Source organism: Klebsiella spallanzanii (assembly GCF_902158555.1).
GTDB lineage: Bacteria > Pseudomonadota > Gammaproteobacteria > Enterobacterales > Enterobacteriaceae > Klebsiella > Klebsiella spallanzanii.
Window position 1 is genome coordinate 57,672 of sequence record NZ_CABGGS010000012.1, and the last position, 52,814, is coordinate 110,485.

Sequence of the window (52,814 nt, forward strand, 5' to 3'; positions counted from 1 at the left end):
CAGCGCATGAACCAAAGGCGCCATTTTGATGGCTTCTGGTCTCGTGCCAAATACCGTTAGTACTTTCACATCGATTCTCTTCGATTAGGTGATGAAGGCTAAATGTCCTTCACCACAGGCCGCATTCACTGGACACGGCGACGCGATAACGCAACGCCTGCGCCGATGAGCGCGCCCACAATCCCCCACATCACCATCAGAAACGCGCGGCGCGGGCTATCGCGTTTTACCGGTTCCTCAGGCGTTCGCAAATACCTGTAAGTCTGAAAACGCGGGTCGAGGGTCGGCCCAACGTTCAACGTCGTTAGCATGGCGCGGCTCTGATCATAATCCAGGTCGTATTCCGGCCCTACAGCCTGTAGATTTTCCAGTCGAGCCTGCAGCATCGGCCGACCCAGCAAAAACAGTTCAGAATCAGGTAACTGCTCAGGTGGCACATCAGTTTCGCTGCGGGAGATGTTGTGCTGCTGCGCGACCTTCAGCGCCTGCTCCACGCTATGGGTGCGGCGATTAAAAATCTCGCGCGCCACCTCTTCCTGACGCTTCACCTGCGCTTTCATCTGCACGGTACGCGCGGCCCAGGCACCCTTTAGTTCATCGTTCAAATGTCCCGCCGCACGCTGGCTGGCGAAAGCGACATACTGGCGCAGCAGATTATTCGCATCCTGGGCGGTTTCAGCCGTCAGCTTCACGCTATCGTTCACGCTTTTTAGCGCATCGCCCGGCATAAACTGGATATCGTTAATCAGGTCATCCAGCAGGGCCGCGTCGGCGCGAGCGTTACCCGACTGACGCTGTTTGTAGTAGTCCGTTTGCAGCCAGAAGTCGCGGCGGGTATCCCATGACGCCTGCTGCATGATGAACTCTTTATACGCCTCATCCATTACTGAAGGTTGATCGACCGAAGCGAGATTGGCCTTGATATCGAGATTGCGTAAGAACTGCTGCTGCGAATAGTAGCCCCCCAGCATGTTCACCGTTGGCCGGTCGGTAATCGCCGTCGCGCTCCACTCCTGGCGCGCAAAAAAGGTATAAACCAGAACAATTAGCGCAAAGAGCACCGCGATACCCACTATCCAGCTTTTTCCTGCCCATAAGGCGCGAAACAGCCCGCGAATATCCAGTTCATTCTCAACGTTCACTGCTCGTGCTCCCGGTAATGGTTGAGTCATCACGTCCCCAGATTTACTTGGTTAATTTGGATTATTGCCGCCGTGTCGCCGTATTCTGCGTCTAATGCGCTTAACCAGGCGCGCCACTTTCCAGGCGCGTTTAATGCAGTAGCCATAAAGAAAGAAGGCTAACAAAAAGAGTATTAACATCACCCATTCAGGAACAATACGGGTGTATTCCGCCACCACGCCCACCAGCGCCAGCAGCGCGGCGGCCAGGGTGATCAGAACGAACGCCTGGCGGGAAGTAAACCCGGCACGCATGATCAGATGATGAATATGCTGACGGTCCGGGGAGAACGGACTCATCCCTTTACGCAGGCGACGGTACATAATCGCCACCATATCCATCAATGGGATCGCAATAATCCACAGCGCGGTCACTGGGCTAATGGGATGCGTTTTACCCTGCGTAGTCTCCAGCAGGACCCAGATGATAGTGAAGCCAATCATGGTGCTGCCCGCATCACCCATAAAGACTTTATAGCGACGACCAAGCGCACCGAGGTTAAGTAAAATATAGGGCAAAATAGCGGCGATCATGGCGAAACACCACATCGCCAGGCTGTACTGACCATCAAACCACAGGATGATGCCCGTCGCCGCGAAAGAAACCGAGGAGAGACCGCCAAGCAGCCCATCAATACCATCAACCATGTTGAAGGCGTTAATCGCTGCCCAAACGGCAAAAAGCGTGAGGAAGAAGCCAAAGGGGCCAAGCACCAGCTCCCAAGAGCCAAAAATATAGCCCAGGCTACTCAGGTGGAGATGGCCAACCGTCATCATGATGACGGCAATGGCGGCCTGAATCACCGCGCGAATTTTTACGCTGATATCAAAGCGGTCGTCGAGCGCGCCGACCAGCACAAGCACCCCGGCACACGCGAGGTATAGCTTCGCATGGGGGATATAATAATCTGCGATAGCAAACGTAAAACATATCCCTGCATACACTGAGATACCACCGACTAACGGAATCAAACCCTGATGCCGTTTGCGATAGTTTGGTTTATCCACCAGCCCAACTTTTTGTGCTGCCTTACGAGCAACAAATATAAAAAGGGTAGTGAATAAGAAAATACTGATTAATTCAGTAATAGCAGTGAGTAAATTCACAACGCATGTGCTCTCAGCATAGTTAATCCGGGAAGTATAACGACGATGTCTCAACTCCTGAAGGGGTAAAGCAGAACATTACAAATTTATTGTAGAAATTTTAGACTGTTAAAGCACTCTCTGCCTGGCACCGTGCTGCGCACATCATACGTTAATACCCGCATTGTTTTCCCTCCCTGGATCATACAAACCCGGAAAACAAAACGCCACGCAATAGCGTGGCGTTCTCTGGCTTTTTTTAAATTACGAGCGCTTCATCATGTCGAAGAAGTCATCGTTAGTTTTAGTCATCGCCAGTTTATTGATGAGGAATTCCATCGCATCGATTTCACCCATCGGATGGATGATTTTACGCAGGATCCACATCTTCTGCAGCTCTTCCTGAGTAGTGAGCAGCTCTTCTTTACGGGTACCAGAACGGTTGTAGTCGATAGCCGGGAAGACGCGTTTTTCTGCAATCTTACGGGAGAGGTGCAGCTCCATGTTACCGGTGCCTTTAAACTCTTCGTAGATAACTTCGTCCATTTTAGAACCGGTATCGATCAGCGCCGTTGCGATGATGGTCAGGCTACCGCCCTCTTCAACGTTACGTGCGGCACCAAAGAAACGCTTCGGACGATGCAGGGCGTTGGCGTCCACACCACCGGTCAGAACTTTACCGGAAGCCGGTACCACGGTGTTATAAGCACGCGCCAGACGGGTAATGGAGTCGAGCAGGATGATAACGTCTTTCTTATGTTCAACCAGACGTTTCGCCTTCTCGATAACCATCTCAGCGACCTGAACGTGGCGGGATGCCGGTTCGTCAAAGGTCGAAGCAACCACTTCGCCTTTCACCAGACGCTGCATCTCGGTCACTTCTTCCGGACGTTCGTCAATCAGCAGTACCATCAGTACGCAATCAGGGTGGTTGTACGCAATGCTCTGCGCGATGTTCTGCAGCAGCATGGTTTTACCCGCTTTCGGCGGTGCAACTATCAGACCACGCTGGCCGCGACCAATCGGCGATGCCAGATCCAGGACGCGGGCGGTTAAGTCTTCCGTTGAGCCGTTACCACGTTCCATACGCAGACGTGAGTTTGCGTGCAGAGGGGTTAAGTTCTCAAACAGAATCTTGTTACGCGCATTTTCCGGTTTGTCGTAGTTAACTTCGTTAACTTTCAACAACGCAAAGTAACGCTCACCCTCTTTAGGAGGACGAATCTTACCGGAAATGGTGTCACCAGTGCGGAGGTTGAAACGGCGGATTTGGCTGGGGGATACGTAGATGTCGTCGGGACCGGCGAGGTAGGAGCTGTCTGCTGAACGGAGGAAACCAAATCCATCCTGCAGTATCTCCAGTACGCCATCGCCAAAGATATCCTCGCCACTCTTCGAATGCTGCTTGAGGATGGCAAAAATAATATCCTGCTTACGCATACGGGCCAGGTTTTCTAGCCCCATATTTTCGCCGAGAGTAATCAGCTCAGAAACCGGCGTATTCTTTAATTCGGTAAGATTCATAATGGTGTGGGTTCTTAAACTCGGGGTAATTCTCGAACTTAATGTTGTGAATGGTATGGCAGGAACATCCATGCCTGTTAACGGCCTTCATCTCGTGTCTGTACGTTGCCTGGTCACAGGAAAGAACGCAGAACTGAAACGACTAAACGGAATGAGTGATAAGCCCGGATTATAAGCCTCACGCGCATTTTTGCGGGACGCTTTGGGTAAAACAAGATTCAAACAAAAAGGTATGTTTAAAACGAAGTCTGGAATTAACTTAGCACGACTCTAGCCGGGCGTCCAGAGATCCACAAAAAATAGGAGTCCGGACGCCGGGGTAACAAGCCGCTTACGCCAGGTTGGCGTCGAGGAACTCTTTCAGCTGGCCTTTGGACAGCGCGCCGACTTTGGTCGCTGCAACTTCGCCGTTTTTGAACAGCAGCAGAGTCGGGATGCCGCGAATGCCATATTTAGGCGCAGTACCTGGGTTCTGATCGATGTTCAGTTTCGCAATGGTCAGTTTGCCCTGATACTCTTCAGCGATCTCATCCAGAATCGGGGCGATCATTTTGCACGGACCACACCACTCTGCCCAGAAATCGACGAGGGTTAGCCCGTCAGCCTTGAGTACGTCCGTGTCAAAACTGTCGTCAGTCAGGTGAATAATTTTATCGCTCATATTTAACTCCACAGGAATAAGCCTGGTGTGTTGGTGTCGCAGTCATCAACGACGTGTTGATGCTACGTTATGCACGCTGTTCTTCAGAATACCTCTTTTAACTACCTGCGTCACAATGTCCATCATGGACTTCGCCCCACAAAAGTTAAAGCAGCCAGCGTTCAAATCGGCTTATCGCAGATTTGTCACCCTCGCCTCGCTTAGTAGTCTAAGCTTTCGAGGATTCGTTCAGTTGCCGCAGACGCACCTTGAATAATTTCATGCATAGCCAACGAAAGGTTGACGTTATTTCACCGGATACGCTTTCTTAATGCAATAGTTAGCTGATATTCTACCACACTATGAGCAAAACACATTTAACAGAACAGAAGTTTTCCGACTTCGCCCTGCACCCGGCAGTTATCGAAGCCCTTGAAAAGAAAGGGTTTCACAATTGCACACCCATTCAGGCACTCGCCCTCCCGCTGACGCTGGAAGGTCGTGATGTCGCCGGGCAGGCGCAAACCGGTACCGGTAAAACGATGGCGTTTCTGACGTCAACGTTTCATTATCTTCTCACACACCCGGCCGTCGCTGACCGCCAGGTCAATCAGCCGCGTGCGCTGATCATGGCTCCTACGCGTGAACTGGCGGTACAGATTCATGCTGACGCTGAACCGCTGGCGCAGGCTACCGGTCTGAAGCTGGGCCTGGCTTACGGCGGCGACGGCTACGATAAACAGCTGAAAGTGCTGGAAAGCGGCGTCGACATTCTGATCGGCACCACCGGTCGCCTGATCGACTACGCCAAACAGAACCATATCAACCTGGGCGCGATTCAGGTGGTGGTACTGGATGAAGCCGATCGGATGTACGATCTCGGCTTTATTAAAGATATTCGTTGGCTGTTCCGTCGTATGCCTCCAGCGAATCAGCGCCTGAACATGCTGTTCTCCGCCACACTTTCTTACCGCGTACGTGAACTGGCGTTCGAACAAATGAACAACGCCGAGTATGTCGAAGTCGAGCCAGAGCAGAAAACGGGCCACCGTATTAAAGAAGAGCTGTTCTACCCTTCCAACGAAGAAAAAATGCGCCTGCTGCAGACGCTGCTGGAAGAAGAGTGGCCGGATCGCGCCATTATCTTCGCCAACACCAAACATCGTTGTGAAGATATCTGGGGTCACCTGGCGGCGGACGGCCATCGCGTTGGTCTGTTGACCGGCGATGTCGCACAGAAAAAACGCCTGCGCATTCTCGACGAATTCACTCGCGGCGATATCGATATTCTGGTCGCCACCGACGTTGCCGCCCGCGGCCTGCATATTCCGGCCGTGACTCACGTCTTTAACTACGACCTGCCGGACGATTGTGAAGATTACGTTCATCGTATTGGCCGTACCGGTCGCGCTGGCGCCAGCGGTCACTCTATCAGCCTGGCCTGTGAAGAGTACGCGCTGAACCTGCCCGCTATCGAAACCTATATTGGTCATTCGATTCCGGTCAGCAAATACAATGCAGACGCACTGATGACTGAACTGCCAAGACCGCTACGCCTCACGCGTGCGCGCCCAGGCAACGGCCCGCGTCGTAACGGCCCGCCACGTAATCGTCGTCGTTCAGGTTAAAGCAATATGCCATACGCAAAATCATTCAAGTTGCATCAAGGCGGCAAGAGAACGAATCCCGATGAGCTTACTCTGGTAAGTGATTCGGGTAAGAGAACGCAGCCAACACAGAGGCAACTTGAAGGATGAAGTGTATGAGTTCCACCTCGCTCTATGCAGCTATCGATCTCGGTTCCAATAGCTTTCATATGTTGGTTGTACGCGAGGTAGCCGGGAGCATCCAGACCCTCAGTCGCATTAAACGCAAAGTACGTCTGGCCGCAGGTCTGAGTAGCGACAACACGCTCTCTGCGGAAGCCATGGAGCGTGGCTGGCAATGTTTACGCCTGTTTGCCGAACGTTTGCAGGATATCCCCCCGGCACAAATCCGCGTAGTCGCCACCGCGACACTGCGTCTGGCGGTTAACGCCGGAGAGTTTCTGGATAAAGCGCGGGAAATCCTTGGCTGCCCGGTGCAGGTCATCAGCGGTGAAGAGGAAGCGCGACTGATTTATCAGGGCGTCGCGCACACTACCGGCGGCGCAGATCAGCGTCTGGTCGTGGATATCGGCGGTGCCAGTACCGAACTGGTTACCGGTACTGGCGCACAAACGACCTCGCTTTTCAGCCTGTCGATGGGCTGCGTCACCTGGCTGGAACGCTACTTTGCTGACCGCAGCCTGACCAAAGAAAACTTTGATCTTGCCGAAACCGCCGCGCGCGAAGTTTTGCGTCCCATCGCCGATGTTCTGCGCTATCACGGCTGGAAGGTCTGTGTCGGCGCATCCGGTACGGTCCAGGCGCTACAGGAAATCATGATGGCACAGGGGATGGATGAACGCATCACCCTGGCCAAACTGCAGCAGCTCAAACAGCGCGCAATTCAGTGCGGTCGTCTGGAAGAGCTGGAGATTGAAGGTCTGACGCTCGAACGCGCGCTGGTCTTTCCTAGCGGTCTGGCGATTCTGATGGCCATCTTCAGCGAGCTGAACATTCAGTGCATGACCCTCGCGGGTGGGGCGCTGCGCGAAGGCCTCGTCTACGGCATGCTGCATCTGTCGGTTGATCAGGATATTCGCAGCCGTACATTGCGCAATATCCAACGCCGGTTTCTGGTTGATACCGAGCAGGCACAGCGCGTTGCTCAATTGGCTGCCCATTTCGTTCATCAGGTCGAAAATAGCTGGGAGATTGAGCCACTATGCTTCGATCTGCTGCAAAGCGCCTGCCAGCTGCATGAAATCGGCCTGAGCGTGGAGTATAAGCAGGCCCCTCTGCACGCAGCCTGGCTGGTGCGTAATCTCGACCTGCCAGGCTTCACGCCTGCGCAAAAAAAACTGCTGGCGACGCTGTTGCTAAACCAGACCAACGCCGTCGACCTCTCTTCGATTCATCAGCAAAACGCGGTACCGCCGAGAGTCGCGGAACATATGTGCCGCCTGCTGCGTCTGGCTATTCTGTTTGCCAGCCGCCGACGCGACGATCTGCTACCGATGATTACGCTGGCTGCCAAAGATGAAAGTTTGACGCTGACGCTACCGCAGGGCTGGCTGGAGAATCATCCGCTGGGCCGGGAGATGGTAGAACAAGAGTGCCAGTGGCAAAGCTACGTTCACTGGCCGCTGCAGCTCAACGAGGAGCGCGCAGCAAAATAGCTCAACCAGGGGAATATCATGCGAGAAGAACTGGATTTCAAATCGCTGCGTTTTTTTTCCGCCCTCTTCCGCCTGGGGAACGTCTCTCCCGCCGCCGAAGCGCTCAATATCAGCCAGCCGACCGGCAGCCTGCTGTTGAAAAAGCTGCGCGAGCATTTTGACGATCCTCTGTTTGTGCGCATAGGGCAGCGCATGGTGCCCACGCCGCGCGCTGATGATATCGCCCAGACCATTTTTACCATTCTTCAATTGGTCGATAACCAACTTCCTGGCAACCCTGAATTTATCCCCCAAACCAGTACGCGTAATTTCACTATTGGCATGACCGATATCAGCCAGATGACATTGTTACCGCCCTTGCAGGTACGGTTACAGCAACAGAACGCTGAAGGTATTACTTTTTCAGTGCTGAATATCGACGATCAAACGCTGGGTGCGCTTGAATCAGGCAAGTGTGATTTAGCCATCGGTTATCTGATGCAGCTACCGGATAGCGTTTACCAGCAGCGCCTGTTTAATCAATCCTATGTTTGCCTGGCGGCAAAAAATCATCCGCGGATCCGTTCCTCATTTACCGCCGAAAACTGGCGGCTGGAAAAGCATCTGGCCGTTCACGTCAACGGCACCGGGCATGGCGATATCGATCGACTGCTCAACGAGTACGGCATGCCGCGCCGTATTTCCCTCACCCTCCCCAGCTTTTTAGGTGCAGGTGAGCTGGTTGCGGACAGTGAACTGATCGCCGTCGTTCCCGAGCAATTGGCACGCCATATTACCCATCGTTATCCCTGCTGCAGCTGGCCGTTACCCTTTTCGCTGCCGGAAATCGCGATTCGTCAGGTCTGGCATCAGCGCCTGCACCGCGATCCCGGGCACATCTGGCTGCGTACGCTGATCGCCAACTTTGCTACAGCCAGCAACAACAAAAACCTCTATTAACTTTTAAGCATTCAAAAATAATGCTGTATTAGTTTTCCTGATAACCCGTATTGGATTCTGTTTATTGCCGTCAGTACGTAAAAAATTCTATTCTCCTCGCATCAGGTCATACAAAAACTAATTCGAGGAATATATTATGCGTGGAAAAATCGCTTTAGAAGAGCACGTTTCAACACCGAAAAATAACAGCCTCTGGGACTCAACTGGCGAAGCGGCAAGAAATGGCTCAGAATATATGAAAGACGTTGAACGCCGTTTATTAGATCGCAGCTATCAGCTGGATGAAATGGCGCAACGTAATATCGACCACGTGATTCTTTCTCTGACTTCACCTGGCGCACAATCTATTTTAGATAAATCAGCTGCGGTATCTTTCGCTCGTGAAACCAACGACTATATCGTTGAAAATTATGTTAAGCCAAACCCGGATAAATTCAGCGCATTCGCGACTCTGGCATTACAAAACCCAGAGGCTGCAGCCGAAGAACTGGATCGCGCAGTCAAAAAACTAGGCATGAAAGGCGCGCTGATTAACGGTTATACCAACGTCCAGGATAGCGAACATGGCCTGTACCTGGATGATGAATCCATGCTGGTATTCTGGGATAAAGTCAATGAGCTGAACGTCCCCGTATATTTGCACCCGCGTGAACCATTAGAAGGCCCGGCGCGCGGTATCTACACCGGCTATGAAAGCCTGATCGGTTCCGCCTGGGGCTTTGCTCAGGAAACGGCGGTCCATGCGATTCGCCTGATGATGAGTGGCCTGTTTGACCGTTACCCTGACCTGAACCTGGTTCTGGGTCACTTAGGCGAAGGCCTGGTACACATGCTGCCGCGTACTCAGCATCGTCTCTACCGTCAGCGCTTCGGCTGTGGCCTGGGCAAAGCGGAAAAACCGTTAATGCACTATTTGCAGAATAACTTTATCGTCACCACCAGCGGTCACTTTAATACCTATTCGCTGCAAAATGCGATTGATATTATGGGCCCGGACCGTGTGATGTTCTCCGTCGATTATCCGTATGAGGATATTCATCAGGCTTGTGATTGGTTCGATCCGCTGGAAATGGATGCTGAATTGAAAAACAAAATCGCCTGGGGCAACGCCAGCCGCGTATTCAATATCAAATAATTTCCTCCTGTTGTAACGAAAGGGCCTGACAACAGGCCCTTTTCATTTATCTGCAATACCAAAGGAGAATATACCATGCCAGTGGGAATCTTTGTTTGCAGTGGCTCACTGCTTATCGGTGCTATTTTTGGCGCTTCTCTCAACCGATTTATTCCTGAGCATTTAAAAAAGACCTTACCTTTAATTGCCGGATTAATTTCTATCAGTATGGGGGTATTTTTTCTTAATAAACTGATGCACCTACCGCCGATAGCTCTGGCTGTAATCGTAGGTACCATTATCGGTAGCCTGCTGCATATCGAAAAGCTTATCGAAAATGCCGGAATGAAGCTTCGAGGCCCTATTGAAAAGATATTTCCCACCAAGGGCGATTCCGGCATTGATCCAGAAGATTTTACCAATCAGTTTATCGCCGTACTGATCCTGTTTTGCGCCAGCGGAACCGGTATTTTTGGCGCATTAACCGAAGGAATGACAGGAGATGCGACGATATTGATCACCAAATCCATTCTCGACTTCTTTACCGCCGCTATTTTTGCCTCCGCGCTCGGCTACATCATTGCCGTTATTTTTGTGCCTCAGCTGATCGTGTTCGTGATCCTCTTTTTCGCCGCGAGCTTTCTTATGGCGTTAATTACCCCGTCAATGATCGCGGATTTTACGGCCTGCGGCGGCATCGTCATGCTGGCGACGGGTTTTCGACTCTGCGGAATTCGCGCTTTTCCAACGGCGAATATGCTGCCATCGCTGATCCTGGTAATGCCTTTCTCCGCCGCATGGCAGCAATTCATCGCCTGAACGCGAATAACACCCAGCATCGCCTGGATACTGGCATCATCTTTCCAGGCTGTGCCTGAGTGCCCTATGCCCGCAACGCCTGAAGCTTTACTCTGAAATCAAAATTAAAGTAATTACTCAGGCAAAACGCGGTTCCATACTCAAGCACGTCACCATGAGCGTTACGGCTTTTCAGCGTAATTTTCATCAACGGCACCCCATGCGGTAAGTCGAGCAAATTCAGTTCCTCACCCGAAGGGATATGTACCGTCAGGGAGTAATCCTGAAGATCGGGAAAAATATTGTTTTCAGCCCAGTGGGCATACAGCGAGCCTTCGAGCAAATCCGGGCGAGGCAAGAAACGTTCAGGGATAAACATGGTTTCGATGGAAACAGGAAGGGCATCAACTAAACGTACACGTTTTATTTTTGCCACCCGATCTCCGACCGCGATCTCCAGCTCACGAGCCAGAATATCATCCGCCGCCAGCTTTTCCCTCACCAGCCACCGATTAGACACCGTCCCTGAATTTTGTAGCTGGGCAGAAAATCCGCCGCTGGCAAGGTTATAGCTTACCGGCAGATTCACCTCAGTACCTTTCCCGTGACGCTTGATCACCAGTCCGGCTTCCAGCAGCGCCTCCAGCGCCTTGACCACCGTCACGCGCGATAGCTCGAGAGCCTGGGACATTTTGCGTTCGGAAGGCAAAATACTGCCATGAGTCAGTAACCGATCCGCTATTGCAGCTTCAATAGCCTGTTTTAATTGAATATAAAGCGGCGCAGGCGCCTCGGGATTCAGACGACCTTTTATATACTCAAGCAGCGGTTGCGACATAATTCATGTGGCCTTAAAGGATTAATCACCAGTGGATTTATCATAGTGGATCCATACTGGAATCTATACCCTCATCATAACCCCTCCCCGCACTCTCCCGAATCCCAATTTGCTATCAGAATGCGCCGTCGATCACAGAGTGATTATAAAGGACTTTAACTGGACTTAATCTGGATCTATTTTTAGTACAACTTTTATTCATCTCTTACCGGGAGTCGTCGATGTCTGATATTCGCCCTACCTATACCGCCGAACGCCGTATCCTTGGCTGTCTTTATGGGCAAGCCATTGGTGATGCAATGGGAATGCCTTCCGAGCTATGGCCTAAACGTCGAGTCATCAACCATTTTGGCTGGATTGAACGCTTTCTTCCCGGCCCGAAAGAGAATATCGCGGCCTGCGAATTTAGCGCTGCGGAGTTCACCGATGATACGCACCAGTGTATCGCTTTAATGGATGCACTGAATGAAACCAACGGTGTAACCGATCCACTGGTCATCGCCAAACATATTCTGCTGTGGGCCAGACGCTGCCAGGCGTTTGAGAAAAATATTCTCGGCCCGACCTCGAAGGCCTCTCTGCTCGCGCTCGAGCAAGGGCAAGCGCTTGATGAGATCGCGGCTAACGGCGTGACCAACGGCGCGGCGATGCGTGTAGCACCGATGGGCTGCCTATTGCCAACCCGAGACAGGGAATTTTTCATTGCGCAGGTACGGCAATCCTGCCTACCGACGCACAAATCAGATATCGCGATTGCCGGCGCGGTGGTGATTGCCTGGGCCATCAGCCGCGCCATTGAAGGTGCCGGATGGCCATTAATCAAAACGGAGCTGGCATCGCTCGCCAATGAAACCCAGCGCCAGTATGAGTCCACTTTTAGTCCACTCCTCGGAAATCGTCTCCATTTAGCGTTAGAGATGATGAGCAGAGAGACTGACCACCTGACAGGTATCGAACGTATTTACGAAGATATCGGTGCCGGCATGGATATCATTGAATCCGTCCCGGCAGCAATTGCGCTGGTTGAGCTGGCAGGAACACAGCCTATGAAATGCGCCATGCTGGCGGCAAATTTAGGCGGCGACACGGATACCATTGGCGCGATGGCAACCGCCATCTGCGGCGCCCTTCACGGCATAGAAGCTTTCCCTGAAGAACACATACGACAAATTAATCAGGCCAACAGCATAGACTTCGCACCTTACGCACAGCGGCTTGCAGGCTACCGCTTCGCATAATTCACAGAGGGCATCAATATGGACAGCAAAGCTTCATACGATGGCAATATCCAAACGGCCGATCCCGGAATGGCGGAGTTAGGGATCGGTCTGGTTCCCCCGGTCCACCAAACCCAACAGCCGGTACAGTTATTTTTTGTCTGGTGCGCCGCGAATATCGGCATTCTTGGGGTCGTTTATGGCGCAGTGATTGTGTCGTTCGGCCTCTCATTCTGGCAGTCGATTCTTGCCGCCGTTGCAGGAGTCGCCTCCTTTGCGCTGGTCGGAGTGACCAGCATCGCCGGAAAAATCGGGCGAACGACAACGTTGACGCTCTCCCGCGTGATATTTGGCAAACGCGGTAATATCGCGCCCACCAGCTTTTGCTGGGTGAACCTGATGGGCTGGGAATCGGTCAATATCATTACCGGCACGCTCACGCTCGTCGCGCTGTTTGCCGCCATGGGTTTTGAAGAGAGCCTGACAACTACCGCGTTGTCGCTTTTCCTGTTTGGCGGGTTGACCGTGCTGGTCAGCGTACTCGGTCAAAATGCCGTGCTGATGATGCAAAAATGGATCACCCGTATCTTTGGCGCCATGACGCTACTGGTGGTGATTTATTTGCTGTTCACCGCGGACTGGCAGGCCATTCTCGCCCTGCCTTCAGGTAGCTGGCTGACCGGTTTTCTCCCGGCAGTCTCTATTATCGCCGCAGGCACCGGCATCAGTTGGGCTATCGCCGGTGCCGACTATAGTCGGGATCAGCGTCCTGATTCCGGTGAAAAGAACATTTTTCTCGCCGTTGTTAGCGGCGCTGCCCTTCCTTTACTGCTGCTGATGCTCACCGGGATACTGCTTACCGCCCAAATCCCTGACCTGGCATCCAGTGAAAACCCGATTTCCGCGATCGGCAAACTGCTGCCTTCGTGGATGGCAATCCCCTATCTTGCTGCGGCTACCGCCGGGGTCGTGACCATCGCAGTGTTGAGCCTCTATTCCGCCAGCCTTAATCTATTAAGCATGGGCATTAAGCTACAGCAGCGTTCCGCCGTGGCCATCGACGCCGTGCTGGTGCTGGGGATCGCGCTCTACGTGCTGTTTGTGTCGAAAGATTTTCTCGGACCGTTCATTGCGTTTCTGATTTTCTGCGGCGTATTTCTGGCCGCCTGGGCCGCCATTTTTATCGTCGACTTCTACCGGATTCGCCGCCATGTCGGATACCCGGAAGCTGACTTATTCAGGGAAAGCGGCGCGAACCGAACCGCGCTGGGCTGCTGGATTGTCGGCGCGCTGGCTGGATTGATGGTATCCAAAACCGGGTTTATCGACGGGCCTTTCGCGGTCGGGATTTTCGCGGACTCCAGCCTGGGATTATTCGTCTCTTTTGTTCTGAGCCTGGTGCTGTATCTCGCTTTTGGAGCCAGGAAGGGGGCTTTCCATGACAATAACAGCTGACCTGCTATCACCACAGCGCCCGATAGTGGTTATTGGCGCTGCTTTTGGCGACATTATTCTCCATCTCGATACGCTGCCGCAAAGCGGTGGCGATGTCTCCGCCCGCGATGGCGGGCGGCAAATTGGCGGCTGCGCGTTTAACGTCGCCCGTGCGCTCGCACGCCTCGACCTGGCCCCGGTTAATGCCATACCGGTAGGCAATGGCGACTGGGGGCAAGCCGTTGCGCAAAAAATGGCACAGGAAAGTTTACCCGTTCTCTTGCGCCACCCTACCCACGATAACGGCTGGTGTCTGGCCCTCGTTGAGGCCAACAAAGAGCGGACGTTTGTCACCGTTGAGGGCTGCGAGCAGCACTGGAGCACTGAGCTACTGGCGCAAATTCCGCAACCGAAGGACGCGATTATTTACGTCTCAGGCTACGAGCTGGCCAGCGAAGCGCTGCGTCAGTGGATCCTCACACTTGCTGAAGATAAAACGCTGTTTGTCGATTTTGGACCCCGCCTGTGCGATCTGGATATTGGTTTTATTAAGGCGCTGTTGCATAAGCGTCCCGTGCTCACTCTGAACCGCAACGAACTCAGCACGCTGAGCGCGCGTTTATATCACCAGGAAAATGCTACGCTTGAGTCAGCCTCGCGGCTCGCCAGAGACTGGCAGCTACGGGCAATTTGTCGGTTTGATAAGGATGGCGCGTGGGTGGTTGAACCCAACGCGGAGCCGCAGCATATCCCGGCATGCCGGGTGGAAGTTCACGATACGATTGCCGCAGGAGACAGCCACTGTGCAGGAACAATTGCCGGGCTGGCCTGCGGGATGAGTCTGCGTCAGGCAACGCAATTGGGCAACGAGGTGGCGGCTATCGTCGTCAGCAGGCCTGGCTCAGACGGTGCGCCAACCCGCCAGGAGCTACGCCAGTTCCAGCTTCAGCAGGAAAACAACCGCTAACGCTATTTACGTGCTTTCGCCAGCATCGCCCGGATGTTGGCGACGTTCGCCTGGCCTTTATGCATACGCTCTTCCGCTGAAATAACTTTGCGCTCCTGTTCCCAAATCAGGTCGTCCTGCGGCAGTTCCAGCAGGAAGCGGCTCGGCTCCGGACGCACCAGCTCACCGTACTGACGGCGCTCTCTGCACAAGGTAAAAGTCAGTTCTTTCTGCGCGCGAGTTATGCCTACGTAGGCAAGACGGCGTTCTTCATCGACATTATCTTCATCAATGCTGCTTTGATGCGGCAGCAGGCCCTCTTCCATGCCCACCAGATAGACATACGGAAATTCCAGCCCCTTCGAAGCATGAAGCGTCATCAGCTGTACCTGGTCTGTCTCCTCATCCGACTCGCCGCGCTCCATCATATCGCGCAGCGTGAAGCGAGTGACGACCTGGGTAAGCGTCATCGGTTCATCAATATCGCTACCTTCCAGCATTTCGGTCATCCACGTGAAGAGCGTGTTGACATTTTTCATCCGCATTTCCGCGGCTTTCGGGCTGGGCGAGGTCTCATAGAGCCAGGATTCATAATCCACACCGCGTATCAGGTCACGGACGGCGGCAATTGGCTCACGCTCGGAAAGCTGCTGAATCTCCCGCAGCCAGTGGGTGAAGCGGGTCAGGGACTCATAGCCGCGCCCATTCAGCGTCTGGGTCAACCCCATATCAAAGCTGGCGGTAAACATACTTTTGTTACGGCCCATTGCCCATTCGCCCAGCTTTTTCAGCGTTGCCGAACCGATTTCACGCTTTGGGGTATTCACAATGCGCATAAAGGCACTGTCATCATCAGGATTGGTCAGCACGCGCAGGTAGGCCAGCAGGTCTTTAATTTCCGGGCGCGAAAAGAACGACGTGCCGCCGGAAATTTTGTACGGAATGCGGTTTTGCATCAGCATCTTTTCAAAAACCCGCGACTGGTGGTTGCCGCGATAAAGGATCGCATAATCCTTATATTCGGTTTTATTAATAAAATGGTGCGCGATCAGTTCACCGGCGACGCGTTCCGCTTCATGGTCTTCATTGTTGGCGGAGAGCACCTTCAGCTCTACGCCATAGCCCAGCTCGGAAAACAGGCGTTTCTCGAAGACGTGCGGGTTATTGGCAATCAGGATGTTGGCTGCCTTCAGGATACGCCCGGAAGAACGGTAGTTCTGCTCCAGTTTGATCACCTGCAGCGCCGGGAAATCCTGGCTAAGCAGCACCAGGTTCTGTGGCCGCGCGCCGCGCCAGGAGTAGATCGACTGATCGTCATCGCCCACCACGGTAAAGCGCGCCCGCTGCCCCACCAGCAGTTTCACCAGCTCATACTGGCTGGTGTTGGTATCCTGGTATTCATCCACCAGCAGATAGCGAATTCTGTTCTGCCAGCGCTCCCGCACCTCTTCGTTGCGCTGCAGCAGCAGCGTCGGCAGCAGGATAAGGTCGTCAAAGTCGAGTACATTGCAGGCTTTCATATGCGCATCGTACAGCCCGTAGCAGTGCGCAAAGATCCGATCCCGCTCTCCTTTCGCGCCAGCGGCAGCCTGTGAAGGCGTTTGCAGATCGTTTTTCCAGTTCGAGATCGTGGAGATCAGCTGCTGAAGCACCACTTTATCATCTTCAATAAGCCCTTCGGTGAGCTCTTTTAACAGCGCGACCTGGTCGGTATCGTCGAACAGCGAGAAGTTAGATTTCATGCCTAACGCGGCGTACTCACGTTTGATGATATCCAGCCCCAGCGTATGGAAAGTGGAGATCATCAGACCGCGTGCTTCTTTGCGTCCCAGCGTTTGCCCGACGCGCTCTTTCATCTCACGCGCGGCCTTGTTGGTAAAAGTCACCGCCGCGATATGGCGCGCCTGATAGCCGCAGCCGCGGATCAAATGGGCGATTTTATTGGTTATAACGCGGGTCTTACCGGAACCGGCACCCGCCAGCACCAGGCACGGTCCGGTAACGAATTCGACGGCTTGTTGTTGGCCAGGGTTTAAACGCATGGGAGTATTTTGCTCAATCTTCGAACGGGGTGGGGATTGTAGCAGAAAGAGGGGGAGAAGGCGTAACAGGCTACCCCTGCGGGTAGCCTGAAAATCGGTCTATCAGGAAGCCGTCGCGGCTAGTGGCGTATAGCCGTTGCGCTGCGCGCTCTTGATCCAGCTGTAGGATCCCATCACCGCGATTGCCGTCAGCAGGACATATTCGAGCGACATGGCGTAAACGCCCTGCACCGCGTAAATAACCACGCTAATCACGTCGATAAGTACCCACAGCAGCCAGTTTTCGACGAACTTGCGCGTCATCAGTACCATGGCCGCAATCGACAATACCAGCATGGTGGAATCCCAGAACGGGAAGGCATCGGGCTGGAGGTCAGGCATAGCGACCTGCATACCAAATGTTTGCAGCAAGGCAATCATGATGCGAGTGAGCGCCGAAAACACGGGGTCGATAAACAGCGTCATCAGAACAATCGCTACCGCGCAAACGCCTGCTAATGCCAGTGTTTGCTGGCGGGAAAGCCAGCGTACCTTGAGCGCAGCTTCCTGCGCCTCGTTTTGCCGGCTCCATGCATACCAGCCGTAAATGTTGGCGGCGAAGAAAAATACCTGCAGCAACAGGCTGGCGTAGAGCTGAATCTGAAAGAAAATCGCCGCAAACAGCGTGACGTTAATCAGGCCAAACAGATAGTTGATAATTTTTTCCCGGCTGGCGCACCAGATGCACAGCAAGCCAAACACGGTACCAATGGCTTCAATCCACGATAGCGCGTAGCCGCCTTCGCCAAGAGGAATATTGACCATCACATTGTTAATGCTAAAAAAGTCCATTACTGACCCCCTTGCTGGCTAGCGGAATAAATGGCGCGGAGCGCCAGGATAATTTGCCGTTCTTCGCCCTGCTGACACAGCGCTTCCTGCTGAACATAATCGTTGATACTGCTATCCAGACAACCGTTGTGTGCAACCACCACGTTAAGTAATGACGCCGTGCGTAACCCACGCAGCGCGCCGATGGTCATCAGGGCGGCACTCTCCATATCCGCGCCCAGAACGCCGAGCGCCGACCACTGCGCATCCAGTTCCGCTTCCCGGTCGGTATAAAAACTGTCGTGACTGCGCACCAGTCCGCAGATGGCGGGGATATTCATCTGGCGCGCCTGCGTCATCAGTTCCCAGGTTAACTGCGGGTCGGCGCAGGCCGGATAGCCAGCGGGCGCATAGGTACGGCTGGTCCCGTCATCCATGACCGCGGCATGGGCGATAATCACGTCGCCGAGCGCAAGATTATCCTGCAACGCCCCGCAGCTGCCGATGCGAATCAGGGTCGTTACGCCGATCTGGCGTAGTTCTTCAATAGCAATCGCCGTGGACGGTCCACCGATTCCGGTAGAGAGCACTAAAATCTCGACGCCCCGGTACCAGCCGCGCGCGGCGCGAAACTCCCGGTTCTGACCAAGGGGTTCTGGGTTATCAAGAAAATTAACGATGCGGTCGACCCGCTGCGGGTCGCCCGGTAGCAGCGCGTACCGTGCGCTGGTCATTTCCTGGCTTAACTGGATATGGGGTTGCAGCGACATTCTCCCGCCTCCTTTACTCTTACGGTTATCCGATATCAGCCTCCTGCTTTATTTTTTCAGGGGCTAACAACACAATGCGTTCACCATCGGTATCAATAATCTGTAACGCTTTCAGGTCATGCAAAATACGATTAATACTGCGGGTCGTCGCCGCAAACTCCTGGCTAAGGTTCTGCTTATCCAGCAAGATTTCATTCGCGCCATCCTGTTGATAGCGCAGCCATAATGCCTGGCACACTCGCTGATGCAGCGAGTAAAGATTGTCGCTGCTGGCCTTTTTCGACAGCTGGTAATATTGCTGACTAAAGAAGCGCAGCATCCGCTGGTTAAAATGGTTATCTAATGCCAGCCAGCGGCAGAAATGTTCCTGTGACAAACTCAGAAGCTGCACATGCCCTACCGCTACCACCGAGCAGATGTAATGACGCGACTCAAAGATCTCGAGCTCGCCCAGCATGTCGCCCTTACGGTAGCGGGCCTGACGGTAACGACGCCCATCTTCGGCTTCATAGAAAACATCCACCTCACCGGCAATAATCAGCGAAAAACGCTGACACACTTCCCCTTGTCGGCAGATAAAAGCACCGCGCGGGATCTCTTCAAAGCGCCAGCGCTGCATGATTTCCAGAGGGCAATATTTCAGTAATTCATAGAGCTGCGGATCGCTAACAATCTCTCCAAGCCCGGTAAGCCAGCCGACTGAAAATTCAGGTTTTTTCATTGTATCCATGTTATCTCGCTCCACGGCTTCAGGGACAGGACCGCTGTCCCTGGCAAGAGGGAATACGGCGGATAAAAATGTCGCCCATCTCCCGCTTCCATACATCAGGCGAGACATCTGTCCCGCGATGGCGAAGAGTATATGTCCGCGGCTAAGGTGGGTGGTAAAGTAACGGGACATCTTTGAGACGTGAGAACAAAATAATGGCAAAGAGCGCAGCAGCCCTGCATATCCTGGTAAAAGAAGAGAAGCTGGCGCAAGAGATCCTCACCAAACTGGCGCGTGGCGTGAGCTTCGATCATCTGGCAAAGCGCTATTCAAAGTGTCCATCTGGCCGCAACGGTGGCGATCTTGGGGAATTTAATCAAGGTGTCATGGTTGGGCCATTTGATAAAGCGGTCTTTAGCTGCCCGCTGCTGAAGCCTTACGGACCGGTCAAAACCAAGTTCGGCTACCATATCATTAAGGTGCTGTATCGCCGCTAGCCCATGCTACTATTGCGCGCTGATTCATCCCATTTAATCAAGGCACAATCATGGCAAAAACGGCAGCAGCACTGCATATTCTGGTTAAAGAAGAGAAGCTGGCACTGGATCTTCTTGAGCAAATTAAAAACGGCGCCGATTTCGGTAAACTGGCGAAAAAGCACTCTATCTGCCCGTCAGGAAAACGCGGCGGCGATTTAGGTGAATTCCGCCAGGGCCAGATGGTACCGGCGTTTGATAAAGTCGTGTTCTCCTGCCCGGAGCTGGAGCCAACCGGCCCGCTGCACACCCAGTTCGGTTATCACATCATCAAAGTACTGTACCGCAAGTAATCAGGCTGGCCCTTTTCCAACAAAGGGCCGCAATCTGACATGTTAGTTATGCAAAAAACCTCCCTTCTCTTATGATTAATGTCGCCGTGTAACGCAACAGTGGGCTACATTGCATTCACAACCCGCAAATCTGACATGTCAAAACAGATTATTTAGCCTATTTTTTAGTGATGAACATCACACTAAATAGCACTATTATCGCTATTAATTGTGATCAAAACTGCAATTTTCTACGTATCTTGTCGCCACATAAAAAATGAGTGATATCTTTGTGACATGTCAGTTTGACGGTAATATCTCAACTGACTAAAACAACGGCGTCTCTATGCAGACAAAATCACGTCTCCGTGCCATGGTGTGAGGACGTGCGCCAGACCTTATGACTTTATTCAGGAAACACGTGTTATGAGTCATTCAATACAACAACAGTCCCTGGATGCAAAAAATGATTTAGAAAAAATCATCGTAACAAAAACGACCAGGAAACTTGTTCCACTGATGGTATTGATGTACATCGTGGCGTATATAGATCGTCAGAATATCAGCTTTGCTAAATTACAAATGGTAGATAGCCTGGGCTGGAGTGAAGCGGCTTTTGGCCTCGGCGCATCACTTTTTTTCATCGGTTATTTAGTTTTTAGCGTTCCCGGAAATTTAATTTTATCGAAGGTAGGTGCTAAACGCTGGTTCACTATTAGCCTATTGTCATGGGGGGTTATTACTATGGCGCTGGCGTGGACCGAAAAAATGTCAACGTTTTATGCTTTACGTTTTATTCTTGGTATTGCCGAAGCCAGCTTTTATCCTGGGTTAATTTATTATTCCACTAAATGGTTTCCTTTAAAATATCGCCCACGCATTGTCGGCTTTTTAGTCACCGCCAGCATGGTGGCAAATATGATTGGCGCTCCAATTAACGGCTCGCTGCTTAGCATGCACGGCTTTATGGGGCTGGAAGGATGGCAGTGGCTATTCCTGGCGACTGGCGTGCTTGCACTTCTGCTGATTGCCCCGGTGCTGCTGTGGTTTCCGCAAGGTCCGGAACAGGCTCGCTTCTTGAACGAAGAAGAAAAACGCTGGCTGATTAAAAAACTGGCGGCCGAACAGGATGCCAACACCGACAAATCGGTCAATAGCCTGGGTAAGTCGCTGACCGACTGGCGCGTTCTGGCCCTCGCGCTGGTATACGGATTCATCTGCTTTGGCGCCTACGGTATCAGCTACTGGATGCCGACTATCGTTAAAACCTTCGGCGCTTCGGATATGATGAATGGCCTGGTCAATATGATCCCATGGGCGATGGTTATCATCATGCTACGCTGGATAACCAGTAAGCCAGAACGTACCGAGAACCCTTATATTAATGTCGCATTACCTATGTTTACTGCCGCAATATGTCTGCTGCTCTCGGTCTGGACATTCGCCCAGCCGGTTATTAGCTTCATCTGTATTTGCGGCGTTGTATTATCAGTATTTGCAATTCAACCCTGCTTCTGGAATCTAACGAAATTCCTTTCAGGCGCAACGGCGGCAGCAGGCATTGCTATTATTAACTCACTGGCAAATCTGGGTGGATTTTTCGCGCAAAATACTATTCCCCTTGTACGTGACTTAGAAAAAAGCGACTCAGCACCAATGCTATATTTAAGCGCGGTTATGCTGATCGGTGGGATCGTCACAATCTTAATTATTCGCTGGTTAAAGAATATTGCCATCAAGGACGCCAAACCCGTTACGCTGTGATGATATAAAGCCAAAAAAAATACTCATTAATTTCACATCCTGCCTTCAGGATGCGGCGAACTACAGCCGTAGAAATTAAAACACTTAATTTTATAATTAAGAGCGGTAGATATTATGAAGAAGATAGTTGTTATTGAGCCCGGATATTTAAATTATTCTGCAGAAGAAAGTATTTTACAGAATTGGGATCCGCAGTTTGTTGTTGTTCCAGCAAACGCCTCGCTGGAAGAGAAGCTGCGCCAGGTAAGCAATGCTGACGCCATCATGGTCCGCGAAGCAACCGTCAGTCGCCCTATGATTGAAGCGATGCAACAGTGCCGCGTTATCGTGCGCTACGGCGTCGGCGTAGACAATATCGATAGCCAGGCCGCCAGGGAAAAAGGCATTTACGTCGCTAACGTACCGGACTACGGCTCGGAAGATGTTGCTGAGCACGCTCTGGCGCTGCTCCTGGCCGCAACGCGCCGCATCGCCACTCGCAACCGTGATGTTCGCGATGGTCAGTGGGGAATTGGCCAGCGCGAACCCATGTTCCGCCTGGCAGGAAAAATTCTCGGCGTCGTCGGCTTTGGCCGAATCTCCCGCTGCTTTGTGCAAAAAGCATCAGGGATCGGTTTTAAGCGCATCCTGGTAGTCGATCCGCTGCTTACCGATGAGCAGGCTTTACAGGCCGGCGTGACGCGAGTCAGCCTTGATACGCTGTGCCGTGAAGCAGACTTCGTCTCCCTTCACGCTCCGTTAACCCCGGACACCCATCACCTTATCGGTGAAGCCGAACTGGCCAAAATGAAGCCCAGCGCCGTACTGGTCAATACCTCGCGCGGCGGGCTTATCGATGAGCAGGCGCTGATCAACGCCCTGCTACAACAACGTATTTTCGCCGCCGGACTCGACGTTTTTGAATCCGAACCCCTCAGTGCAAAAAGCCCATTACTGCAAATGGAGAACACCTTATGCACGGACCACACCGCCTGGTTTACCGAAGAGTCGGTAGTCGAGCTGCAAAGTAAAGCCGCGCATGAAGTGCGTCGGGCGTTTGAAGGCGAGCATCCGCTTAATTGGGTTAATCCATAAATTCGCATTCGCTATAAAGAGAGGAAGTGTTATGTACAGCAAAGATATTATCGACGGTTTTCGCGCTATTTTTTCGACCGCTTCTGTCGCTGACGCCTGCGATCAGATCCTGGGCAAAACGATGTTCCTGCCTTTTGAAATCAAAAACCGCATCAACGACAAGAAAATCGTTGGCCCGGCCGTCACCATTTATGAAGACGTCACCGACGAAAAACTGCCACCGCAGCATGCGCTGGACGCCATTGACGAATCCGCCAGCGGTTCGGTCATCGTCATTACCGGCAACCCGTCGCTGGAAACCGTTGCCGTCTGGGGCGGGCTAATGACCGCCGGGGCTGTTGCCAATAAACATGAAGCTGCAGTGTTGAACGGCGGCGTCCGTGACCTGGCGGAGATCCGTCGCGATTACGATTTCCCGGTTTACGCCAAGACCGTAACCCCAGGCACTACGCTTGGTCGCTTCAAGACCATTTCAGCCAACCAGCCCGTCACCATCGGCGATGTCACGGTGAATCCGGGGGATTTGATTGTCGGGGATATCGACGGCGTGGTGTGCGTACCGCAGGCGGTCGCTGCCGAAGTCTTAGCGCTGGCGCAATCCATTGATAGCCGCGAGCTGGAACAGGCCAAACTGATTATTCAGTCCGGTTCTCTGCGTGAAGGCCTGGCGAAATACGGCCGAATCTAATTAACCCAGACGCCATCAGCCAAACCGGCTGATGGCGAGCCTGGACACTATCACATGGAGAACGCAATGAAGCAGTTCGATATTCTTTCATTTGGTGAACCCCTTTTCGAATTCAATCAGCTTCCCACGGAGCATTCTGAGCAGCATTACCTCAGCGGATTTGGCGGTGATACGTCGAATTTCGCCATTAGCGCGGCGCGGCAAGGCGCTAAAGTTGCCATGTTAACCCAACTCGGCGATGACGTATTTGGGCAGAATTTCCGCGCATTATGGGATGAAGAAAAGGTCGATCATCAATGGGTTTACGCGCATAAAACGGCCCCGACGGGGATCTATTTTATTTCGCACAATGAACAAGGTCACCACTTTACTTTTTATCGTAAAGGCTCTGCGGCCTCAACGATGACTGTCGATGATATCAATGAGTCCGCCATTGCCGCCGCGCGCTTATTTCACAGTTCAGCCATCACGCACGCCATTGGCAATAACGTCAGCGATGCGCTTTTTCACGCCATTGAACTGTGCCAAAAGCACCAAACGCTGATTTCCTTCGACACCAATCTGCGGCTCAAACTGTGGCCGCTAGCCCGCGCCCGCGCCATCATTCATGAAACCATACGCCACGTAGATTACTGCATGCCTAGCCTCGACGAGGCCCGTCTGCTAACCGGCAAGCATCACGCAGATGAAATTACGGATTTCTATCTGCAGCTCGGGGCAAAAAATGTGGTGTTAAAAATGGGCGCGGAAGGCGCGATGTTCGCCAATGAGAACCGGCGGGTCATCTACTCAGGCCATAAAGTCGCCACCGTCGACGCGACCGGGGCCGGAGACTGCTTCTCGGGCGCGTTTCTTTATCGCATTATCAAAGGCGATTCGCCGGAAGATGCGCTGTGCTACGCCAACGCCGCCGCCGCGCTGACAACAACCGGTTATGGTGCCGTCGCGCCTATTCCTCGCCAGCCACAAGTTGAAGTATTAATCCAGCAAACTCAATCACAGTAATCTCCGCCGCGCCTGCCAGCGCGGCACATTTTCTCACGGTGCGCCAGCGGCAACTTGTTGCCATATATCATTTTCCCATTCCCACAAATCTGTTATACAGTCACCTCTATTGCTGGCCGCAAATGGCCGCTCACCGAGTTAACATGCCGGAATTTTCAATCAATATGACAACGGACTTACTCAAAGACGTTATTTATCGTCGTATCAGAGATATGATCATCAACGGCACATTACCGATGGGCTGCAAAATATCAGAATCAGCGCTGGCAACTCGTTTATCTTCCACTAAAGCGCCGGTACGCGACGCCTTGAGACGTTTGCAAAGCGAGGGGCTGGTACATATCCGCCCGAAAAGCGGGACCTTTGTTTTTAACCTGAGCGATATTGAGTTTAACGGGCTGCTGGAGTTTCGTTATTTTGTTGAGGCAAAAGCGCTGAGGCTATCCCTGCATCGCAATCAGCGCCAGCTGGTACAAGCATTATCTTCCTATCTCGACCACATGACGTTTTGTCTGGAAAATAATTCCACGCATGAATATATTCGCCTCGATAATCTGTTCCACGAGGCTTTATTCACCTATTGCGGCAATGCCTATTTACAGCAATCCTACGTGCTTATTTCCGCGCAGATGGCGACAATCCGCAATTATCTTGGCAGTAATGACGAACATATGCACCGCTCCCATCAACAGCATGTCGCAATCATTCAGGCTATCCAGGATGCGGATGCCGAAAAAGCGCTCCAGGCGCTGCAGGAACATATTCTTCCAGAAAAAGGGGCCTATTGGGGGCAATTCGGCTAACACCGCGAACAGATTAACTGAACGCGGTATTACCTTATTTATGCGGCTGGAGAAGCTTCTGCGCTTCGTGTTTCATCACATGTGTGCTGACGGCAGCCTGGAAAACTTTAAACATCAGGCCGTTAATCAGCGTGGTGATGGTAATAACGATAAACGCCGTCATTGCCCAGTCAATCAGCGCAAAGCCGCTGTTCAGCAGCGCCGGGCGATATACCGCCATCCCGCCAAACACTACCCAGTGGCTCAGGCAGTAGAAGCAGTGAAATAGATGCCCCATCAGCGCGTTCTTTTTCGCCGTCCATTCACGAAACGCAGCAAACAACTCCGTCTGCGTCACCGTCATCGAAATACTGCTCGCCGCCATCGCAATCATCAGGCAGGTGGTTAAGGTTTCAATCATGGTCATGGCCTTTGTCGTTAAAGTAGCTGATAAATTCACTGCCGATGTCATGCAACGTCAGACGCTTAAAGCGATCGAGAATCAGCGTCTGCGCATCGGCGAGCGTCTCTGACATCACCCGGTTTACCCCCTGCTCCACCAGGCACTGCGGGTTTTCACTGCGGTTACCCAGCGCAAACAGCGCCGGTTCGCCGAGCGCCATGTAGATGTCGTAAAGTGTGATCTCGCTGACCGGCCGACACAGGCGCCAGCCGCCGTGGTGCCCCTTAGTCGCGCAGACGATATTTTTTTCCCTGAGCCCGGCAAGCAATTTGCGGATGAACGCCGGATTGCCGTCAATAAAAGCGGCCATCTGTTCCGACGTCAGAGGCTTATCCATCTGCTCCAGGTGAAGCAAGATGTGCAGCGTTGCGGAGAATGAGTTGTTTGTTTTCATGTAACTTACAATATTACATAAGATAGGCGTGAGCAATCCCAGAAAGGATAATCTGTACAAATAAAAGCTATCTACATGATAACCAGATGAATTTATATGATGAGAGTGTGGATTCAGAGATCCCGTCAAACGCAGATAAAAAAACGGCCCGGTAGCGAGGCGCTAACCGGGCCGGATGATAACGAGGTTTTATTAGCCAGCGACGGCAATGCGTTTCATGTCGGTCATGTAGCCGCGCAGTTTCTTACCAACCTGCTCGATAGCGTGGCTGCGAACAGCTTCGTTCACGTCGCGCAGCTGAGCGTTGTCGACAGCGCCTTCGGCAATCGCTTTGCCCAGGTCGCCGGTCTGCAGAGTGGTCATGAACTCTTTCAGCAGCGGTACGCAAGCGTAAGAGAACAGGTAGTTACCGTATTCTGCGGTATCAGAGATAACCACGTTCATTTCGTAAAGACGCTTACGGGCGATGGTGTTGGCGATCAGCGGCAGCTCGTGCAGTGATTCGTAGTAAGCAGATTCTTCGATGATGCCGGAATCAACCATGGTTTCGAATGCCAGCTCAACGCCCGCTTTCACCATCGCGATCATCAGAACGCCTTTATCGAAGTACTCCTGCTCGCCGATTTTACCTTCAAACTGCGGTGCGGTTTCGAATGCGGTTTTACCGGTCTCTTCACGCCAGGTCAGCAGTTTCTTATCGTCGTTGGCCCAGTCAGCCATCATGCCGGAAGAGAACTCGCCGGAGATGATGTCATCCATGTGTTTCTGGAACAGCGGCGCCATGATCTCTTTCAACTGTTCAGACAGCGCGTAAGCACGCAGCTTAGCCGGGTTAGACAGGCGGTCCATCATCAGGGTGATGCCGCCCTGCTTCAGCGCTTCGGTGATAGTTTCCCAGCCGAACTGAATCAGTTTTTCTGCGTAAGCCGGATCGGTACCTTCCGCCACCAGCTTGTCGAAGCACAGCAGAGAGCCAGCCTGCAGCATACCGCACAGGATAGTCTGCTCGCCCATCAGGTCAGATTTCACTTCCGCAACGAAGGAGGATTCCAGAACGCCCGCGCGATGGCCGCCGGTGGCCGCAGCCCAGGCTTTCGCAATGGCCATACCTTCGCCTTTCGGATCGTTTTCCGGGTGAACCGCGATCAGGGTCGGTACGCCGAAACCACGTTTGTACTCTTCGCGCACTTCGGTACCCGGACACTTCGGCGCCACCATAACGACGGTGATGTCTTTACGGATCTGCTCGCCGACTTCCACGATGTTGAAGCCGTGTGAATAGCCCAGCGCCGCGCCGTCTTTCATCAGCGGCTGTACGGAACGTACAACGTCAGAGTGCTGTTTGTCCGGAGTCAGGTTAACCACCAGGTCAGCCTGCGGGATCAGTTCTTCGTAGGTCCCCACTTTGAAGCCGTTTTCGGTCGCTTTACGCCATGAAGCGCGCTTTTCAGCAATCGCTTCTTTACGCAGTGCGTAGGAGATATCCAGACCGGAGTCGCGCATGTTCAGGCCCTGGTTCAGGCCCTGCGCGCCACAGCCGACGATGACCACTTTTTTACCCTGAAGGTAGCTTGCGCCATCGGCGAATTCGTCGCGACCCATAAAGCGACATTTGCCCAGCTGCGCCAGCTGCTGGCGCAGGTTCAGTGTATTAAAGTAGTTAGCCATGGTGATACCTCGTGATGTTGTACTGTCTTATTGTTCGGTTCGCTTTTGCGAGAATGAACTTACTATATGACAGGAAATTTATTGCGGAAATTGATATATTCACAACATCACGTTGCAATTTCTGCAATGTAAAATCGTGGAGTGCGTCCTGTGGATTTACGCGATCTGAAAACTTTTCTGCATCTGGCGGAAAGCCGCCATTTTGGCCGCAGCGCGCGGGCGATGCACGTGAGTCCTTCGACGCTATCCCGGCAAATTCAGCGCCTCGAAGAAGACCTCGGGCAGCCGTTGTTTGTGCGCGATAACCGCACGGTAACGCTCACCGAAGCGGGTGAAGAGCTGCGAACCTTTGCTCAGCAGACGCTGTTGCAGTATCAGCAATTACGCCACACCATCGATCAGCAAGGACCGTCTCTGTCGGGTGAGCTACATATTTTCTGCTCGGTGACCGCCGCCTATAGCCATCTTCCGCCCATTCTCGACCGTTTTCGTGCCGAACATCCTTCAGTAGAAATTAAGCTCACCACTGGCGATGCCGCTGATGCGATGGAGAAAGTGGTGACGGGTGAAGCCGATCTGGCGATTGCCGGTAAGCCAGAAACGCTACCCGGCGCGGTGGCGTTTTCCATGCTGGAGAATCTGGCGGTGGTGTTGATAGCACCGGCCTTACCTTGCCCGGTACGCAATCAGATTTCGGTTGAAAAACCAGACTGGTCAACGGTACCGTTTATCATGGCCGACCAGGGTCCGGTACGTCGCCGCATCGAACTCTGGTTTCGGCGCAATAAAATCAGCAACCCGTCAATTTATGCCACCGTAGGCGGGCATGAGGCGATGGTGTCGATGGTGGCACTCGGCTGCGGCGTGGCCCTGATTCCGGAAGTCGTGCTGGAGAATAGCCCGGAACCGGTACGTAACCGCGTGATGATTCTGGAGCGCAGCGATGAGAAAACGCCTTTTGAACTGGGCGTCTGCGTGCAAAAAAAACGGCTACATGAGCCGTTGGTTGACGCGTTCTGGAGAATCGTTCTGGAAAGAAAAATCGAAGAAGGCAAGTGAACGCTATAGATCAGCCGGGTCAATTTGCTTCATCGTTTCTACCGTCATTAACCATTGATACAGCGGCTCCAGTTGACGGAATCCATCCGCCAGCAGCGTGACCAGATCGGCGTGGAAGAGTTTTTCCACGTCGTTATCCGTCGCCATCGCCGCAAAAGATTTACGGTGATACCAGTCTGAAATAGTCGGTTCGAGGTCTTTGACCAACGGCCGCTTATAGCTCTCCCCCACCAGTTCAAACGGTGCCCGACAGCAGCTAGCAACTTCCAGAAACTGCTCCGGACGCCGTTTCAACGTGTGGCGAAACAGATCCATCGTCGGTTTACTGGCGCTGTAGTAGCCCAGCCCGTAACGCAGCGTATCCGGACTGATTTCAAAGAAATACGCCGGGGCATCCGTCCAGTTTTTAGCTGAACGCTTAAAGGTCAGCCACATCCGGCTGCGATAAAGGGATTTATCGTGTGAAAAGCGGGTATCGCGATGAATGCGCGACAAGGTTTTGCCGATAGCGGAGCGGGTCTCTAGCTGTGGGTCGATCTCCAGCATCGCGGGTGCTAAATCATCCACCAGCGCGCGAAACGGCGTGAGTATGCTGCGATCATAAATAAAACGGTGCTCTTCAAACCAGGTTTTATCGTTCTCGATACATACCTGCTGCAGAAAATTAAGCCCTTCTTGTGCAAAGCCCTGAAAGCGTCCCGCCATCTGCTTGTCTCACTTAACAATGTTATGAATCCCCTTTTATAACTATCCAGAAATCCGGCGAAGCGCAACCTGAAATAATGCCCCTTGCCCTGGAGATTAATTGGTATCGAAGGTGCCAGGTCTAAACGGGTGCTGCGGGTAAAATCATCACTAAAGAAACAGTACCTTACGAGAGGGAGTGACGATGCTGAAACCCAAAAAGATCTTCAATAATACCGATAATATTCGCAGTGAAATCATTGAGGGGCTGGTGTATGCCGGCCAGGGAAAAATTAATGCTCTGCCGGAATACTGTGCAGTCTACCGCTCGATGGAATCTAGCGCACAAACCGTGATTGTCAGCGGTGGAGGCAGCGGCCATGAGCCAACCTTTGCCGGTTTCGTCGGTGAAGGCGGCATTGATGCCTGCGCGCTGGGTGAAGTGTTCACTTCCCCTTCACCCGATCAGATAATCGAAGCTAGCCGAGCAGTTCACCAGGGTAATGGCGTGCTGTTCCTCTATGGAAACTATTCCGGCGACGGCATGAATTTCGACATTGCTGCAGAAATCCTTGCTGAAGAAGGCATTGAGTGCCGCACCGTACGCGCTACCGATGATATTGCTTCTGCACCGCTGGAAAGGTTCACCGACCGCCGTGGCGTAGGCGGCCTGGCATTTTTGTATAAGCTGTCAGGCGCTGCGGCACAGTTTGAACATTACGCGCTGCCCGCGCTGGAAGCGCTGGCGCAAAAGGCTAATCGTAATATCCGCACTATCGGCGTAGCGCTGAGCGGCTGTGCGTTGCCGCAGTCCGATGCCTTTAACTTCACGCTGGCAGATAATGAAATTGAGTTGGGAATTGGTATTCACGGCGAGCCGGGGCTGTGCCGCATTCCGCTACCGCATACCGATGAGCTGGTTGAAATGATGATCGAGCGCCTATGTGCCGATCTGCCTTTCGGCCAGGGCGATACAGTCTGCGTGTGTATCAACAATCTGGGTGCACTGAGTAATACAGAACTAATGGTGGTCACTCGCAAAGTCGGACTCTCGCTGGAAGCTCGCGGTATCGCCACCTTCGATGTGCAGGTTGGCCATTTCTGCACCTCATTAGAGATGTCCGGATTTTCGCTGAGCATGCTGCGCCTGGATGAAGAAATGCAGCGTCTGTACAACTATCCCATCAACACCTTCGGCTGGAGAAAATAAGATGGATACCACACAGTTCACCGCCTGTCTGCTGTACGTCGCTGAAGGGATGATCGCCAGCGAATCGCGCCTGACCGCGCTCGATCAGGTCATCGGCGATGGCGATCACGGTATCGGTATTAAACGTGGTTTTAGCGCATTGAAAAATCTGCTGAGCGCACCGGGATTTTCCTCTGCTGATGTTGGCGACTGCCTGTTACAAAGCGGTACTCGCCTGATGACCAGTATGGGCGGTGCTTCCGGGGCTATCTTTGGCACGCTATTTCGCGCTGGCGGTAAAGAGCTGGCTGGCCATTCAGAGTTTAATACAGCAACACTCGCCGAGTGGCTGGCAGTGGGTATGCAGGCCATCCACCAACGCGGCGGCGCGGAGCCGGGAGACAAAACCATGGTCGATGCGCTAGCCGCCGCCGCCGAACAGGCCAAAACGAATACCGCGCTGCCTTTAGCGAAAGCGCTAACGTACTGCGCGCAGGCGGCAATGAGGGGTGCAGAAGGAACCAGCACGATGGTCGCCCGCTTTGGCCGCGCGAAAAACCTCGGCGAAAGGGCTATTGGCCATTGCGATCCAGGGGCGGTGTCGATGGCGCTGATACTACAGTTTATGGATGATTTCGCTAACCGTACCTAGCCCGAACGACAAAAACCCGGCAACAAAAAGCCGGGTTTTATGGCATTTAGCATCAAATACCCCTGGAGCCAGCGCTAACGCGCCTCATCCAGGGACGATGCCCTCTAATCAAAACCAAAGCCTTCGGCAAACAGCACTTTCAGCTTCGCCATCGCCTCTTGTTCATCGCTACCGCTACAGATGATCTCCAGCGATCCCTTGCCTTTGATCCCTGCTCCGAGAATGCTCATGATACTCTTTCCCTTGATAATTTTCCCGTTGTAGATCATCTCGATCCGCGATTGATACTGCGCACAGGCTTTAGCCAGAACACCAGCAGGACGGGCGTGAATACCGTGTTGATTGCTGATTCTCACAACTTCTTTCAACATAATAGCGGTTCCTTTCTCACTGCCCGTCCGCCGGGCAAATAGCCTGAATAAAATTAAAATAACCCTGAATAAGAAGCTGAGCGACCATCGCACCAGGATCGACCAACGTCCGCGAACGCTCGCCGTGAATCGCCGCTCGTCCATGCTTTGCCACCATGTTGGTAGTTTGCTGTACGCCCTGTTGTGCCTGTAACAACGCCTCCCGGGCTTGCTCCAGCGGAGCAACTGTGGTTTTTAGAGCGACCAGCGCCGGCGCCATACCATCAAGAAACGTTTTTTCACCCGGCAGCGCTTTACCACGCTGCTGTACACCGTCATACCAGGCCTGGAAAAATGCGCCCATATCTGCCGGAACCATCGTTTCCTGCGCCTTAAACGCTTTACCGGCCTGCATTAGCCCGGAAGCCATGAGCGTCCCCATGGTGGACGGCACCGCCGAAGACATCGCCTTGCCCGCCATATAAAAAAACCGTCCTAGATCGCGTTCGTTGCTGCGCTGAGCATAGGCAGCAGCCGCTGCAAAACCGTCGCTCATAGTTAGCCCCAGATCGCCATCCCCCACAACACTATCCAGCTCGGTCAGCGTCTGCTTATTGCCCAGCATCACACGTGCCCACTCGGCAAAAAGCAGGCACAGTTCTTTTGCATCCCACGTCATAACATCTCCTTAGGCGGGAAACTGGCGGAACATTGGCGTATCGGCACCCGCATTAAGCAGCGCTTTGAGTTCCTCATCTACTGGCATCAGGCTGATGGACACTCCGGTCATCTCCATTGCCGTAGCGAATTCACCTACCCACACGCGGAAAACTCGAATGTTGCTCTCGGCCAGAATCTGATTCACGTGACGATACATCAGATACAGCTCTTCCAGCGGCGTTGCCCCGAGTCCGTTTATCAGTACTGCCACCTCGTCCCCTTGCTGACAGGGAGAGTCCGCCAGCAGCCAGGACATCATCTCTTCAGCGATCGGTTCAGCATTCAGCCGTGGGCCACGGCGGATCCCACTTTCACCGTGAATACCCATGCCAATTTCCATCTCATTGTCGCCAATATGAAAACCTGGCTTGCCGATGCGCGGTACAATGCACGGCGACAGCGCCACGCCAAGCGTGCGTACACTATCACCTGCTTTTTGCGCAATGCGCCGCACGGTATCGAGATCATCCATTCTGGCCGCCGCCGCACCGGCGCATTTGTAGACGAAAAAAATACCCGCTACGCCGCGTCGCGTAGTGACACCATCACTCGAGGCCGCACCAGCGGAATCATCGGCAGCCACCACCGTACAGGTGCGAATATCGCTCTCCATATCAGCCATTTCCGCAGCCATATCAAAATTGAAAATATCGCCGTTGTAGTTACCGTACAGATAAAGCACGCCCGCTCCATCGTCTACTTCCTGCGTGACGGCAAGGATTTGCTCAGGGGATGGCGACTGAAAAACATCACCGATCGCACAGCCATCCAGCATCCCCTTACCGACATAACCCAGAAACAGCGGCAGGTGTCCGGAACCCCCACCGGTCACAATACCGACCTTTCCCGGCACCGGACGCGCGGTGACTAAACAGTGCAGATCGTCATTAACGAAGCGGAAGCGATCGGGGTGCGCCAGGTAAATACCTTCCAGCATCTCCGGGATAAAATCCTCCGCCTGATTGATAAACTTCTTCATGCTTTCTCTCCATGAATGCCCCACCTGGACGGACGGGGTACGAAAGGTCGATTAGCGGACAAACTTAATCTGCGAAGGATATTCCCAACGCTGTAACTCTTCCGACGCAAAAGATTCTGGTTCTTTACCGCCGTTAATCATCAGCGCGTGATAGTAAATCTGAGCCATTTCTTCAAGATAGGCGGATTTCAGCACCGCTTCATACGGGTCTTTATCCACACCGATAGCACCATGTTTTTCCATCAGGATGGCATCCGCGCGTTTGATAGGCTCGATGACGCTATTCGACAGCGCGGTCGTTCCCGGACGGCCATATGGTGCGACCGGGATCACCCCGTCTTTCAGATTAAGGATGGCGCACTCGTATACCACTGCAGGAATCGGCTTATTCAGTACGGCAAACGACGTAGCGTAAAGGGAGTGGGTATGAGAGATAGCGAAAACATCCGGACGCGCCTTATAAATCTCAATATGCATCAGGCATTCGCTGGTCGGGCGCAAGCCTGCTTCACTTTCAATCACATTAGCCTCAACGTCCATAACGACAATATCCCTTGGCGTTAAATGCATTTTATCAATAGTTGTCGGGGTTACCAGAATAAGTCCGGTATCTTTATCTCGTACGCTGGAGTTACCCGCTTTGTGTTTACATAACTCCCACTGTTGCGCGGTTCTGGCCATTTCAACAACATGTTTTTTCTGGATCTCTAGCATAATATTTATCCTGTATACGGTGGTAAGGGCGTGCGCTATCGCGACAGGTATTGTCGTGAATAACGTTGCAGCGTATTAGCTGCAACGGAGTTCAGTTACTGATTAATGGTGGCAAGAAATTTCTTTTATTAAGGTATATTCATCTTGTGCTCGACGAATAACATTCCCACCATCATAAAATTCGAGAAATTCATTTAATTGGGCCAAAGCCTTTAAGTGTTTTTGCGGATTATGGGTTGCCAGGACGATAATAACATCGGCCTGCATATAATCGGCGAAGGCAATCTTGTACGGCAGGCGTAACAGCGCCATACCGGTTTCCAGCGCCCCATCGTCGACGCCCGCATGGGCAATAATGACGCCATCAGCCAGCATAATATAGGGCTGCTCTTCAGCAATTTTATTAAGCATAATCTGTACGTAGCGCGGCTCGATAATGCCTGTGTGCAGCAGCGACGCCGACGCCTGGGTAATCGCTAACTGCCATGAGTCAGGCAGTTCAGCAGCAAACTGAACGTGTGCGCGGCTAAGCAGATCGGTCAATGATGGCGTTGGCAGTTCAAAACTGCCAACCGAACTCGCTGCGCTGCTTTCAGCATAAATATAACTGGCAAGCGCTCGCTGTAGCCCTTTATGATCGACGATGTTGCCAAAACGCTCAAAAATAAGCAGCAGTTGTTCAATCTGAATAATATTCGGATCTACGCCTTGCAAGGCGCTGAGCACATGATTACGGAAAGCGCTTTTATGGATACTGCTAATGGATGGGTTCACCACAAATACCATCTTGCTGGTATTCAGATGAGTGGTAGAAAAAACAACATCATAATGACCGGTGTAACGCTCAAACTCACGACGAGAAAGCATCTGTGTGAAATGCAGCTCCGGAAACAGTACCTGTAGGGTCAGGAACAGGTAGGTTGAAATCGTAGCGCTGTTTTCGCATACCACAACCGCCGTTTTCTGCAGATTAATTTGATGAATAACACCTTCACGCGTCAGCCAACCGCCAAACAGCACCGTCAGAAACGCCATCTCTTCGTCAGGAATTTCACAGTGCAAAAGCGTCTCAAACGGTACCGATGCCCTGCGTACCATTTCATGCAGGTGGCTAAATTCTTTCACCACCAGATCGTAGGCGCTGCTGGTGTTGGGTAGATGATAGCGGATGCGATAATACGCAGGTTTCCAGTGCTGATAAATTTTTTCAATCAGCTCATTTTTCTCTTTAATTGTCACGCAACTTATTTTTTCAAAGCCATCAACAACCGCAACAACGCTTTCAAGTAAAATGGTGTCCAGATGAAAATATTTATCCGCAATACTCTGAATATTTGAGCTCTGGATTAGTGCCGTCAGGAAAATCAGTTCATTTTCACTATTGATATTGATTTTACTGATAACGCTTTGCATCAGAGTAAACGCTCTGCTTCGGCTAATATCGGCATAGCTGCTCGGAATATGGACCAGGTTTTTGCCCGATTCAATACGGTGCAGAACAAAGCAGATGAAATAAATAAGCTCCTGGAGCTGACGATCTGTAAATTGAATTTTAAAGCGTTTTTCTATTTCACTAAAAACGTTGCCGACTTTTTCCAGATACTCACTCATCACATTGTTATATTGGGCGATAACATTTTTTGCTACCGGAATTTCCAGCACCCGACGCAAACAGTTCAGCAGCAAATAGCGCTTCTCCAGCTCCTCGCCAAGAATATGGTAGCCATTTCCCCGATCGTAGCTAATCTCCAGTCCATGATCGATAACCTCTATACGCACTTTTTTCAGATCATTGATGATTGTGTTCTGGCTTACCCCTAGCGACGACGAGAGGTGCAGCAGCGACAATCTTTCACTGCGCGTTAGCAGCATGAAGATTATCATCTGCCCCCGCTCTTCTTCTGAAAACAGATAGCGGTGTTCGGTCTCAGAGGTCTGATTCTGGCGAAAATACTCAATCACGTGTCGTGGGATATGTAATTTCCCCGTCTTCAGGCGATTAATACGATCAAAGTGGTTTGACTCCAGATAATCATTCACCTTTTTCAGCGTATAGCTCAGTTGCTTACGCGTCAGGCAAAACTGTTCTTCAAGCTTCGTTCCTGTAATGCTGGGGTCATTCACAATGGCATCCAGAACTTCGACAACGCGTTTATCCATAGCCATGCCAACTCTCCTGCGAAGAAAAATCTGGCGACGAAACCAGCCGCCAGAAATAAACGTGGTTTCCTGCGTTACGCTTGTTGCACCTGCTCCGGATGTTCTGCTTCTTGCTGAGCCAAAGCACTTTCGCGGCGTAGTTCACGAGAATAGAAGAAGTAGCCGCATGCCCACCAGGCAGCAAATAGCAGAGGGATAAAGCTGCCTTCCAGGAATTTAAACAGGAAGGAGAATGCGTAGGTAAAGACCGGTGCATCAATTGAGCTATTTGAAATCAGCTGACCTGCTGGGATGGTTATCGCTTTAGTTGCCAGCCCAAGTTCGGTAATCATCGGCGCAAACTGCGTTCCCACAAACAGGAAAAACGGCACGCCGATAATACTCAGGATCACCATGCGTAGGGTATGACCGCGCGTAACCAGGTATGCGGGGACGATCAATGCAATGTTGATGATCCCCGCGAACGGTAGAATCTTATTACCCGGCAGGATTAGCGCCCACAGCAGCGTGAACGGAATGGCCACGATGATGGCAAACCAGATTTCACTGGCACCGCCCATAAACGGCCAGTCGATGCCAACAAACAGCTTACGTCCTGAAAATTTCTTGTTCATATAATCGCTAATCGCTTCAGAGATGGGCGACAGCGCTTGCATAAAGAGTTTGGAAATCATCGGAAACAGGACCAGCGCCGTCGATGCTTGTACGCCTAACATTAACGTTTTTGCCACGCTATAACCTGCAATAATCCCGAACAAAATTCCCAGAATAAAGCCGATGATGTGGTTTTCAGCAAACACGCCAACCTTGGCTCGTAGGGCAGTAGCATCCATCGGTTTATTGCAAACAGGTATTTTGCGCAGCAGCAGATCGAACGGGTAGTAAATCGCACCGAAGAACACCATACGATGCGTACAAGTCACACCGGGGATCCCTGTCAGTTTCTCAATACGGTATTGGTGAATATCTCCTGCATTCAGTTCCATAATGATCTGGAAGGCGGCGATGAGGAACGCCAGGGCCAAGCTCCAGGCGGGGCCAAACAATGGGGTGGTGACGCTCACCACAATAAACGCAGTAAAGATTTTCCCCCAGACGTTCCAGAGATCCGCGTTAAACGTGTTGGTTTTATTGAGCATCAACATCACAATGTTCACGCCAACCTGAAGCGGAAACATGGCGAACGCGTAGGGCCAGGCCCACGAAATATTCGCCATTGTAGTCCAACCACCATCGACAATGCTGAGCTCAAGTCCAGTACGTTTCATCATGGTCTGGGCGGCAATACCGATAGCATCAACCATAAAACCTATCAGCATACTCATACCAACAAACGCAACACCCAGCGTGATGGCCGCTGATGCCGCATCGCGGAATTTCATCCGTACTACCAGTCCGGCAAGTAACATAATAAAGGGCACAAAAACTGGCGCGCCTAAATTCAGAATGTAATTTATGATTACACCAAGAAAGTCCATAGCACTTCTCCACTAAAATAATTATACGGATTAAAGAGCTACGCCTTATTTACAGGCATCAATGACCTTTTGTAACTCCTGTTCCATACCCATACCGGTCAAAAACGCAATACCGTTAATTACGGGAATAGGGTATTGCTTATCAACTTTAGTAATGGCGATATAAGCAGCACTATCTTTAATATGGCTATCGAGGGATTTCAAATCGATAACTTCAACTTTTATGTGTAATTGATTTCGTTCATTTAATAAACGAGAAACTTTACTGGCAACGGTTTGTGAAGTAGCAACGCCGCTTCCACAGGCAACAATGACTTTTTTCATCTTATAAATCCTTATCCAATTGCAGTCTTGATGTGAGGGTACAGAGAAAAGTATCTACATCTTCTATTTCACGTAGTGCCTGAACAACTTCTTCATCCGCAAGACAATCCATCAGCTTTTGTAGCGCAGTTAAGTGACTGCTATGATCAACAAAACCAAGTAAAACAATAAAATGAACGTACAGCGTGTTGTCATCATTACCCATCTCATGCCAGGCAATAGGTTGTGACAGTCGCGTGACGGAGATAAAGGGACAAATCACATGCTGAGGATCAGTATGAGGGAGCGCTATCGCCACCGGTATCGTAGGTAAACCCGTAGGGTAGGCTTGCTCACGGGCAATAATCGCTTCAAGAAAAGAGTCCCGGACGTAACCTTTCTCTTTCAACAGTAAAAATATGGAAGAAAAAAAATCCGTGGAGTTATTATAATGCTTATCCAGAAACGTGAGCTGGGGCAAAAAATATTCACATCCTTGCGCATTTTCATTCGGGGCATCAATTATATCCGTTCTCATCCGAATATCCTCTTTAACCACTAAGAATTAACTACAGACAATGTTAATTCAGAATCAGTAGCCGGACGACAAGTATTGCCCCCAAAAGATGAGCCAGGGCTGGCGCAACATGGTGAGCTTTTTATTATGAATCACATCACATTTCTATCCTGGAGGTCTGAAAACAACAATAGTATGAAGTGTGTTACATTAAGGGAGAAGGGAAAAGAATAATAGGGGAAAACCGTCCAGTGTCGGTATGCCATCACATAATGATTCTGTAGCATCGCGACACCAGGCATCTACTTACACCGCTTCTCCGTATTCATGCAGCGAAACGGCTCATCCTACACTGAGCAAGGAATATTAATCCGGGTACGCGGAGGTAATCACGGATGTATCTTTTCCATTATACTTAAACGTTATTTGGGTTTCTCCACCAGCATAAAATTGCTCAATGCTTAATTCATTCACTCCCTGCCATTTATAGTCCACTGACATCGCATTACCCAGATTGTTGATATGCTTGTTTTGGCCCGGCTGCGGGTTTTGAATAAAATCTTTTTGTGCATCAGACAGCATCTCAGCAAGATAAACCGAGTATGCTTGTAACAAGCTCATATCTTTATATTCACAGGCGTTGACGAAAACCATTTCGTCAGGCCTGTCTTTTACCTGGCAAATAATATTTTCTCGTGTGTTCTCTTCAGAATTAGCAGTTGAACACAGCAAACAAAATAAACCTGAGAACAACAAAGGGAATAATTTCATATAAATCATCCATGAATATGATTAATCAGTGATATTTCAACTCATCTTAAAATGTTCCCCCTACCAGTACGGAAGAGGGATCAAATCGCTACGCGAGGAAGAAGCGGAATGCCGGATTATTACTTTCGTCATGACAGTCGTAGCCCAGCTCATGCAGACGGGTTTCGAAATCAGGCTCGTGATCGCCCAGTTCGAATGCCGCCAGCACGCGACCATAGTCGGTACCATGGCTGCGATAGTGGAACAGAGAGATGTTCCAGTGGGTACCCAGCGTATGCAGGAACTTCAGCAAGGCACCGGGCGATTCCGGAAACTCAAAGCTGAACAAACGCTCCTGCAATGGCTGCGATGGACGCCCGCCGACCATATAGCGCACGTGAAGCTTGGCCATTTCATCATCGGAGAGATCCACCACACTATAACCCCCCTCGTGCAGCAGATTGAGGATTTCTTTACGTTCTTCCAGTCCGCGGCTCAGACGCACACCAACAAAAATACAGGCGTTTTTCGCATCGGCGAAGCGGTAATTAAACTCGGTGACCGAACGGCCGCCCAGCAGTTGGCAGAACTTAAGGAAACTGCCCTTCTCTTCCGGAATGGTTACCGCCAGCAGCGCTTCACGCTGTTCGCCCAGCTCGCAGCGTTCAGAAACGTAGCGCAGACCGTGGAAGTTAACGTTCGCCCCGGAAAGCACGTGCGCCAGGCGTTCGCCGCGAATATTGTGCTGAGCGATATATTTTTTCATCCCCGCCAGCGCCAGCGCGCCGGAAGGCTCAGCCACCGCTCGCACGTCTTCAAACAGATCTTTCATCGCCGCACAGATAGCATCACTGTCAACGGTGACGATATCATCCAGATACTCCTGGCACAGACGGAAGGTTTCATCACCGATGCGCTTAACCGCCACGCCTTCGGCAAATAAACCGACGCGGGGTAAATCCACCGGATGACCCGCATCCAGCGCGGCTTTCAGGCAGGCGGAATCCTCAGCCTCAACCGCAATGACTTTGATCTGCGGCATCAGCTGTTTAATCAGCACCGCCACGCCAGCAGCCAGACCGCCGCCGCCGACCGGCACAAACACGCGGTCAATATGGGCATCTTGCTGTAGCAGCTCCAGCGCCAGCGTACCCTGCCCGGCGATCACCATCGGATGATCGAACGGCGGTACCCAGGTGAATCCTTGCTGCTGCGCCAGCTCAATGGCTTTGGCTTTCGCTTCGTCGAAGTTAGCACCGTGCAACAGCACTTCGCCGCCAAAACCGCGAACGGCATCGACTTTGATATCCGCTGTTGCGGTTGGCATAACGATCAACGCTTTCACCCCCAGACGAGAAGCTGAAAAAGCGACGCCCTGGGCATGATTGCCCGCCGAAGCGGTAATCACGCCGTGAGATTTCTGCTCTTCTGTCAGCCCCGCCATCATCGCGTACGCGCCGCGCAGCTTAAAGCTATGCACCGGCTGGCGGTCTTCACGCTTCACCAGCACCACGTTATCAAGACGCGACGAGAGCTTTTCCATTTTTTGCAGCGGTGTAATCTGCGCGGCTTCATAGACCGGTGCACGCAGTACGGCTCTGAGGTATTCCGCCCCCTCAGGGGCGGCGGACAGGGGTTGTGACTCGGCCATCATTAACCCCCAAGTTTCGATTTATCGCGCACTGCGCCTTTGTCGGCGCTGGTTGCCAGGCTGGCGTAGGCGCGGAGGGCAAAGGAAACCTGACGTTCGCGATCTTTCGGCGTCCAGGCTTTATCACCGCGGGCTTCCTGAGCTTCACGACGCGCCGCAATTTCGGCATCGCTCAGTTGCAGCTGAATACCGCGATTTGGGATATCAATGGCAATCATGTCGCCATCTTCAATGATCGCAATATTGCCGCCGCTGGCGGCTTCAGGAGAAACGTGGCCAATAGAGAGGCCGGAGGTACCGCCGGAGAAACGACCGTCGGTAATCAGCGCACAGGCTTTACCCAGCCCCATGGATTTCAGGAAAGTGGTCGGATAGAGCATTTCCTGCATGCCCGGCCCACCTTTCGGCCCTTCATAACGAATGACCACCACGTCACCCGCGACAACCTTCCCACCGAGGATCGCGTCCACAGCCGCATCCTGGCTTTCGTACACCTTAGCCGGGCCGGTAAATTTCAGGATGCTGTCGTCCACGCCGGCGGTTTTAACGATACAGCCATTTTCCGCGAAGTTACCGTACAGAACTGCCAGGCCGCCGTCCTTGCTGTAAGCGTGCTCCAGCGAACGGATGCAGCCTTCAGCGCGATCGTCATCCAGCGAATCCCAGCGACAATCCTGAGAGAAGGCCTGAGTCGTACGGATACCCGCAGGCCCGGCGCGGAACATCTTTTTCACCGCTTCGTCCTGCGTGACGGTGATGTCGTACTGCTCCAGCGTCTGCGGCAGGGTTAAACCAAGCACGTTTTTCACGTCGCGGTTCAACAGCCCGGCACGATCCAGCTCGCCTAAAATACCCAACACGCCGCCCGCGCGGTGAACATCTTCCATATGATATTTCTGCGTACTTGGCGCAACCTTACACAGCTGCGGTACTTTGCGGGAAAGCTTATCGATATCACTCATGGTGAAGTCAATTTCCGCTTCCTGCGCCGCCGCCAGCAGGTGCAGTACGGTATTGGTGGAACCGCCCATGGCGATATCCAGCGTCATGGCGTTTTCGAACGCTGATTTGCAGGCAATATTGCGCGGCAGCGCGGAGTCGTCATCCTGCTCGTAGTAACGTTTAGTTAGCTCAACGATGCGGGAACCTGCATTGAGGAACAGCTGCTTACGGTCGGCGTGAGTCGCCAGCAGCGAGCCGTTACCCGGCTGCGACAGGCCCAGCGCTTCGGTCAGGCAGTTCATAGAGTTCGCGGTGAACATCCCTGAGCAAGAGCCGCAGGTCGGACAGGCAGAACGTTCAACCTGATTGCTCTGATCATCAGAGACTTTCGGGTCAGCGCCCTGAATCATCGCATCAACCAGGTCGAGCTTGATAATTTGATCGGAAAGTTTGGTTTTCCCGGCTTCCATCGGGCCGCCGGAAACAAAAATCACTGGAATATTCAGGCGCAGAGACGCCATTAACATCCCCGGAGTGATTTTATCGCAGTTGGAGATACAGACCATCGCATCGGCACAGTGAGCGTTAACCATATACTCTACCGAGTCGGCGATCAGTTCGCGGGATGGCAGTGAATAAAGCATACCCCCGTGCCCCATGGCGATCCCATCGTCCACCGCAATGGTGTTGAATTCTTTGGCAACGCCGCCAGCGGCTTCAATTTGTTCGGCAACCAGCTTCCCGAGATCGCGCAGATGCACGTGACCCGGCACGAACTGGGTGAAGGAGTTAACGACGGCGATAATCGGTTTACCGAAGTCGGCGTCGGTCATTCCAGTTGCGCGCCACAGCGCGCGGGCACCCGCCATATTACGGCCGTGAGTGGTTGTGGCGGAACGGTACTTAGGCATGCTTTAGTTACTCCCAGTTTCTGTTAAATGGGGCGTTGCGTGTCGCCCCATTTTTTTATGCTTATTGATTAACCTGATCCAACCAGCCCCATTTATCCTCGGTTTCACCGGTGAAGAGGCCAAAGAATGCTTGCTGAATACGTTTGGTAATCGGGCCACAGCGGCCTTCGCCCACCTGAATACCATCGACGCTGCGTACCGGCGTAATTTCTGCAGCAGTACCGGACATGAAGACTTCATCGGCCAGATACAGAGACTCGCGGGACAATACCTGCTCGCGCACTTCCAGACCCAGATCTTTCGCCAGCTTGATGATAGCGTCGCGAGTGATGCCCGGCAGCGCGGAAGAGGTGAACGGCGGAGTAAACAACACGCCATCTTTCACTTCAAACAGGTTTTCACCCGCACCTTCAGAGATATAGCCGTTAACGTCGAGTGCGATACCTTCCTGATAACCATGACGACGCGCTTCGCTACCGACCAGCAGAGAAGAGAGGTAGTTACCGCCGGCTTTAGCTGCGGTTGGAATGGTATTCGGCGCAGCACGATTCCAGGAAGAAACCATCGCATCGATCCCCTGATCCAGGGCTTCAGCCCCCAGGTAGGCTCCCCACGGGAACGCCGCGATGATCACGTCAGTGGTGTAGCCATCTGGCGGGTTAACCCCCATACCGACGTCGCCAACAAATACCAGTGGACGGATATAGGCGCTGGTCAGGTTGTTTTTACGCAGGACTTCGCGGCAGGCTTCCATCAGTTCATCAACGCTCTGAGAAACCGGGAAACGATAAATCTTGGCGGAGTCACGCAGACGCTGCATGTGCTCACGGTGGCGGAAGACAACCGGGCCTTTGTGAGAATCGTAGCAGCGGATGCCTTCGAATACAGAAGTGCCATAGTGCAGCGCGTGAGACATGACGTGCACCTTCGCCTCTTCCCAACGCACCATCTCACCGTTGAACCAGATGTAGTCCGCTTTTTTCGTCGTCATTTTTCTTCCTTTGCGCTCAGGCGCGAATTTGTTGTGATGTAGGTTGCTGGATCTCGACGCAGGCGACGTCCACCAGTTTGCTTAATTGACTAAACAGTAATTCGACGGGCCGCTGGCTGGCAACGGTCAGTTCAATATTAATATTCCGGGCATCGGCAGCAGTTTCCATATTCATAGCGCAAATCTGGAATCCGCGATGGCGCACAACGCGCAGCACACGTTCTAAAGTTTCTGGATTGAAGCGGGCCTGCAAGGCGACCTGATGTTGCATCATGATAATTTCTCCAGCATTTCTGCGTTACTGGCACCGGGCGGCACCAACGGCCAGACGTTCTCAAGTTCGTCGATTGAGACATGAAGCAGATAAGGCCCCTGGCTCGAAAGCATGGTGTCGAGTGCCGCTTCAACCTGGTCTTTACGGGTGATGTGTTGACCAGGGATGCCGAAGGCGCTGGCCAGAGTAAGGAAATCGGGGTTATCGGTAAGCGTGGTTTCGCTATAACGTTCCTGGAAAAACAGCTGCTGCCATTGTCGAACCATTCCTAAGCGCTGGTTATCCAGCAAGACTATCTTCAGTGGCAACTGCTTACGTTTTACGGTGCCCAGCTCCTGCACATTCATCATGAAAGAGCCGTCACCGGAGATACAGATAACCGTATCATCAGGGCGGGCTACCTGTGCGCCTACCGCTGCGGGCAAGCCAAATCCCATGGTGCCTAATCCGCTGGAGGTGATGAAATTCTCCGGGCGCGTATAGGTCATATGCTGCGCGGACCACATTTGATGCTGGCCTACGTCGGTAGTCACAACACAATCCGCTGGTTTGCGATCGGAAAGCTGCTTTAACAACAAAGGTGCGTAGATGGCATCGCCTGGATGATCGTAGCGCCAGGCGTGCTCGGCCCGCAGCTGTGCATTACGCTGACGCCAGGCATCGATAGACAGCGGTTGCTGCAGCGCTGGCAGCATCACATTCAAATCGCCCGTCAAACCAATGTGTACCTGGCGCAGTTTGTTCAACTCAGCCGGGTCGATATCCATATGGATAACTTTGGCATCCGGGGCAAAGGTATTCAGCTTACCGGTTACACGATCGTCAAAACGCGCGCCAACCGCGATAAGCAGATCGCATTCCTGTACCGCCAGGTTAGCCGCTTTGGTGCCATGCATCCCCAGCATGCCCAGATAGTACGGATAATCCGCATTCACCACTCCGAGTCCTTTCAGGGTGGAAGTCGCTGGCATTTGCGTTACAGCAAGAAACTCGCGCAGCGCCGGTACCGCTTGTGCCATCCCCACGCCGCCGCCAACGTATAACATCGGCTTCTGCGACTGGGTCAGCATCTGCAAAGCATATTCGATATCCGCATAGGGGAAATCAACGTCATCAGCTACCATGGAAAAATGCGGATCGAGTTCGCCCTGCGCCAGCTGGATATCTTTCGGGATATCGACCAGCACCGGGCCGGGACGCCCTGAGTTCGCTACATAGAAAGCTTCAGCAATAACGCGCGGCAGTTCTTCCAGCGACTGCACCAGGAAACTGTGTTTGGTACAAGCCAGCGATAATCCGAGAACATCCACTTCCTGGAATGCATCGGTGCCAATAAACGGAGCGGCAACCTGACCAGTGATGGCAACAACGGGAACGGAATCAAGCAGCGCGTCGGCAAGACCGGTGATCAGATTGGTCGCGCCGGGCCCGGAAGTGGCAATGCATACACCGGTCTTGCCGGTAGCTCGGGCATAGCCGATGGCCGCCATCGCCGCCCCTTGCTCATGTCGGCACAGTAAGTGTTCCACGCCGCCGTCATACAATGCATCGTAAACCGGCATAATTGCGCCACCCGGATAGCCAAAAACAGTGTCGACACCCTGTGCTCGCAAAGCATGTACTACCCACCGCGCCCCATTCATAGTTACTTCCCCGTCTTAGATCGAGAGAAACAGAATTTTATGCTGCAACTCATAATCTGCTCCTCTTTTCTGTTTTTAAGTTATAAAAAAACCCCCGGACCTTTCGGTGCGGGGGTCTTAGTTCGTTAAGGCTTGTTTTTTAAGCCTTTCTTCGTCCAAGTGCAGCCCCGCACGGTGGGATAATAATCACCACCACGCTAATCACGACCAGGCTAATCACTCGTAGAAGGGCTGTCATTTTATGTTCTTTCTGTCTTCATGTTCGAAGGAATACCTAAAGAGGTACCACAGACATTGCAGTAAACACAAGATTTTTTTATGACCAACATTCTTATCATGCTAACCATTTATGAAAAAATGATTGTTTTTAATAAGAAAAATATGAAATGAAAATATTTCAATTTGTGGCATACACCACAGCACTTTCTCACCTTATTGACCCAGGACGCTCTTCTGCAAGCTGGTTTCCAAAATGAGTGTAAGGTGCGCAATTGGCAACAAATTGACTGGAAGGGAACACCTAAAATTTAATATTGCCGAATTACGCGACAAAAAATCTCCGACATAATTCCGATCCTCAGGAGGTGTTATGTCACTCGCCATTGTTTACACCCGTGCCGCTCTCGGGATCGGTGCCCCGCTTATCACAATTGAAGTTCATATCAGCAACGGACTACCTGGCTTGACGATGGTGGGGCTTCCGGAAACAACGGTTAAAGAAGCTCGTGACCGGGTACGTAGTGCGATTATCAACAGCGGCTATGCCTGGCCTGCGAAAAAAGTCACCATCAATCTGGCACCGGCCGATCTGCCAAAAGAAGGGGGAAGATATGATTTGCCTATTGCTCTCGCGCTTCTGGTAGCGTCAGAGCAGCTAAATGCGGACAGGTTGAATCAATATGAGTTTGTCGGCGAATTGGCGCTTACAGGCGCTCTGCGTGGCGTTCCTGGGGCGATATCCAGCGCAATGGAGGCGATAAAAGCGGGTCGAAAGATCGTTGTTTCTAGTGAGAACTCGACAGAAGTTGGCTTAATCGGCGGCAGCGACTGTCTTATCGCCGGGCACCTGCAGGAAGTTTGTGCTTTCCTGGAAGGAAGAGCCCCATTAAATCACCCGCTCCCAGAAATTGAGCATCCGGACGAATCATCATTAGACCTTCGTGAAGTTATTGGCCAGCAGCAGGGAAAACGAGCGCTGGAAATCATCGCAGCAGGTGGCCACAATCTGCTGATGATAGGCCCGCCCGGCACAGGAAAAACGATGCTTGCCAGTCGATTACCGAGCCTGCTACCGCCGTTGAGTAACCAGGAAGCGCTGGAAAGCGCGGCAATACTTAGCCTTGTTAATTCCGGTCATGCAACACAACAGTGGCGTCGCAGGCCATTCAGAGCGCCACATCATAGCGCATCGCTTACAGCCATGGTCGGTGGAGGCTCAATTCCAGCCCCTGGTGAAATTTCCCTCGCCCATAATGGCGTTCTATTTCTTGATGAGTTACCCGAATTTGAACGCCGGGTGCTGGATGCATTACGAGAGCCAATTGAGTCAGGAATGATCCATATCTCTCGTACCCGTGCAAAGATCGACTATCCAGCCCGCTTCCAGCTCATTGCTGCAATGAATCCTAGTCCGACAGGGCATTATCAAGGTCAGCATAATCGAACGTCGCCAGAACAAACTCTGCGCTACCTGGGGCGTTTATCCGGCCCGTTCCTCGACCGCTTCGATCTTTCTCTGGAAATTCCGCTCCCGCCACCGGGAATGTTAAGCGGAAGGTCTAGTGAAGAAGAGGACAGCACCAGCGTAAGACAGCGGGTTTTAATTGCACGCGAAAGGCAGTTAGCCCGACAGAAGAAACTTAATGCCCATCTGGGAAATAACGAGATGAAAATCTGGTGTCACCTTCATAAAGATGACGCTGTCTGGCTGGAACAAACCCTATTACAGCTTGGACTTTCGATACGGGCCTGGCAACGCCTGATTAAAGTTGCCCGGACTATTGCTGACATTGGGGAGGTGGAACACATCGAACGCCATCATCTACAGGAGGCGCTCAGCTATCGGGCAATAGACAGAATGTTGAGCCATCTACAGAAACTGATGGCATAAAAAAAGGGCTTACGCCCTTTTTCTTAATCATCGCTTTCAGTGTAGTCTTCCGCACCTTCTACCTGCGGTTTACCGCCGGACAGGGTGTGGAAACGCTTCGGACGCTTAATGCGAGCCATGTACTTGATCCAGACGCGTTCTGCTTCCGTTGCAGGCTCACGTTCACCACGGCACACCGAAACAAACTGTTTCTCATCTTCAGTGACAGGCTCGCGTTTACCCAGTTCTAGTTCATTAAAGGCATAACCATGACGTTCCAGCAGTTGCGCCTCTTTGATGGTGAAATCTCCATGACGGGAAAACCCGCGCGGATAATTTTTATTGTCGAAAAAACGATTAGTTGTCGTAAAGCTTTCCGCCATCCTACACGCTCCTGATTCTTTGGCCGAGCTATTTATGGCGCGGAGTATTAGTTACGCTTGACAGAGCGTCAAACAAAACATTTAAATCATCACGACAAATAATTTTGCGGAGAAGAGTGTGGATACGGAATTGCTGAAGACTTTCCTTGAAGTGAGCAGAACTCGCCACTTTGGCCGAGCCGCGGAAGCGCTTTATCTGACGCAGTCAGCAGTTAGCTTTCGTATTCGTCAGCTCGAGAACCAGCTCGGAGTAAATCTTTTCACTCGTCATCGTAATAATATTCGCCTGACGCCAGCCGGAGAGAAATTATTACCCTATGCCGAAACCTTGATGAATACCTGGCAGGCCGCGCGTAAGGAGGTCGCAAACTCCTCACGACATAACGAATTTTCAATAGGTGCCAGCGCTTCGCTTTGGGAGTGTCTGCTCAACGGATGGCTAGGCAAGCTCTATATCGAGCCCTACAGCCTTCAGTTCGAAGCCCGGATCGCACAGCGTCAATCGCTGGTTAAACAATTACATGAACGTCAGCTTGATCTACTGATCACAACAGAATCGCCGAAGATGGACGAACTAAGCAGCCAGTTGCTTGGCAATTTCACATTGGCACTTTTTTGTACATCACCGGCAAAAAACAAAAATGAATTGAATTATTTACGTCTGGAGTGGGGACCTGATTTTCAACAAAATGAAGTTGGGCTGATCGGTAATGACGATATTCCCCTGCTGACCACCAGTTCTGCTGAATTAGCATACCAGCAGCTCAGTGCACTTAAAGGCTGTACATGGCTGCCCGTACGCTGGGCTCAGGAGAAAAATAACCTACATACGGTGATGGACAGCGCGACGCTTTCAAGGCCGCTCTATGCGATTTGGTTACAAAACAGCGATAAACAAGCGCAGATTCGTGAGATCCTGAAGAACAACATATTAGGATAGGCTGCTCAGTCCTCCATGGATGGGGACTATCTGGAAGAGGAAATTTAAAGCAAAAAAAATCCTTTGCCTGAGCAAAGGATTATTATATGGCAGGGGCGGAGAGACTCGAACTCGCGACACCCGGTTTTGGAGACCGGTGCTCTACCAACTGAGCTACGCCCCTAAAGTTTCTTATCATTAAGCCTGCTAAAATAGCAGGCTTAATTTTCTAATAAGTGGCGGAACGGACGGGACTCGAACCCGCGACCCCCTGCGTGACAGGCAGGTATTCTAACCGACTGAACTACCGCTCCACCGAATACTTCTGTAACCACCGGATTTATGCACCGGCTTACTACTTAATTTGATGCCTGGCAGTTCCCTACTCTCACATGGGGAGACCCCACACTACCATCGGCGCTACGGCGTTTCACTTCTGAGTTCGGCATGGGGTCAGGTGGGACCACCGCGCTACTGCCGCCAGGCAAATTCTTTGTACTCTGTCCTGTGTCTTTTGCACTGATACGGCATTGGCTGCTCTGGCGAACGTCAGTCACATACTTCTGTATGCTCCTTCCGTCGCTGCGTTTGCCGCCTTGTCTCAGCGCAAAATCCTTCGGACTCTGAATCTGAGCTGAAAATCTTCTCTCAATCCGCCAAAACATCTTCGGCGTTGTAAGGTTAAGCCTCACGGTTCATTAGTACCGGTTAGCTCAACGCATCGCTGCGCTTACACACCCGGCCTATCAACGTCGTCGTCTTCAACGTTCCTTCAGGAGACCTAAAGTCTCAGGGAGAACTCATCTCGGGGCAAGTTTCGTGCTTAGATGCTTTCAGCACTTATCTCTTCCGCATTTAGCTACCGGGCAATGCCATTGGCATGACAACCCGAACACCAGTGATGCGTCCACTCCGGTCCTCTCGTACTAGGAGCAGCCCCCCTCAATTCTCCAGCGCCCACGGCAGATAGGGACCGAACTGTCTCACGACGTTCTAAACCCAGCTCGCGTACCACTTTAAATGGCGAACAGCCATACCCTTGGGACCTACTTCAGCCCCAGGATGTGATGAGCCGACATCGAGGTGCCAAACACCGCCGTCGATATGAACTCTTGGGCGGTATCAGCCTGTTATCCCCGGAGTACCTTTTATCCGTTGAGCGATGGCCCTTCCATTCAGAACCACCGGATCACTATGACCTGCTTTCGCACCTGCTCGCGCCGTCACGCTCGCAGTCAAGCTGGCTTATGCCATTGCACTAACCTCCTGATGTCCGACCAGGATTAGCCAACCTTCGTGCTCCTCCGTTACTCTTTGGGAGGAGACCGCCCCAGTCAAACTACCCACCAGACACTGTCCGCAACCCCGATTAGGGGCCCACGTTAGAACACCAGCCATTAAAGGGTGGTATTTCAAGGATGGCTCCATGCAGACTGGCGTCCACACTTCAAAGCCTCCCACCTATCCTACACATCAAGGACCAGTGTTCAGTGTCAAGCTATAGTAAAGGTTCACGGGGTCTTTCCGTCTTGCCGCGGGTACACTGCATCTTCACAGCGAGTTCAATTTCACTGAGTCTCGGGTGGAGACAGCCTGGCCATCATTACGCCATTCGTGCAGGTCGGAACTTACCCGACAAGGAATTTCGCTACCTTAGGACCGTTATAGTTACGGCCGCCGTTTACCGGGGCTTCGATCAAGAGCTTCTCCGCGAGGATAACCCCATCAATTAACCTTCCGGCACCGGGCAGGCGTCACACCGTATACGTCCACTTTCGTGTTTGCACAGTGCTGTGTTTTTAATAAACAGTTGCAGCCAGCTGGTATCTTCGACTGATTTCAGCTCCATGAGCAAGTCACTTCACTTACCATCAGCGTGCCTTCTCCCGAAGTTACGGCACCATTTTGCCTAGTTCCTTCACCCGAGTTCTCTCAAGCGCCTTGGTATTCTCTACCTGACCACCTGTGTCGGTTTGGGGTACGATTTGATGTTACCTGATGCTTAGAGGCTTTTCCTGGAAGCAGGGCATTTGTTACTTCAGCACCGTAGTGCCTCGTCATCACACCTCAGCGTTGAAGTGATCCGGATTTACCTGGAACATCCGCCTACATGCTTAAACCGGGACAACCGTCGCCCGGCCAACATAGCCTTCTCCGTCCCCCCTTCGCAGTAACACCGAGTACAGGAATATTAACCTGTTTCCCATCGACTACGCCTTTCGGCCTCGCCTTAGGGGTCGACTCACCCTGCCCCGATTAACGTTGGACAGGAACCCTTGGTCTTCCGGCGAGCGGGCTTTTCACCCGCTTTATCGTTACTTATGTCAGCATTCGCACTTCTGATACCTCCAGCAACCCTCACAGGCCACCTTCTACGGCTTACAGAACGCTCCCCTACCCAACAACGCATAAGCGTCGCTGCCGCAGCTTCGGTGCATGGTTTAGCCCCGTTACATCTTCCGCGCAGGCCGACTCGACCAGTGAGCTATTACGCTTTCTTTAAATGATGGCTGCTTCTAAGCCAACATCCTGGCTGTCTGGGCCTTCCCACATCGTTTCCCACTTAACCATGACTTTGGGACCTTAGCTGGCGGTCTGGGTTGTTTCCCTCTTCACGACGGACGTTAGCACCCGCCGTGTGTCTCCCGTGATAACATTCTTCGGTATTCGTAGTTTGCATCGGGTTGGTAAGTCGGGATGACCCCCTAGCCGAAACAGTGCTCTACCCCCGAAGATGAGTTCACGAGGCGCTACCTAAATAGCTTTCGGGGAGAACCAGCTATCTCCCGGTTTGATTGGCCTTTCACCCCCAGCCACAGGTCATCCGCTAATTTTTCAACATTAGTCGGTTCGGTCCTCCAGTTAGTGTTACCCAACCTTCAACCTGCCCATGGCTAGATCACCGGGTTTCGGGTCTATACCCTGCAACTTAACGCCCAGTTAAGACTCGGTTTCCCTGCGGCTCCCCTATTCGGTTAACCTTGCTACAGAATATAAGTCGCTGACCCATTATACAAAAGGTACGCAGTCACCCCATAAAGAGGCTCCCACTGCTTGTACGTACACGGTTTCAGGTTCTTTTTCACTCCCCTCGCCGGGGTTCTTTTCGCCTTTCCCTCACGGTACTGGTTCACTATCGGTCAGTCAGGAGTATTTAGCCTTGGAGGATGGTCCCCCCATATTCAGACAGGATACCACGTGTCCCGCCCTACTCTTCGAGTTCACAGTATGTGCATTTTGGTGTACGGGACTATCACCCTGTACCGTCGGACTTTCCAGACCGTTCCACTAACACACACGCTGATTCAGACTCCGGGCTGCTCCCCGTTCGCTCGCCGCTACTGGGGGAATCTCGGTTGATTTCTTTTCCTCGGGGTACTTAGATGTTTCAGTTCCCCCGGTTCGCCTCGTTAACCTATGTATTCAGTTAACGATAGTGCAACGAATTGCACTGGGTTTCCCCATTCGGACATCGCCGGCTATAACGGTTCATATCACCT

General features: G+C 52.1%; 49 protein-coding genes, 2 tRNA genes, 2 rRNA genes and 1 pseudogene (1 of these 54 only partly in view). 20 read left to right on the forward strand and 34 right to left on the reverse strand.

The window, feature by feature from the left end:
* From wecB to trxA, 5 genes are all read right to left on the reverse strand, one after another.
* Nucleotides 1-69 carry the 5' portion of a non-hydrolyzing UDP-N-acetylglucosamine 2-epimerase gene (gene wecB / locus FN082_RS11440; RefSeq protein WP_139537357.1) on the reverse strand. 1,062 nt of this gene lie to the left of the window's left edge, so only the first 69 of its 1,131 coding nucleotides appear in the window; the start codon lies at nucleotides 67-69; the stop codon falls past the left edge of the window.
* 56 nt (nucleotides 70-125) lie between these two features.
* The gene (gene wzzE, locus FN082_RS11445; RefSeq protein WP_139537356.1) at nucleotides 126-1,172 is read right to left on the reverse strand and encodes an ECA polysaccharide chain length modulation protein; all 1,047 of its coding nucleotides are present in this window, start codon (nucleotides 1,170-1,172) and stop codon (nucleotides 126-128) included.
* Nucleotides 1,173-1,193: 21 nt separating this feature from the next.
* Nucleotides 1,194-2,288 carry a UDP-N-acetylglucosamine--undecaprenyl-phosphate N-acetylglucosaminephosphotransferase gene (gene wecA / locus FN082_RS11450; protein ID WP_139537355.1) on the reverse strand — a complete coding sequence of 365 codons (1,095 nt, stop codon included), beginning with the start codon at nucleotides 2,286-2,288 and terminating at the stop codon, nucleotides 1,194-1,196.
* A gap of 243 nt (nucleotides 2,289-2,531) precedes the next feature.
* Nucleotides 2,532-3,791, reverse strand: a complete 1,260-nt coding sequence (gene rho / locus FN082_RS11455; RefSeq protein WP_002883293.1) for a transcription termination factor Rho — start codon at nucleotides 3,789-3,791, stop codon at nucleotides 2,532-2,534.
* Between the two features lie 331 nt (nucleotides 3,792-4,122).
* On the reverse strand, nucleotides 4,123-4,452 hold the full coding sequence (gene trxA, locus FN082_RS11460) for a thioredoxin TrxA (RefSeq protein WP_004097507.1): 330 nt from the start codon (nucleotides 4,450-4,452) through the stop codon (nucleotides 4,123-4,125).
* A 341-nt stretch (nucleotides 4,453-4,793) separates the two neighbouring features.
* Between trxA and rhlB the strand changes: the two genes are divergently transcribed.
* The 5 genes and pseudogenes from rhlB (at nucleotide 4,794) to FN082_RS11485 (ending at nucleotide 10,565) form a co-directional block, all read left to right on the forward strand.
* Nucleotides 4,794-6,059 carry an ATP-dependent RNA helicase RhlB gene (gene rhlB / locus FN082_RS11465; RefSeq protein ID WP_139537354.1) on the forward strand — a complete coding sequence of 422 codons (1,266 nt, stop codon included), beginning with the start codon at nucleotides 4,794-4,796 and terminating at the stop codon, nucleotides 6,057-6,059.
* Between the two features lie 125 nt (nucleotides 6,060-6,184).
* The gene (gene gppA, locus FN082_RS11470) at nucleotides 6,185-7,693 is read left to right on the forward strand and encodes a guanosine-5'-triphosphate,3'-diphosphate diphosphatase (RefSeq protein ID WP_185932115.1); all 1,509 of its coding nucleotides are present in this window, start codon (nucleotides 6,185-6,187) and stop codon (nucleotides 7,691-7,693) included.
* Between the two features lie 18 nt (nucleotides 7,694-7,711).
* Nucleotides 7,712-8,639, forward strand: a pseudogene (locus tag FN082_RS11475) (LysR family transcriptional regulator).
* Nucleotides 8,640-8,768: 129 nt separating this feature from the next.
* A complete protein-coding gene (locus FN082_RS11480) occupies nucleotides 8,769-9,767 on the forward strand; it encodes an amidohydrolase family protein (RefSeq protein WP_139537351.1) in 999 nt (332 codons plus the stop codon).
* Nucleotides 9,768-9,842: 75 nt separating this feature from the next.
* Entirely contained in the window at nucleotides 9,843-10,565 is a 723-nt protein-coding gene (locus FN082_RS11485) for a DUF554 domain-containing protein (RefSeq protein WP_142463007.1), read from the forward strand.
* 64 nt (nucleotides 10,566-10,629) lie between these two features.
* On the opposite strand, the gene FN082_RS11490 is transcribed toward FN082_RS11485, so the two are convergent.
* Nucleotides 10,630-11,382 (reverse strand): GntR family transcriptional regulator, encoded by a 753-nt coding sequence (locus FN082_RS11490; RefSeq protein WP_139537349.1) that lies wholly within the window; start codon nucleotides 11,380-11,382, stop codon nucleotides 10,630-10,632.
* A gap of 221 nt (nucleotides 11,383-11,603) precedes the next feature.
* On the opposite strand from FN082_RS11490, the gene FN082_RS11495 reads away from it, so the two are divergent.
* The 3 genes from FN082_RS11495 to FN082_RS11505 are packed head-to-tail and all read left to right on the forward strand — an operon-like array spanning nucleotide 11,604 to nucleotide 15,000.
* The gene (locus FN082_RS11495) at nucleotides 11,604-12,620 is read left to right on the forward strand and encodes an ADP-ribosylglycohydrolase family protein (RefSeq protein WP_139537348.1); all 1,017 of its coding nucleotides are present in this window, start codon (nucleotides 11,604-11,606) and stop codon (nucleotides 12,618-12,620) included.
* Nucleotides 12,621-12,638: 18 nt separating this feature from the next.
* Nucleotides 12,639-14,054 (forward strand): purine-cytosine permease family protein, encoded by a 1,416-nt coding sequence (locus tag FN082_RS11500; protein ID WP_139537347.1) that lies wholly within the window; start codon nucleotides 12,639-12,641, stop codon nucleotides 14,052-14,054.
* On the forward strand, nucleotides 14,038-15,000 hold the full coding sequence (locus FN082_RS11505) for a PfkB family carbohydrate kinase (RefSeq protein ID WP_139537346.1): 963 nt from the start codon (nucleotides 14,038-14,040) through the stop codon (nucleotides 14,998-15,000). The genes FN082_RS11500 and FN082_RS11505 overlap by 17 nt, the downstream gene beginning before the upstream one ends.
* Before the next feature lie 2 nt (nucleotides 15,001-15,002).
* Here FN082_RS11505 and rep read toward each other — a convergent pair whose 3' ends face one another.
* From rep to FN082_RS11525, 4 genes are all read right to left on the reverse strand, one after another.
* On the reverse strand, nucleotides 15,003-17,021 hold the full coding sequence (gene rep / locus FN082_RS11510; RefSeq protein WP_139537345.1) for a DNA helicase Rep: 2,019 nt from the start codon (nucleotides 17,019-17,021) through the stop codon (nucleotides 15,003-15,005).
* Between the two features lie 102 nt (nucleotides 17,022-17,123).
* Entirely contained in the window at nucleotides 17,124-17,852 is a 729-nt protein-coding gene (pnuC, locus tag FN082_RS11515; RefSeq protein WP_142463003.1) for a nicotinamide riboside transporter PnuC, read from the reverse strand.
* Nucleotides 17,852-18,601: a nucleoside phosphorylase gene (locus FN082_RS11520; RefSeq protein ID WP_180349516.1), complete on the reverse strand. Its 750-nt coding sequence runs from the start codon at nucleotides 18,599-18,601 to the stop codon at nucleotides 17,852-17,854. The genes pnuC and FN082_RS11520 overlap by 1 nt, the downstream gene beginning before the upstream one ends.
* A gap of 25 nt (nucleotides 18,602-18,626) precedes the next feature.
* The gene (locus FN082_RS11525; protein WP_139537343.1) at nucleotides 18,627-19,331 is read right to left on the reverse strand and encodes a Crp/Fnr family transcriptional regulator; all 705 of its coding nucleotides are present in this window, start codon (nucleotides 19,329-19,331) and stop codon (nucleotides 18,627-18,629) included.
* Nucleotides 19,332-19,525: 194 nt separating this feature from the next.
* Between FN082_RS11525 and ppiC (FN082_RS11530) the strand changes: the two genes are divergently transcribed.
* The 7 genes from ppiC (FN082_RS11530) (at nucleotide 19,526) to FN082_RS11560 (ending at nucleotide 25,452) form a co-directional block, all read left to right on the forward strand.
* On the forward strand, nucleotides 19,526-19,807 hold the full coding sequence (gene ppiC, locus FN082_RS11530; protein WP_139537342.1) for a peptidylprolyl isomerase PpiC: 282 nt from the start codon (nucleotides 19,526-19,528) through the stop codon (nucleotides 19,805-19,807).
* A gap of 50 nt (nucleotides 19,808-19,857) precedes the next feature.
* A complete protein-coding gene (gene ppiC, locus FN082_RS11535; protein WP_004107616.1) occupies nucleotides 19,858-20,139 on the forward strand; it encodes a peptidylprolyl isomerase PpiC in 282 nt (93 codons plus the stop codon).
* Between the two features lie 357 nt (nucleotides 20,140-20,496).
* A complete protein-coding gene (locus FN082_RS11540; protein WP_235891600.1) occupies nucleotides 20,497-21,882 on the forward strand; it encodes an MFS transporter in 1,386 nt (461 codons plus the stop codon).
* A 114-nt stretch (nucleotides 21,883-21,996) separates the two neighbouring features.
* Nucleotides 21,997-22,956 (forward strand): C-terminal binding protein, encoded by a 960-nt coding sequence (locus tag FN082_RS11545; RefSeq protein ID WP_139537341.1) that lies wholly within the window; start codon nucleotides 21,997-21,999, stop codon nucleotides 22,954-22,956.
* Nucleotides 22,957-22,987: 31 nt separating this feature from the next.
* Nucleotides 22,988-23,644: an RraA family protein gene (locus FN082_RS11550; RefSeq protein WP_112216114.1), complete on the forward strand. Its 657-nt coding sequence runs from the start codon at nucleotides 22,988-22,990 to the stop codon at nucleotides 23,642-23,644.
* 66 nt (nucleotides 23,645-23,710) lie between these two features.
* Complete coding sequence (locus tag FN082_RS11555) at nucleotides 23,711-24,649, forward strand: sugar kinase (RefSeq protein ID WP_139537340.1); 939 nt, start codon at nucleotides 23,711-23,713, stop codon at nucleotides 24,647-24,649.
* 164 nt (nucleotides 24,650-24,813) lie between these two features.
* Complete coding sequence (locus FN082_RS11560; protein ID WP_000205685.1) at nucleotides 24,814-25,452, forward strand: GntR family transcriptional regulator; 639 nt, start codon at nucleotides 24,814-24,816, stop codon at nucleotides 25,450-25,452.
* Between the two features lie 34 nt (nucleotides 25,453-25,486).
* Here FN082_RS11560 and FN082_RS11565 read toward each other — a convergent pair whose 3' ends face one another.
* From FN082_RS11565 to ilvC, 3 genes are all read right to left on the reverse strand, one after another.
* Entirely contained in the window at nucleotides 25,487-25,852 is a 366-nt protein-coding gene (locus FN082_RS11565) for a DUF1360 domain-containing protein (protein WP_139537339.1), read from the reverse strand.
* Nucleotides 25,845-26,288 carry an RrF2 family transcriptional regulator gene (locus tag FN082_RS11570; RefSeq protein WP_139537338.1) on the reverse strand — a complete coding sequence of 148 codons (444 nt, stop codon included), beginning with the start codon at nucleotides 26,286-26,288 and terminating at the stop codon, nucleotides 25,845-25,847. Before FN082_RS11570 ends, FN082_RS11565 begins: the two co-directional genes overlap by 8 nt.
* Nucleotides 26,289-26,480: 192 nt before the next feature.
* A complete protein-coding gene (gene ilvC / locus FN082_RS11575; RefSeq protein WP_139537337.1) occupies nucleotides 26,481-27,956 on the reverse strand; it encodes a ketol-acid reductoisomerase in 1,476 nt (491 codons plus the stop codon).
* A 150-nt stretch (nucleotides 27,957-28,106) separates the two neighbouring features.
* Between ilvC and ilvY the strand changes: the two genes are divergently transcribed.
* A complete protein-coding gene (ilvY, locus tag FN082_RS11580; protein ID WP_139537336.1) occupies nucleotides 28,107-29,015 on the forward strand; it encodes an HTH-type transcriptional activator IlvY in 909 nt (302 codons plus the stop codon).
* 3 nt (nucleotides 29,016-29,018) lie between these two features.
* On the opposite strand, the gene FN082_RS11585 is transcribed toward ilvY, so the two are convergent.
* Nucleotides 29,019-29,720, reverse strand: a complete 702-nt coding sequence (locus FN082_RS11585; protein WP_142462999.1) for a DUF2461 domain-containing protein — start codon at nucleotides 29,718-29,720, stop codon at nucleotides 29,019-29,021.
* 184 nt (nucleotides 29,721-29,904) lie between these two features.
* Between FN082_RS11585 and FN082_RS11590 the strand changes: the two genes are divergently transcribed.
* Nucleotides 29,905-30,909, forward strand: a complete 1,005-nt coding sequence (locus FN082_RS11590; protein WP_142981598.1) for a dihydroxyacetone kinase subunit DhaK — start codon at nucleotides 29,905-29,907, stop codon at nucleotides 30,907-30,909.
* 1 nt (nucleotide 30,910) lies between these two features.
* On the forward strand, nucleotides 30,911-31,540 hold the full coding sequence (gene dhaL, locus FN082_RS11595) for a dihydroxyacetone kinase subunit DhaL (RefSeq protein ID WP_142981599.1): 630 nt from the start codon (nucleotides 30,911-30,913) through the stop codon (nucleotides 31,538-31,540).
* 104 nt (nucleotides 31,541-31,644) lie between these two features.
* On the opposite strand, the gene FN082_RS11600 is transcribed toward dhaL, so the two are convergent.
* From FN082_RS11600 to ilvL, 15 genes are all read right to left on the reverse strand, one after another.
* Nucleotides 31,645-31,911 (reverse strand): HPr family phosphocarrier protein, encoded by a 267-nt coding sequence (locus tag FN082_RS11600; protein WP_142981600.1) that lies wholly within the window; start codon nucleotides 31,909-31,911, stop codon nucleotides 31,645-31,647.
* Between the two features lie 16 nt (nucleotides 31,912-31,927).
* Entirely contained in the window at nucleotides 31,928-32,569 is a 642-nt protein-coding gene (locus FN082_RS11605; protein ID WP_142981601.1) for a DAK2 domain-containing protein, read from the reverse strand.
* 9 nt (nucleotides 32,570-32,578) lie between these two features.
* The gene (locus tag FN082_RS11610; RefSeq protein ID WP_142981602.1) at nucleotides 32,579-33,589 is read right to left on the reverse strand and encodes a dihydroxyacetone kinase subunit DhaK; all 1,011 of its coding nucleotides are present in this window, start codon (nucleotides 33,587-33,589) and stop codon (nucleotides 32,579-32,581) included.
* 51 nt (nucleotides 33,590-33,640) lie between these two features.
* Nucleotides 33,641-34,303: a class II aldolase/adducin family protein gene (locus FN082_RS11615; RefSeq protein WP_142981603.1), complete on the reverse strand. Its 663-nt coding sequence runs from the start codon at nucleotides 34,301-34,303 to the stop codon at nucleotides 33,641-33,643.
* Between the two features lie 102 nt (nucleotides 34,304-34,405).
* Nucleotides 34,406-36,469, reverse strand: coding sequence for a BglG family transcription antiterminator (locus tag FN082_RS11620; protein ID WP_142981604.1), 2,064 nt, complete (start codon nucleotides 36,467-36,469; stop codon nucleotides 34,406-34,408).
* 68 nt (nucleotides 36,470-36,537) lie between these two features.
* Entirely contained in the window at nucleotides 36,538-37,941 is a 1,404-nt protein-coding gene (locus tag FN082_RS11625) for a PTS galactitol transporter subunit IIC (protein ID WP_142981605.1), read from the reverse strand.
* Between the two features lie 45 nt (nucleotides 37,942-37,986).
* On the reverse strand, nucleotides 37,987-38,265 hold the full coding sequence (locus tag FN082_RS11630) for a PTS sugar transporter subunit IIB (RefSeq protein WP_142981606.1): 279 nt from the start codon (nucleotides 38,263-38,265) through the stop codon (nucleotides 37,987-37,989).
* Nucleotide 38,266: 1 nt separating this feature from the next.
* A complete protein-coding gene (locus tag FN082_RS11635; protein WP_142981607.1) occupies nucleotides 38,267-38,782 on the reverse strand; it encodes a PTS sugar transporter subunit IIA in 516 nt (171 codons plus the stop codon).
* A gap of 345 nt (nucleotides 38,783-39,127) precedes the next feature.
* Nucleotides 39,128-39,532, reverse strand: a complete 405-nt coding sequence (locus FN082_RS11640; RefSeq protein WP_142981608.1) for a hypothetical protein — start codon at nucleotides 39,530-39,532, stop codon at nucleotides 39,128-39,130.
* Nucleotides 39,533-39,620: 88 nt separating this feature from the next.
* Nucleotides 39,621-41,162: a threonine ammonia-lyase, biosynthetic gene (gene ilvA / locus FN082_RS11645; protein WP_142465215.1), complete on the reverse strand. Its 1,542-nt coding sequence runs from the start codon at nucleotides 41,160-41,162 to the stop codon at nucleotides 39,621-39,623.
* 2 nt (nucleotides 41,163-41,164) lie between these two features.
* Nucleotides 41,165-43,015 (reverse strand): dihydroxy-acid dehydratase, encoded by a 1,851-nt coding sequence (gene ilvD / locus FN082_RS11650; RefSeq protein WP_139537334.1) that lies wholly within the window; start codon nucleotides 43,013-43,015, stop codon nucleotides 41,165-41,167.
* A 61-nt stretch (nucleotides 43,016-43,076) separates the two neighbouring features.
* Nucleotides 43,077-44,006, reverse strand: a complete 930-nt coding sequence (locus tag FN082_RS11655; RefSeq protein WP_139537333.1) for a branched-chain amino acid transaminase — start codon at nucleotides 44,004-44,006, stop codon at nucleotides 43,077-43,079.
* 16 nt (nucleotides 44,007-44,022) lie between these two features.
* The gene (ilvM, locus tag FN082_RS11660) at nucleotides 44,023-44,280 is read right to left on the reverse strand and encodes an acetolactate synthase 2 small subunit (RefSeq protein ID WP_004107599.1); all 258 of its coding nucleotides are present in this window, start codon (nucleotides 44,278-44,280) and stop codon (nucleotides 44,023-44,025) included.
* Entirely contained in the window at nucleotides 44,277-45,923 is a 1,647-nt protein-coding gene (ilvG, locus tag FN082_RS11665; RefSeq protein ID WP_139537332.1) for an acetolactate synthase 2 catalytic subunit, read from the reverse strand. The genes ilvM and ilvG overlap by 4 nt, the downstream gene beginning before the upstream one ends.
* 139 nt (nucleotides 45,924-46,062) lie before the next feature.
* Nucleotides 46,063-46,161 (reverse strand): ilv operon leader peptide, encoded by a 99-nt coding sequence (gene ilvL / locus FN082_RS11670; protein WP_072140358.1) that lies wholly within the window; start codon nucleotides 46,159-46,161, stop codon nucleotides 46,063-46,065.
* 351 nt (nucleotides 46,162-46,512) lie between these two features.
* Between ilvL and FN082_RS11675 the strand changes: the two genes are divergently transcribed.
* On the forward strand, nucleotides 46,513-48,033 hold the full coding sequence (locus tag FN082_RS11675) for a YifB family Mg chelatase-like AAA ATPase (RefSeq protein ID WP_142981609.1): 1,521 nt from the start codon (nucleotides 46,513-46,515) through the stop codon (nucleotides 48,031-48,033).
* A gap of 23 nt (nucleotides 48,034-48,056) precedes the next feature.
* Here the strand turns inward: FN082_RS11675 and FN082_RS11680 are convergent, their stop codons facing one another.
* The gene (locus tag FN082_RS11680) at nucleotides 48,057-48,395 is read right to left on the reverse strand and encodes a DUF413 domain-containing protein (RefSeq protein ID WP_139537330.1); all 339 of its coding nucleotides are present in this window, start codon (nucleotides 48,393-48,395) and stop codon (nucleotides 48,057-48,059) included.
* Nucleotides 48,396-48,513: 118 nt separating this feature from the next.
* Here FN082_RS11680 and hdfR point away from each other — a divergent pair, with 118 nt between their 5' ends.
* Nucleotides 48,514-49,335, forward strand: coding sequence for an HTH-type transcriptional regulator HdfR (gene hdfR / locus FN082_RS11685; protein ID WP_139537329.1), 822 nt, complete (start codon nucleotides 48,514-48,516; stop codon nucleotides 49,333-49,335).
* A gap of 87 nt (nucleotides 49,336-49,422) precedes the next feature.
* Here the strand turns inward: hdfR and FN082_RS11690 are convergent.
* From FN082_RS11690 to FN082_RS11705, 4 genes are all read right to left on the reverse strand, one after another.
* Nucleotides 49,423-49,498: transfer RNA gene (locus FN082_RS11690), tRNA-Trp, on the reverse strand.
* Between the two features lie 53 nt (nucleotides 49,499-49,551).
* Nucleotides 49,552-49,628: transfer RNA gene (locus FN082_RS11695), tRNA-Asp, on the reverse strand.
* Nucleotides 49,629-49,683: 55 nt separating this feature from the next.
* A 5S ribosomal RNA gene (gene rrf / locus FN082_RS11700) occupies nucleotides 49,684-49,799 on the reverse strand.
* 192 nt (nucleotides 49,800-49,991) lie between these two features.
* Nucleotides 49,992-52,814 (reverse strand): 23S ribosomal RNA (locus FN082_RS11705).

What these genes read in the sequence shown, in the direction of transcription:
- wzzE (WP_139537356.1), bottom strand. Translation starts at nt 1,172, where the DNA reads ATGACTCAACCATTACCGGGAGCACGAGCAGTGAACGTTGAGAATGAA.
- rho (WP_002883293.1), bottom strand. Translation starts at nt 3,791, where the DNA reads ATGAATCTTACCGAATTAAAGAATACGCCGGTTTCTGAGCTGATTACT.
- trxA (WP_004097507.1), bottom strand. Translation starts at nt 4,452, where the DNA reads ATGAGCGATAAAATTATTCACCTGACTGACGACAGTTTTGACACGGAC.
- rhlB (WP_139537354.1), top strand. Translation starts at nt 4,794, where the DNA reads ATGAGCAAAACACATTTAACAGAACAGAAGTTTTCCGACTTCGCCCTG.
- gppA (WP_185932115.1), top strand. Translation starts at nt 6,185, where the DNA reads ATGAAGTGTATGAGTTCCACCTCGCTCTATGCAGCTATCGATCTCGGT.
- FN082_RS11480 (WP_139537351.1), top strand. Translation starts at nt 8,769, where the DNA reads ATGCGTGGAAAAATCGCTTTAGAAGAGCACGTTTCAACACCGAAAAAT.
- FN082_RS11485 (WP_142463007.1), top strand. Translation starts at nt 9,843, where the DNA reads ATGCCAGTGGGAATCTTTGTTTGCAGTGGCTCACTGCTTATCGGTGCT.
- FN082_RS11490 (WP_139537349.1), bottom strand. Translation starts at nt 11,382, where the DNA reads ATGTCGCAACCGCTGCTTGAGTATATAAAAGGTCGTCTGAATCCCGAG.
- FN082_RS11495 (WP_139537348.1), top strand. Translation starts at nt 11,604, where the DNA reads ATGTCTGATATTCGCCCTACCTATACCGCCGAACGCCGTATCCTTGGC.
- FN082_RS11500 (WP_139537347.1), top strand. Translation starts at nt 12,639, where the DNA reads ATGGACAGCAAAGCTTCATACGATGGCAATATCCAAACGGCCGATCCC.
- FN082_RS11505 (WP_139537346.1), top strand. Translation starts at nt 14,038, where the DNA reads ATGACAATAACAGCTGACCTGCTATCACCACAGCGCCCGATAGTGGTT.
- rep (WP_139537345.1), bottom strand. Translation starts at nt 17,021, where the DNA reads ATGCGTTTAAACCCTGGCCAACAACAAGCCGTCGAATTCGTTACCGGA.
- pnuC (WP_142463003.1), bottom strand. Translation starts at nt 17,852, where the DNA reads ATGGACTTTTTTAGCATTAACAATGTGATGGTCAATATTCCTCTTGGC.
- FN082_RS11520 (WP_180349516.1), bottom strand. Translation starts at nt 18,601, where the DNA reads ATGTCGCTGCAACCCCATATCCAGTTAAGCCAGGAAATGACCAGCGCA.
- FN082_RS11525 (WP_139537343.1), bottom strand. Translation starts at nt 19,331, where the DNA reads ATGGATACAATGAAAAAACCTGAATTTTCAGTCGGCTGGCTTACCGGG.
- ppiC (WP_139537342.1), top strand. Translation starts at nt 19,526, where the DNA reads ATGGCAAAGAGCGCAGCAGCCCTGCATATCCTGGTAAAAGAAGAGAAG.
- ppiC (WP_004107616.1), top strand. Translation starts at nt 19,858, where the DNA reads ATGGCAAAAACGGCAGCAGCACTGCATATTCTGGTTAAAGAAGAGAAG.
- FN082_RS11545 (WP_139537341.1), top strand. Translation starts at nt 21,997, where the DNA reads ATGAAGAAGATAGTTGTTATTGAGCCCGGATATTTAAATTATTCTGCA.
- FN082_RS11550 (WP_112216114.1), top strand. Translation starts at nt 22,988, where the DNA reads ATGTACAGCAAAGATATTATCGACGGTTTTCGCGCTATTTTTTCGACC.
- FN082_RS11555 (WP_139537340.1), top strand. Translation starts at nt 23,711, where the DNA reads ATGAAGCAGTTCGATATTCTTTCATTTGGTGAACCCCTTTTCGAATTC.
- FN082_RS11560 (WP_000205685.1), top strand. Translation starts at nt 24,814, where the DNA reads ATGACAACGGACTTACTCAAAGACGTTATTTATCGTCGTATCAGAGAT.
- FN082_RS11565 (WP_139537339.1), bottom strand. Translation starts at nt 25,852, where the DNA reads ATGATTGAAACCTTAACCACCTGCCTGATGATTGCGATGGCGGCGAGC.
- FN082_RS11570 (WP_139537338.1), bottom strand. Translation starts at nt 26,288, where the DNA reads ATGAAAACAAACAACTCATTCTCCGCAACGCTGCACATCTTGCTTCAC.
- ilvC (WP_139537337.1), bottom strand. Translation starts at nt 27,956, where the DNA reads ATGGCTAACTACTTTAATACACTGAACCTGCGCCAGCAGCTGGCGCAG.
- FN082_RS11585 (WP_142462999.1), bottom strand. Translation starts at nt 29,720, where the DNA reads ATGGCGGGACGCTTTCAGGGCTTTGCACAAGAAGGGCTTAATTTTCTG.
- FN082_RS11590 (WP_142981598.1), top strand. Translation starts at nt 29,905, where the DNA reads ATGCTGAAACCCAAAAAGATCTTCAATAATACCGATAATATTCGCAGT.
- dhaL (WP_142981599.1), top strand. Translation starts at nt 30,911, where the DNA reads ATGGATACCACACAGTTCACCGCCTGTCTGCTGTACGTCGCTGAAGGG.
- FN082_RS11600 (WP_142981600.1), bottom strand. Translation starts at nt 31,911, where the DNA reads ATGTTGAAAGAAGTTGTGAGAATCAGCAATCAACACGGTATTCACGCC.
- FN082_RS11605 (WP_142981601.1), bottom strand. Translation starts at nt 32,569, where the DNA reads ATGACGTGGGATGCAAAAGAACTGTGCCTGCTTTTTGCCGAGTGGGCA.
- FN082_RS11610 (WP_142981602.1), bottom strand. Translation starts at nt 33,589, where the DNA reads ATGAAGAAGTTTATCAATCAGGCGGAGGATTTTATCCCGGAGATGCTG.
- FN082_RS11615 (WP_142981603.1), bottom strand. Translation starts at nt 34,303, where the DNA reads ATGCTAGAGATCCAGAAAAAACATGTTGTTGAAATGGCCAGAACCGCG.
- FN082_RS11620 (WP_142981604.1), bottom strand. Translation starts at nt 36,469, where the DNA reads ATGGCTATGGATAAACGCGTTGTCGAAGTTCTGGATGCCATTGTGAAT.
- FN082_RS11625 (WP_142981605.1), bottom strand. Translation starts at nt 37,941, where the DNA reads ATGGACTTTCTTGGTGTAATCATAAATTACATTCTGAATTTAGGCGCG.
- FN082_RS11630 (WP_142981606.1), bottom strand. Translation starts at nt 38,265, where the DNA reads ATGAAAAAAGTCATTGTTGCCTGTGGAAGCGGCGTTGCTACTTCACAA.
- FN082_RS11635 (WP_142981607.1), bottom strand. Translation starts at nt 38,782, where the DNA reads ATGAGAACGGATATAATTGATGCCCCGAATGAAAATGCGCAAGGATGT.
- FN082_RS11640 (WP_142981608.1), bottom strand. Translation starts at nt 39,532, where the DNA reads ATGAAATTATTCCCTTTGTTGTTCTCAGGTTTATTTTGTTTGCTGTGT.
- ilvA (WP_142465215.1), bottom strand. Translation starts at nt 41,162, where the DNA reads ATGGCCGAGTCACAACCCCTGTCCGCCGCCCCTGAGGGGGCGGAATAC.
- ilvD (WP_139537334.1), bottom strand. Translation starts at nt 43,015, where the DNA reads ATGCCTAAGTACCGTTCCGCCACAACCACTCACGGCCGTAATATGGCG.
- FN082_RS11655 (WP_139537333.1), bottom strand. Translation starts at nt 44,006, where the DNA reads ATGACGACGAAAAAAGCGGACTACATCTGGTTCAACGGTGAGATGGTG.
- ilvM (WP_004107599.1), bottom strand. Translation starts at nt 44,280, where the DNA reads ATGATGCAACATCAGGTCGCCTTGCAGGCCCGCTTCAATCCAGAAACT.
- ilvG (WP_139537332.1), bottom strand. Translation starts at nt 45,923, where the DNA reads ATGAATGGGGCGCGGTGGGTAGTACATGCTTTGCGAGCACAGGGTGTC.
- ilvL (WP_072140358.1), bottom strand. Translation starts at nt 46,161, where the DNA reads ATGACAGCCCTTCTACGAGTGATTAGCCTGGTCGTGATTAGCGTGGTG.
- FN082_RS11675 (WP_142981609.1), top strand. Translation starts at nt 46,513, where the DNA reads ATGTCACTCGCCATTGTTTACACCCGTGCCGCTCTCGGGATCGGTGCC.
- FN082_RS11680 (WP_139537330.1), bottom strand. Translation starts at nt 48,395, where the DNA reads ATGGCGGAAAGCTTTACGACAACTAATCGTTTTTTCGACAATAAAAAT.